We start from the raw sequence: 57,671 nt of genomic DNA on the forward strand, positions 1-57,671 counted from the left end.
GTGCCTGAATTGGAAGAGTTATGGGCTATCATTCGGGATGAACTCCAGCGTTCGCTTACCCCCGTGGGGTATAAAACTTGGGTCACCACCGCGAAACCAATCGCGTTAAATCAGAATCAGCTCATTATCGAAGTTCCTGAAGATCTGCAAAAAGATTATTGGGAACGCAACCTGGCTACAAAAGTGGTTGAATATGTTTATCAACATACCGGCGGCGAGATCACACCGATCATTCAGACTGCCAATCACGATGAAATCCGACAAACCACTACCACATCGCCGCAAGAAGAAGTAGGGGAGCGTAATACCGCCACGATCACACCGACATTTATGCGGCCGACGCATTTAAATAGTCGTTATACTTTTGACACGTTTGTTACCGGTAAAGGCAATCAAATGGCGCACGCAGCGGCTTTAGTCGTTTCCGAAGAACCAGGGACGATGTATAATCCGCTGTTCTTTTATGGTGGTGTGGGCTTAGGTAAAACTCACTTGATGCATGCGATTGGCCACCAAATGTTAGCATTACGGCCAGATGCAAAGGTTAAATACGTGACGTCAGAGGCTTTTGCCAACGATTTTATCAATTCGATCCAAACACGGCAGCAAGAGCAGTTCCGTCAAGAATATCGCAGTGTCGATCTACTATTAGTGGATGATATTCAATTTTTCGCCGATAAAGAAGGAACGCAAGAGGAGTTTTTTCATACCTTTAATGCACTTTACGATGATAAGAAGCAAATCGTGCTGACTTCAGATCGCCTACCAAACGAGATTCCGAAGCTGCAGGAGCGCTTGGTTTCACGGTTTAAGTGGGGACTATCCGTTGATATTACGCCGCCAGATCTGGAAACCCGGATCGCCATTCTACGGAATAAAGCGGATGCGGAACAATTACAGATCCCAGATGAGACCTTAAGTTATATTGCTGGCCAGATCGACTCCAATATTCGCGAATTAGAAGGGGCTTTGGTCCGCGTTCAAGCCTATGCCACAATGAAGCATCTGACGATTTCGACTAGTTTAGCCGCGGACGCGTTAAAGAATCTGAAATTAGCGGGGAAAAATAATGAACTGTCGATCGCTGATATTCAAAATGAAGTCGCTAAGTACTATGAAGTTTCAGTAGCTGATCTTAAAGGGAAGAAACGGGTCAAAACAATCGTGATGCCGCGGCAGATCGCCATGTATCTGGCGCGCGAGATGACTGATAATTCATTACCTAAGATCGGTAAATCCTTTGGTGGCAAAGACCACACCACTGTGATTCATGCACACGAAAAAATCGCCCAAGCGTTAGAACAAAATGAGCGACTACAAAATGATGTCCGCGAACTAAAAAATAATTTACGCACCAATTAAAGAATGGTCGCAAAAGTTTTTAGTTCAAATCAAGGCGGTTATAATTTTAAGCACATGTGGATAAGTGCTTAGTTGTCCACGGAGATATCCACAGGTTATGCACATGTGGATATCTTTATTGTCTAAGCGATTTTTTAGTTTTCCACAGCATTAACAGCCCCTACTACTATTACTTAAAAATCTTTTATATAATATAACTAACCCTAACCGTGAACGGTTTTAGTTCGCGGACACAAAACAAGGAGGTTCTTCATCAAATGCAATTCTCTATCAAAAGATCGCTTTTCATTAAAAACCTAAATGATGTTCAGCGAGCAATTTCTTCAAAAACGACCATTCCAATACTAACAGGGTTGAAATTAGTGTTAACTGAAGCTGGCTTGATGCTAACGGGTAGTGACGCTGATATTTCGATCGAAGCGTTCATCTCAGCTGATGACGAAAAAAATGAATTAGAAGTTGGTTCAACCGGCTCAATCGTTTTACCTGCACGTTTCTTCGGTGAAATTGTTAAAAAGTTACCTGAAGATACATTAACTTTAGAGGTTAAAGATAATTTCCAAACCGAATTACGTTCTGGCCCTGCTGCTTTTACGATCAATGGCCTAGACGCCAATAATTACCCTAATTTGCCGGTGATCGATACTGACAAACAAGTGGTGTTAGATGCGGCGGTCTTAAAACAATTGATCGCTCAAACCGTAATCGCGGTTTCTAACCAAGAAAGTCGGCCAATTCTGACCGGGATCCATTTAGTTTTAGCGAATCAAGAACTTTTAGCGGTTGCCACTGATAGCCATCGCTTGAGTCAACGTAAGATCCAACTCGACATCGACGCTGATATTCACTACGATGTGATCATTCCTGGTAAGAGCCTAGTCGAGTTATCCCGGACATTAGGTGACGATGTGGAAAACGTTGAGATGCGGATCGCTGAAAACCAAGTCTTATTTGTTGCCGGCACAACATCCTTCTATTCACGGTTGTTAGAAGGCAACTATCCAGAAACTTCACGCTTGATCCCAACTAGTTCATCGACACAAGTTGAATTCAACGCGCCACAATTATTGTCAGCGATCGAACGGGCTTCCTTGTTATCACATGAAAGTCACAATAACGTGGTTAAGTTAGCGCTAGATCCAGCAACCAACAAGGTAACTATTTATGGGAATTCACCGGATGTTGGTAATGTAGAAGAATCACTAAATGGTCAAAATCTTTCTGGTGAAGAATTAGAAATTTCGTTTAACCCAGATTATATGAAAGATGCTTTGCGTTCCTTCGGCCAAACGGAAATTCGCGTGGCGTTCACCTCAGCGTTACGCCCATTCACATTAGTCCCAACAGAAGATGCCGATCATTTTATTCAATTGATCACCCCAGTACGAACCTTTTAGACGCAAAATAGTGTTGCTTAATTGCAGCGCTATTTTTTATGTCAAAAATTTGGTAAAAAACAACTGAATCAGCTCATAAGCGCTTATTTTTTAATTTTAGCGATTTTTAGTATTACTAGTGTCTTTTGCTTATTTCAAATTAACTAGCGTTAGACGGCGAAAATTAGCCGATTAGATTGTACTTTCGTGAATAAACAGGTATAATATAAGTAGTAATAAAACGGTCATTGACCGTTTTACAGCCTATGAACAGGGCGGCAGACAATCGGTGGCGTCCTATTTCATAATGGAAGCGTGGGGATATCGTTTTGAAGAAAATTGTCTACCTCGAGACAGCTTATTTAACGCTAGGACAGTTATTAAAGGAACAAGCTTTAATTGACTCCGGCGGTCAAGCTAAGTGGTTTTTACGTGAGCAGACTGTTTTTGTAAATGGAATACCGGAAGATCGGCGGGGCCGCAAATTAGTGGCTGGCGATGCGGTTGAAATTCCAGATACAGGCAGCTTTTTTTTGCGGTCAGCAACTTCGGATAAGGCTGATGAATAATGTACCTCGATCATTTGCAATTAACTGATTATCGCAATTACGCACGCCTCGACGTTGATTTTTCGTCAGGCGTGAATGTTTTGCTCGGTGAAAATGCCCAAGGCAAGACGAACCTGCTAGAAGCAATCTATGTGTTGGCCCTGACTAAAAGTCACCGCACGCATAACGAGAAGGATTTCATCAGGTGGCAGGCTGACTTTGCTAAGATCACTGGATTGGTACAAAAAAGTAGTGGTAAAGTACCGCTGGAATTGGTGATCAGCAGAAAGGGCAAAAAAGCAAAGATCAATCATCTGGAACAGGCTAAGCTTTCCCAATATGTTGGACAGCTGAATGTGATCTTGTTTGCCCCGGAAGATCTTTCCTTAGTGAAAGGTGCACCTTCAGTTCGCCGGCGCTTTATTGATATGGAATTTGGCCAGATGAGTCCCAAATATTTATACAATATCAGCCAATACAAAACGGTTTTGCGGCAACGTAATCAATATTTAAAACAGTTAAAGTATAAACAAGCGACGGATCGCGTTTTTTTGGAAGTTCTGTCCGATCAATTGGCTGAATACGGCAGTTCGATCATTCAACAGCGGTTGGATTTTCTGACTAAATTGGAAGGCTGGGCCCAAGTATTGCACCACGATATTAGTAAAGGTCGTGAGCAGCTGACGTTTGAATATGTCAGTCAGTTGAAAGAAACTAGCTTACAGCAGGCACTTCATGCTGATGTGGCTCATGAGATCGAACAGGGAACGACTTTAGTTGGCCCGCACCGCGATGATGTCCGTTTTTTGGTGAATGGCAAAAACGTACAGACCTTTGGCTCACAAGGGCAACAGCGGACAACTGCCTTATCAGTTAAGTTAGCGGAGATCGATTTGATGAAGGAACAAACTGGCGAGTATCCAGTTTTGTTGTTGGATGATGTGTTGTCAGAATTGGATGATATGCGGCAGACGCATTTGCTCAAAGCAATCCAAAATAAAGTCCAAACTTTTTTGACTACCACCAGTTTAAGTGGTGTGGCTAAAACGATGATTGAAGCACCGCGCGTCTTTCAAATCGCGCACGGTGAATTGCAACAGACGACAGATACGGAATGATCGATCAATATAACTATGTTTCTTGCGGTGACCGAAACGGTTTGAGTTGAGGAAACGCAGTTGCGGCCGTTGTCCATTTTGCTGGCGGCAATCGCGCTCATCAAAAACATGGCAAGCCGAAAACCGGCAAGTTCAGGTCGCAGCGCTACGAGCATCAGAAGCGTTTATTAGCGGGCTGTGCTAATAAATGATCATTTTCAGAGAGATAGAGGAGGAAAACTCACTTGACGGATGCAGAAAAAAAAGAAGAACGTTTAGAAGAACTGGCCAAGTCGTATGATGCTAGTCAGATCCAAGTCCTAGAAGGCCTAGAAGCTGTACGAAAACGTCCTGGGATGTATATCGGGACCACGACTTCACAAGGTTTACACCATTTGGTTTGGGAAATCGTTGATAATGGGATCGATGAAGCCTTAGCGGGTTTCGCTGACGAGATCAATGTAACGGTTGAAAAAGACAATTCGATCCGTGTGACTGATAATGGTCGGGGAATCCCCGTCGATATTCAGCAAAAGACTGGTCGGCCCGCGGTTGAAACAATTTTTACTGTGCTACATGCTGGTGGTAAATTTGGCGGCGGCGGATATAAAGTCTCTGGTGGGCTGCATGGTGTCGGTGCCTCTGTTGTTAACGCGCTATCGTCTAAGTTGACGGTCGAAGTGATCAAGGAAGGCCATCGTTACTACATGGACTTTAAGCGTGGTAAAGTAGCGACTCAATTAAAAGAGATCAGCACCGCGCCTGAACATGAACATGGGACAATTGTTCGTTTCTGGCCCGATCCAGATATTTTCCAAGAAACGACCGTTTATGACATTAAGATTTTGACGACACGAATCCGTGAGTTGGCCTTTTTGAACAAAGGTTTGCGGATCACGATCGAAGATCTACGTGGTGAAGAACCAAGTAAACAAGAATTCCACTATGAAGGTGGGATCAAGAGTTACGTTGAGTTCTTGGACAATGGTAAACAGGATCTGTTCCCTGAGCCGATCTATGTTGAAGGTGTTGAAAAAGGGATTACGGTGGAAGTTGCACTGCAATATACCGAAGATTATCACACTAATTTGATGACCTTTACCAACAACATTCATACCTACGAAGGTGGGACCCATGAAGCTGGTTTTAAAACCGCTTTGACTCGGGTGATCAACGATTATGCTCATAAAAACGGCTTGATGAAGGAAAACGAAGGTAATTTATCTGGTGAAGATGTGCGTGAAGGGATGACTGCAGTTGTCAGCATCAAGCATCCAGATCCACAATTTGAAGGCCAGACTAAGACTAAGTTAGGTAATTCAGATGCGCGGACAGTCACGGATCATACTTTTGCTGAAACCTTCTCTCGTTACTTGATGGAGAATCCTAAAATTGCGAAGCAAGTGGTCGATAAAGGCTTATTGGCTTCGAAAGCGCGTTTGGCAGCTAAACGGGCCCGGGAAGTGACGCGGAAGAAATCTGGTTTAGAAATTAGTAATTTACCCGGTAAATTAGCTGATAATTCTAGTAAAGATCCAGAAATCTCTGAATTATTTATCGTCGAAGGGGATTCTGCCGGCGGCTCTGCTAAACAAGGGCGCTCACGTTTGACTCAAGCAATTTTGCCGATCCGTGGGAAAATTTTGAATGTGGAAAAGGCCTCGATCGATCGTATTTTAGCTAATGAAGAAATTCGGACGCTGTTTACGGCGATGGGGACTGGTTTTGGTGATGAATTTGATTTGGCCAAAGCACGTTACCACAAATTGATCATCATGACCGATGCCGATGTCGATGGTGCTCATATTCGGACTTTGTTGCTGACCTTGTTCTATCGCTTCATGCGACCAGTGGTTGAAGCTGGATATGTCTATATCGCGCAGCCACCGTTGTATCAAGTGCGTCAAGGTAAGATGCAACGCTATATTGATTCTGATGAAGAATTAGAACAGATTTTAGGTACCTTACAACCAAGTCCTAAACCAGTTATTCAGCGTTATAAAGGTCTAGGTGAAATGGATGCGTCACAATTGTGGGAAACGACTATGGACCCAGATTACCGCCGCTTGTTGCGAGTCGATGTCACTGATGCTAAGGAAGCTGATGAAGTCTTCTCAATGTTGATGGGCGACAAAGTTGATCCACGGCGGAAGTTCATTGAAGAAAACGCCCATTATGTTGAAAATTTGGACGTTTAGCCTAAATTATTTGGAAAGTACAATTAATTTTAGTTGACAGCTAACACTAAATATTTTCGCCACGTGCACTTTTGACCTTAATTAAAGTGCGCTAGCTAACGGATTTTTTGAAGGGAGTTAAATAGTTAATGGCAGATGAACCACAAAATCGGCGAATCCAAGACGTCAACTTAGCCAAAACGATGCGAACCTCATTTCTTGATTATGCGATGAGTGTTATCGTGGCACGGGCTTTGCCTGACGTACGTGATGGACTTAAACCGGTCCATCGGCGGATTCTTTACGGGATGAGTGAATTAGGTGTCACCCCAGATAAGCCGTACAAAAAATCCGCACGTATTGTCGGTGATGTCATGGGTAAATTTCATCCTCATGGTGACTCGGCGATCTATGAATCAATGGTACGGATGGCACAAGACTTCAGTTATCGCTACATGTTAGTTGATGGTCATGGTAACTTCGGTTCTGTCGATGGTGATGGCGCGGCCGCAATGCGGTATACCGAAGCACGGATGAGCAAGATCGCCACAGAAATGTTGCGAGACATCAATAAAGATACGATCGATTATCAAGATAACTATGACGGTACTGAAAAGGAACCCGTTGTTTTACCCGCACGTTTTCCTAACCTGTTAGTTAACGGGGCCACTGGGATCGCGGTTGGGATGGCAACAAATATTCCGCCACACAATTTAGCTGAAGTCATCAGCGGATTACACCTGTTGATGGATAATCCTGATGCGACGACGGCTGACTTGATGGAAGCAATTCCAGGACCTGATTTTCCAACTGGCGGTTTAGTTATGGGTAAGTCGGGAATTCGGCGTGCTTACGAAACCGGTAAAGGCACGATTACCTTGCGGGCCAAAACTGAGATTCAAGAAGAAAAAAACGGTAAACAGCGGATCATTGTGACGGAAATTCCGTATATGGTCAATAAGGCTAAGTTAGTCGAACGGATCGCTGAATTAGCTCGTGATAAACGCTTAGAAGGCATCACTGACTTAAACGATGAATCTGATCGTGATGGTATGCGGATCGTTATCGATATTCGTCGTGATATGTCCGCTTCGGTCGTTTTAAATAATTTATATAAATTAACGCCAATGCAGACGTCATTTGGTTTTAATATGCTGGCGATCGTCGATAATACGCCGCGCTTGTTATCACTGAAAGAAATTCTGCAATATTACCTGAAGCATCAGGAACAAGTGATCCGGCGGCGGACTGAATTTGATCTGCGTAAAGCGAAAGCACGCGCACACATCTTAGCTGGTTTGCGAATTGCATTGGATCATATCGATGAGATCATTCGCATCATTCGTAGTTCGAAGACTGGTGAAGTCGCGAAATCATTATTGATCGAACGCTATGAATTAGACGACAAACAAGCACAAGCCATTTTGGATATGCGGTTGGTTCGTTTGACTGGATTGGAACGGGACAAGGTTGAAGCAGAATACGCGGAATTGATGAAGAAAATCGCTGATTACCAAGATATTTTGGCTAAACCTGAACGGATCCACAACATTATTTATCAAGAATTATTGGAAATTCAGAACAAGTTTGGCGACAAACGGCGGACTGAATTATTAGTTGGTGAAGTCTTGAGTCTTGAAGACGAAGATTTGATCGAAGAAGAAGATGTTGTGATCACCTTGACTCATAACGGCTACATCAAGCGGTTACCAGCGTCTGAATTTAAGACGCAAAATCGTGGTGGTCGTGGGATCCAAGGTATGGGGATGCATGATGACGACTTTATCGAACATCTAGTTTTCACCTCGACCCACGATATGCTGCTATTCTTCACCAATACCGGGAAAGTTTATCAAGCTAAAGGCTATGAGATTCCTGAATATGGTCGAACGGCTAAAGGAATCCCAGTGATCAACTTACTGGAGATCGATTCTGGTGAACGAATCCAAACGGTAGTTAACGTCGCTGCTGGTGCCAGTGATAATTATCTGATGTTTACGACACGCGAAGGGGTCACCAAACGGACCGCCGTTAGTGAATTCCACAATATTCGTAGTAACGGTCTTAAAGCCATCACGTTGAAAGAAAGCGATGAGCTGATCAACGTTTGCTTGACTGATGGTAAACAAAACATCATTATCGGGACCCATTTAGGTTATGCCGTTAGCTTTGCTGAAACGGCAGTGCGTTCAATGGGCCGTTCAGCCACTGGTGTTCGCGGGATTCGTTTACGTGAAGGCGATTATGTGGTTGGTTCTGACATTCTCTCGCCAGACAGTGAAGTCTTGATCATTTCTGAAAAAGGCTATGGTAAACGGACGCCAGCTGCACAATACCCAATCAAGGGTCGTGGCGGTAAAGGGATCAAGACGGTCAACGTCAGCGCCAAAAATGGCCCATTAGCTGGTTTAGCAACGGTTAAGGGTGACGAAGACATTATGTTGATCACCAATACTGGTGTGGTAATTCGTTTCCATGTACGTGATGTTTCGCAAACTGGTCGGGCCACCTTAGGGGTGCGTTTGATCCGTGTCGATGACGAAGCTAAAGTGGCAACGATGGCTAAGGTTGCTGCTGAAGATGAAGCGGCAGCACCGGAAGAAACCATTGCTGATGGGACTGCATCAAGCGCAACAACTGAGCAAGGTTCAGCCCAAGTCGATGAATTAGTTCGTCGTGCTGAAGCTGATCAAAATGATGACCAAGATTAAATTTAAAAACAAATAAAGCATTTCTGCGTAGTTTATATATAGACGACGAGGAAATGCTTTTTTGTGTTGAGTTTTGTTGATTGAGGAACTTTTTGGCTGCTGGATCGTTTGTGGTAGCCGAAAAATTAAATGTTGCACAGGTGACTGGTAACAGACTTAACGTAGGGGTGTCTGATGGCAACTGTCTGAGAAAAAAAGAAAACAAAGTTGAAACTTCAGGTGGTGCATGCTATAATTTTATTTTGTGAGTATCTAAGGTTTTAGATTCTCCTTGTTCTTACATTTGGGTAAGGACCTTAAAGACCATAAGGAGGTGAACAGTCATGGCTCAATCAAAGAAATATGAAATTCTTTACATCGTACGTCCTGATATTGAAGAAGCAGCCAAAGCGGCCTTAGTTGAACGTTTTGACACTATCTTAAGCGATAACGGTGCTGAAGTGGTTGAATCAAAGGACTGGTCGAAACGGCGCTTAGCGTACGAAATTAAGAAGTATCGCGAAGGTTTATACCATTTAGTTAAGGTTACAACTGAAGACGATAAAGCGCTTAATGAATTCGACCGTCTGGCTAAGATCAATGATGACATTTTACGTCACATGATCACACGCGTAGAAGAATAATTAAACATTAAAAAATTTATAAGAGAGGGGAGCGATAGGATGATCAATCGAGTAGTCCTAATTGGACGTTTGACCCGGGATACTGAATTACGTTATACCAGTGGTGGTGCAGCAGTTGCTTCATTCACTTTAGCAGTTAATCGCCAGTTCACTAACCGTAATGGGGAACGTGAAGCTGACTTTATCAACTGTGTGATGTGGCGTAAATCAGCCGAGAACTTTACTAATTTTACCCATAAAGGATCATTAGTAGGGATCGAAGGTCGGATTCAAACACGGAATTATGACAACGCTGAAGGTCAACGTGTTTACGTGACTGAAGTTGTTGCCGATAACTTCTCATTGTTAGAATCACGTTCTGCTGACGAACATCGTCAAAGTACTGGCGGTGGCCAAAGTTCTGGTGGTTATAACAATAATAATCAGTCTAACGGCTTTAGCAGCAGTAACAACGCATTCAACTCAGCTCCTCAATCAACAACTAATCCGGCTCCTAGCAATGGTCCTGCCAGCAGCGCAAATAGCAATCCGAATGATCCATTTGCAAATAATGGTGAATCGATTGATATTTCCGATGATGACTTACCATTCTAGTAACTGGTAATTTGAGGGAGGAATAAGCTATGGCTCAACAACGTAGAGGCGGACGTCGTCGTCGTAAAGTCGATTTTATCGCTGCTAATCATATTGAACATATCGATTACAAAGATACTGACTTATTACGTCGTTTTATTTCAGAACGTGGTAAGATTTTGCCACGTCGGGTAACTGGCACAAGTGCCAAGAACCAACGTAAAATCACGATCGCAATCAAGCGGGCACGTATCATGGCATTATTGCCATTCGTTGCCGAAGATACTGGTATGTAAAAAGGATCCGGGGAAACCTGGATTTTTTTTTGCCTTAAATTTATGCTTCACGTGAAACATTTTTAAGCTGACAAACGTTGATTTGTCGGCTTTTTGTTTTGTTCTGGCACAAACTCGGCACACTCTGAAAGGTTTTCATTCTGATAGCACTGTGACCAATCCTTCCAGTCGTTTAGAAGCCTCAATGTCACTCTTGGGGTAGAGGTGACCGTAAATCTCTAAAGTCGTCCGCACATCCTTGTGCCCAAGGCGATCTCGAATCACTAACGGATTCTCCCCAAGACTGATTAGCAGTGAGGCGTGCGAGTGCCGCAATGCGTGGGCAGTCACAGTCGGCACTTTAGCCAACTCACCGTAGTCATGGACAATATCATTGATGTAGGTGCTGTTTAGCGGCGCACCGTCTTGGGATAGAACAAACTCCGAGCGGGTCATCAATCGCTGATCTTCGTACCACTCTTCCAAGTAATCAATCGTTTGCTTATCAATACTGGATGTAAGCTGATTCCTGAGACAACTTTTAAGAGAGGGTATAATGAATAAATCATCTCTCAAAAGGAAGGAATTTTTACATGCCAACTCGTTACGACAAAGAATTCAAACAAAAACCTATATAAGCAAGGCGAATCAGCTGCCCAACTGGCCAGAGAATATGGCATTGGCTATTCAACAGTTCATAAGTGGATCCAGGGCCAGGCCAAAACTCAATCCGGTAAATCGCCAGACGAAATCAAAGCGATGGAAAAGCGACTGGCTTCGCTGTCTGAGGAGAACGAAATCCTAAAAAAGCCCTGGGCTTCCTTGCGCAGAAGTAACCAATATCTTTGATTACATTCACCAAGAAAGCCATCACCACCAGGTAACCAAGATGTGCCGAATCCTCGGTGTTTCCAGAGCTCAGTATTATCGTTATCGATCCCCCAAACCTTCAAAACGCCGGGCCGAAGATGCGGGCTTGAAACAACGGATTCTGCGGATCTTTGCGGAATTTAAGCAGCGATACGGTGTTATGAAGATCCACCATGAATTGAATCTGGAACTTCAACCACTGCAGCTTCGGTGCAGTCCACGACGGATTTCCCGGCTCATGAAGGAACTGGATATCCACTCCGTTACCGTCAATAAGTGGAAAGCGGCTTCGGCTTCCAAAACCAAGGTTGAACAGCGTCCCAACTTGCTTAAGCAGGATTTCTCGACCACTGGTTTAAATCAAAAATGGACCGCTGATATGACCTATATTCAAACGAAGCGTAATGGCTGGTGTTACTTATCAACCATCATGGACCTGCACTCACGACGGATTATCGGCTATTCATTCTCAAAAAAGATGGCTACTGATTTAGTCTTAAAGACCCTGGAAAGCGCGGTTAAAAATTGAACCATTACTGGGGACCTGATTATCCACACAGACTTAGGATCACAGTACACCAGCGATGATTACAACCAACGGTTAACAGAACTACATATCCGCCACTCATACAGCCGTAAGGGTTGTCCGTATGATAATGCGCCAATGGAATCCTTTCACGCTTCCCTCAAAAAGGAATGTGTTTATCCAGTGCCGGTCTTTGAAGATTATGAAACTGCCGCTGCCGTCCTTTTTGAATATGTGCATGCTTTCTACAATAGGAAGAGAATTCATAGTTCACTGGGCTACCAGACCCCCTTACAAGTTGAAATTGCAACACTTACGAGCCAAATGGCCGCCTGATTTAATGCTTTCCAGGGTTCAAATAAGTTATTAATCGCGATTAATGATTTATTTGAGCTGTGGAGGGTAAACGCGGTTCTGAATGTCTCTTAAAATCTGTCTCAAATATTGACTTCAATCCATAATACGATCGAGGATCTAGCCTATACGGATATGTTGTTTAATCCATTTTACGATCAACCGGTGAATTATTTAAATCAGGTTGCGCAGATGGCAATTGATCAAGAAGCATGAAATTTTAGTTGGGGTCGTGGCATAATGAATTATGCTGGGGCCTTTTTTGTTTAGGTAGTTAACGTGATAAAAGTGCCATTTTAAATCAGCGCTGAATCAATAAAGTGATTGTGATAAAATAGGGTTATCATTTTAGGAGCTTGGTCAAAAGGAGTTATTATGAAAAAATTGTTTTCAAAGGACCATTTACCAGCATTCTTGCAAAATGATCGATTACGCTTAACCGCGATCGGACTGGTTGTCTTAGCGATGTTTGGGGTTATCCTAGCTTTCTTTATTAATTTTATATTAGGAATCTTCTTATTAGTATTGTTCGCAGCTTTAGTGGGAACCGTTTTTTATGCATTGGAGACAGTGACGAAGAACACTAATAAATATATTTCGGATCTATCGTATCGAATCAAGCGTGGTGAACAAGAAGCGCTGATCAAGATGCCGATCGGAATTTTGTTATATAGCGAAGAAAATGAGATCGAGTGGACCAACCCTTACCTACAGGAATATCTAGGTAAAAAAGAAGTGCTAGGTGAGCAGATTGCGACAATCGATCCTGAGCTAGCCAAATTGATCACTGAAAATGAAGCAACCAACGAGCCCAAAACGGTCCGTTGGGGTGATAATCAATTTGAGATCATCATTCAAGAAGGTATTCGCGTTGTTTATTTATTGGACATTACGCGGTACGCAAAGATCGAAGAACGGTATAATGAGGAACAATTAGCAATCGGCCAGATCTTCTTAGATAATTATGATGAGATCACACAAACAATGACCGATAAAAGTATTTCTAATCTAAATAATTACGTGACTAATGAATTAAGTAACTGGGCACGGCATTATGGGATGTTTCTAAAGCGGGTCGATGACGATCATTTCTTCCTACTGACTTATGCTAAGGCGTTGAAAGAAATTGAGGCGGATAACTTCAAGATCCTTGATCGGATTCGTGATCGAACTTCAAAGCAGAATTATCCACTAACCTTGTCGGTTGGGATCGCGAATGGCGATACGGATTTGGCTAAGTTGGCCACTGTTTCGCAAAGTAATCTTGATTTAGCTTTAGGTCGTGGTGGCGATCAAGTCGTCGTTAAGGCGGAAAATGGTCAAGCACGATTCTATGGTGGTAAAACTAACCCGATGGAAAAGCGGACACGGGTGCGGGCACGGATGATCAGCCAAGCATTACAAGAAGTGATGAATCAGGTCGATCAAGTCTTCGTTATGGGACACGCACAGCCCGATATGGACTCGTTAGGGGCTTGCCTAGGGATTCGCCGGATCGCAGCGATGAACGGCAAGAAATGCTCGATCGTGGTCAATCAAGAGCATGTGCATACGGACATCCAACGTTTATTAGCTCAGTTACAAGCTGATCCTGAAATTGGGCCCGATATTCTGACACCAGATCAGGCGCCGGAGTTAGCAACTAATCACAGTTTGTTAGTGATGGTTGATCATTCGAAGCCATCGATCTCAACTAGCCCGATTTTATATCATCGTTTATCTAACCGAACGATTATTATTGACCATCATCGTCGTGGTGAAGAATTCCCAGAAAACCCGATGTTGGTTTATATCGAACCGTATGCGTCATCAACTTGTGAATTGATCACCGAAATGTTCGAGTACCAACCTAAGGAAACTGAAGCTATCAACAAGCTAGAAGCAACGGCGATGTTAGCCGGTATTACCGTTGATACAAAGTCCTTCTCATTACGGACAGGGACACGGACTTTTGATGCGGCCAGTTACTTGCGTTCAGTTGGTGCCGATGCGGTTATGGTTCAACGGCTGCTGAAAGAAAATGTCGATAATTATATTCAGAAAAATCATTTGATCGAGTCGATTGAATTTATCCGCCCAAATATGGCATTATGTTTAGGTGAGGAAGATGAGACCTACGATCCAGTTATCGCGGCACAAGCGGCCGATACGCTGTTATCATTGTCGGGGATCGACGCTTCCTTTGTCATTACCCGGCGGCCTGGCGGCGATATTGGAATCTCCGCGCGTAGCCTAGGTGAGGTCAACGTGCAGGTGATCATGGAGCAACTCGGCGGCGGTGGTCACTTATCCAACGCAGCAACACAATTGCAAGATTCAACGGTGGCAGCAGCACGCGATCAATTGGAGCAAGTCATCACTAAAATTGAGCAAGACACAGCAGAGTAGTGTACTTGAGACTACAAGATGGATAATGGCAGTTAATTATCCTAATTGGTAACGTCTAAAGTTCCATGAAACCCAAGTTCAAAACCGGATGTTCAAGGGGGGATGACGATTAATATATGGAATCACCGTTCACGGATGAATCGAACTTAATTCAGGTGTTGCTTCTCACTGGATCTTGCCTATTTTATGTGTTCTAGGGTACACAAATTAAGCCTTAGTTAGTCTGATTTTTCAGAATATCTAGGCTGCTGTTGGTAATTGAGACTGCGCTAGTTCAATTAGCGCCAGCCATTTGTCCGGCATTCGTTCAAACGGTTTGAGTTGTGGTAACTCAACAGGAATGCGGTAATGCAGTGCTTCATGAGGCCGCAAGAAGTTATAGGCCGCTGAATAAAGTGCCGTGTAACTCGCTGAACCTGTGGCAGAGCCAAAGCCGGTACTGGAACGATAATTTTCTTTGTAGGAACGATTCAAGCGCTCAATGGTTTGCTTTAAGAAGCGGTACTCACGACTGATCTCGTCTTTGTTTTCAAGACCAACAACCTGGTGAATGCCAAACTTGATGCCCTGTTGTGCAAAATAGATCTGGGCAACTTGGTAGATCGGATTCGCGTCAACGACGAAGTTAAGCTTCTCAGGGATCTGAGGCATCTTTTGGAGGACTTGGTTGATCGCAATGACCGCTGATTCGGTTGTGCGATTAGGGGTCACGTAGTCGGCGAGAATGAGCTTACACTTGGCGTCGTAGAAGTAGAAGATATAGTGCCACTTGCCTTTCACGCGCACGTAAGTCTCGTCACCAACAATCTGATCGGACAGTGCGTAAGGATAATTCGCCCAGAAAGGCCGGACAACAGCGGCTACCGCCATTTCGTAGTTATGGATGGTCTGGTGTGAGATTTTAACGCCATGAATATCGTACATGATCGCTGCGGTTCGCCGCGCTGACAGACCATAGTTGATGTGATAGGTCAGCACCAAGCCCAGCACTTCAGGGCTGGCTTGAATCCGATTGAGGTCTACCGGTGCTTGGATCGGCGATTCTGGCGCAATGCCTTTAAGTTCAAAGTTGTAGGTTCGCCAAGTGTAGCGCACCTTGTGGGCAGTTGGATGGACGTTGAAGTCAGCGACTTCAGCGGGTGACATTGAGGCGATCGCACCAAGGCGAAATGCGCACTTATCGTTGTAACAACACCAGACGTCGAACTTGGTCCGACGGTTGTGAATACTCAGGCGATTCTGGCAATAAGGACAACGTAAAGCGACCGTCTTATTCTTCTCGGCGTGACCATCTTGAAACTTGAACTGACAGACCTTGCACCGTAGCTGACCGCCAGCACCGTTATTGGCGTAAAGATAGTCCTGTGGTGCCGAGCACCGCGGACAGTCTTGCGCCGCAAAGCTGATTGGTTTACGCCGCCTGACTGGCAGTATCGGCTTACCGTTCTTTTCAAGCGACTCAGCGATCAACTGCTGGTAGTCGAGGGCTTCAGAACCGATATCAGCTTGAAGTAGTGGGACTTTCTCATCGACCTGAAATTGGTTAAAACGCTTGAATACCGGTTTATCAGCGCTTGGCAGCCGTGAATGATCAAAGATCTCAGCCAACTGAGCTAAAAGGATCAAAATAATTTGTCTTTGGAGCTTGATTATTAGAACTAAATAGGCTATTAATGGTGTATGCACTCGAATCCTTCTTTCTGGATTTTCTTGTTGGTGGCACACCAAGAATACCAGAAAAAGACGTTCGGGTGTTTTTTAATATTCGGAAATTAATAACAAAAACGAGGTACGTTTGACAGTACCTCCTAATTAGAGGGGGAACTAATAATGAAAGTTATTTTCTTAGAAGATGTACGCGGTAAAGGCAAACGTGGGGAGATCAAAGAGGTACCCGACGGCTACGCACAAAACTTTTTGATCAAAAACGGTAAAGCCAAATCAGCAACTAAGCAAGCAATGAGTCAACTGCACGGTCAACAACGGGCAGAAGAACGGCGTGCTGAGGAAGAATTAGCTGAAGCTAAAAAATTAAAGCAAGTAATCGAAGCTGATGATACGGTCGTTGTGATCAAATCAAAAGCGGGCGCAGATAGTCGTTTGTTTGGCTCAGTACCAAGCAAACAGATCGCTCAAGCTTTGAAGCAGCAATATCAGATTGAAGTCGACAAACGTAAGATCGAATTACCAGAACCAATTCGTGCGTTAGGCTATCGCAATGTACCCGTAAAATTATACGGCGATGTAACGGCAAAAATTCGGGTACACATCACTGAAAAATAGCTAATTTAAACAAAATGTAACTTAGAGACGACAGGCATTCAACTGCAGTAATCAGTAAAGCGGAAGAAACGCCTGCCGTCTTTTTGGATGGTCAAGGGACTGTTAATGTTAATTCGAACAACGTATAATAATGGCAGTGTTTTGTCGTTTAAGGCGGATTATTTGCCAGTTGTTTTTTAAGAGAGGATTTTTTGCGTGAATGAATTAATCGATCAAACACCGCCACAGAATATTGAAGCCGAACAAGCGGTTCTCGGTGCGGTTTTTCTAAATCCTGATGCGTTGGTTGAAGCGATGGAATTTGTTACGGCGGCGGATTTTTATCGGCGAGCTCATCAGCTGATCTTCCAAGCAATGATGGATCTAAATGACGTTTCCGAAGCAATCGACGTGGTAACGTTAAAAGATCGCTTAGAAGGACAAGGTCAGTTGGAAGATATTGGCGGCTTGCCTTACTTAGCTGATTTAGCGGTGGCGGTACCGACTGCGGCGAACGTGGCTCATTATGCTAAAATCGTGCAGGAAAAATCAATCTTGCGTCGCCTGATCCAAGCCGCGACCAATATTGTGACTAAAAGTTATACCGAAGATGATGTAACAGCGATTCTGGATGAAGCTGAACAAGACATTATGAATGTCTCGGAGCAGCGTAATTCAACGGGTTTTAAGCCAATCGCTGATGTTTTGAATAGCACAATTGAACAAATTGATCAGTTATACCAAAATAATGATGATATCACTGGTTTACCAACTGGTTATCGTGATCTAGATAAAATGACGGCTGGATTGCAGGAAGATGAATTGATCATCCTCGCTGCCCGGCCAGCCGTTGGTAAAACGGCCTTTGCCCTGAATATTGCCCAAAATGTCGGCACTAAAACCGATAAAACGGTGGCAATATTTAGTTTGGAAATGAGCGCTGAATCGCTAGTTAACCGGATGTTGTGCGCAGAAGGCAGTATTGATGCTGGCCATTTGCGGACGGGGCAATTATCGGAAGAAGAATGGCAGAACTTGATCATCGCCATGGGTAGCTTGTCCAAGGCATCGATCTATATTGATGATACCCCAGGGAATAAGATGTCAGAAATTCGGGCTAAATGTCGGCGGCTAGCTAAAGAAAAGGGTAACCTCGGCTTAGTGGTAGTCGATTATCTACAGCTGATCGAAGGTAGCAACAAAGAAAGTCGCCAGCAAGAAGTTTCTGGCATTTCGCGGCAGTTAAAAAAATTAGCTAAGGAATTACGGGTCCCGGTAATTGCGCTATCCCAGCTTTCTCGTGGTGTTGAGCAACGGCAAGATAAGCGGCCCGTGTTGTCTGATATTCGTGAATCAGGGTCAATTGAACAGGATGCCGATATCGTTGCTTTCTTATATCGTGACGATTACTATCGTGATGAAGATGGCGGCGAGGATGATGACAATAGTAACTTTGCCCAGAATAGTGCCGCCGGGGGCGAGCGTGCCGAAGATCAAGAAGTCGGTGAAGTTGAAGTCATCATTGAGAAAAACCGTAGTGGTGCCCGGGGAACGGTTAAATTATTGTTCGTTAAACAGTACAATAAGTTTTCTTCGATCGCCTATGTACCAGAAGCTCAATAGGTAGGTAATTAGTATGAAAGCAAAGTTAAAAGAACGTTTAGATGTTTTCAGTGATGCGAACTTGATCACGATTATGGTGCTGGCGTTGTCGGTGGAGATTCACGGCCAAAGCATCCATTATACGTAACTTTTTCATACAGTAGGGATCTATTGTGTTAGTTTCTGTTTCATCGCTAATTTATGGTATCAGCACGCAGTGATCTTCAATGAGGCTAAAATGGTGCCTAACCGAATCGTCATATTGTCACTGATGCCGACGTTTACACGGTTAATGACGGAAGCTATGACCTAAGTAACAGTGTTAGTGTATGGTGGTTTGAATTTGGTGATCTCACTATTATTTAGCTGGATTGCTAAAACGATCATCCATGAAAAGTACCCTGATAAAAACGATATGCGCAAGGTCTATAATGTGATCTATGGCGATAGCTACCTTGAATCAGGCTTACTTTACTTAGGAATTATGGTGCTAGGCTATTTTTGGCCACGAGTAGTCCTGGTGCGCTACATTATTATGCCGATTCACTCCTTCATTAGTGATAGTGCGAGAGCGTGAATAAATGGATGAGGTGGCGAAAATGGACGTACAGGGGGCAACATGGCTTATTGGAAATGTCGCACAGTGACCAGCAGCAATTCAAACGTCTATTGTTAGACTATACGCGCCAAGAAACGTCGTTCAGGTAAGGAATTAGCAGAACAAAAAACCGCCTGGCAGAATTTTTCTCACCAGGTACGGCAGAAGTTTGGTATTTTTGATGCAACATTAGCCTTATGGCTGCAATAATCATGGCAACGCGGTTTTGAACTACGACGTCATCAATAATAACTAGTAAGTAACCCACCGTAAAAATCGATGGGTTATTTTTGTGCGTCAGATAATTCAATTATAACTATTTAATTTATTTTCTATACTAAATTTCTAATAAATACTTGAGTTACCTCTGTAAAGCGATTATATTTAAGATATATTCGGGGTTCTAACTTTTTAATTTGGAGGATAAATGATTATGAATAGAAAACGGATCCTTAGCGCCGCATTGGCTAGTGCGCTTTTATTTGCACCTTTTTTGGGCCAAACATCATCAGTATTGGCGAATAGTTTTTACGCCAATCAAACAAATGCAGAACGGGCGGACATTACCAATTGGGTTGCTAACGATACGGAACAGATCAGCAGCAATATCAGTTCACAGCATATTGATATTAATAACTTAGACCAGAGCAAATACATTATTCAGTGGGGGGATACTTTATCCGGTATTTCAGCTGCGACGGGGATCTCGGTACGTAAATTAGCCTACGATAATAATATTAAAAATGTTGATTTGATTTATGCTGGTGATACTTTGATTTTAAATCGTGACGGTTATGTACCGGCTGATTGGTATTATCAGGGCGATGGTACTTGGGTTGCTAATACGAAAGTGACGATCAACAATTTTATCGATAATAGTGATAATACTGTTAATATCAACGTTTCACCTGTGACCGTAAATGATAGTAGTACCGATAAGTCCACGAATGTTTATGCGTCGCCGGCTGATTCTAATGCTAACTCTGGATCAACCACCGCTGCAGCTGATGAAGACACCGCGAGTACTAAAGCTGCAGCAGCATCGCCTAAGCATGAAGCAGCTGATTCAGATACTGACACTACGAATGCCAGTAGTGATGATACTTCAAGTACGACTAGTGCAATATTGGATGATGATGAATTTGCTGACGCCATCAGTGATAAGTTAGCCGATAAATTAGGACTCGAAGATGAATCTGCATTATCGGTCGACTTTACGGAACAAGATGAAGATACCGCTACAGATAGTGAAAGTAGCGATACCGAAGATGAAGATGCTGAATCAGTGGATGATGAGTCTAGTGATGAAGCTAATGAGGATTCTGATTCTGAAACCGAAACACTTTATGATGAAGATCAACCAATCGTGACTAGCAACACGAAGCAAACAACTAAAAACGCTAATAAATTAGCTAAGAAAATTTATCGGCAATTAAAAGAAGATAATAAGCTAAGTGATATCACTGACGTTGACGACATCGAAGTGATCGTTATTGCGACTGATGATGGCTTTGACTTTAATGTTGCTTTACCAACGGACGATGATAGTTCAGATTCAGCAGCGAATACTGATGAATCTAGTGATGATTCTGATTCAGAGACGGAAGATAACGATGATGATACTGAATTTGAGGAAGACAGCTCTGATGAAAGTGATACTGAGGCTAGTAATACAGCCGTTACAACTAGTTCTAACGAGGACACCAGCACTGATGTTGATGAATAGTGCAAGTACAGCGGTTAATCGTAATTAAGTGAAAGGAATTAGTAGCTGATGAAGAAAAAAATATGGGTAATTTTGGGTGTGTTGGTCGTTATTGTTTTAGCAGTTGGCGGCGGCTTTTATTGGAAGATGAGTCATTCGGTGGCGCAGCGTATCCCCGGCAATACTTACCGCTATCAAAGTGTGTCTAAGGATAAGTCGCTTTATGTGACCTTTGCGCAGAGTGGTAACAAAATTGTGGTTAATCAAGACAAAAATACCGCGCTTAATGCGGCCAAAAGTCAAAGTGCATTTGCCAAAGAATACGCTGCACAATCTAAAGAAATCACTTGGAACTATAAAGCTGAAGGCGGTACGCTAACTTTGGCCCAGATCAAAAATAATAAGGTATCGCAGTGGCAGTATAATAAGATTCTAGCAACTAACAGTAAGTTTACTGCTCGGAGTTTTACGTACCAGATCGCTCAGGCTGGGCAAGGACAAGTCAAAAGCAAAACGGTTTTTGAAAAGGTAAATTAATCGCGACTTTAAAATATGACTGTTATGACGGGAAATCATGTCACAATAGTCATATTTAATTTGAGTTATTAATCGGCAACGATTATCGTAGTAAGTCGGACGATGGTGTGTTTTAAATCAATTGGGAGGCTCAATGAAATTTAAGCAACAAACGATAATCGTACTGGCTGGCGTTTTATTATTTTTAAATCAAACAACGTTGGCGACTGCCAGTACTGGTAGCAGTGCGACAAGTAATACAGCGGTGGCCATTAAGGCACGGTCAGCTACAGGATTAGATACAGCGGCGTTTTCTGCAGCACTGCAAGCTAAGCTGACGGCTAAGTTAGCGGCGGCTACAGATCAAGTGGCGGTTAATTTTGTGGCGCGAACCGCTGCTAGCGCAACTACACTGGCGGATACTGATACTGCAACCGCACGACCACTTTACCAGCAAGCATGTTTACTGCCATTAAGTAGCTCCAAACTAACTACTAAAAATGCAGATAAATTAGCTAAGCAAATCTATAAGCAATTAAAAGCGACTGATCAGTTGCCGTTGATCGATCAAGCCGCCTCACTGGAATTGACGGTGACCACAAGCGGAACAAAGTTCGCTTTTAATGGGATTATGGTCGATAGCGCGACTTTAGATTTTGATCCGGCAACTTATCAGGATAATACCAATTTAGAATAATGCGAGTACTAAAATAGGACGTCGTGGCATGATTATGGTCACAACGTCCTATTTTTATTTGCTCGTTGCCGGATCAACGGGTAAATTTTGCTGCCATAAATAATTTAAATAACGCAAGGAAATACAGCTGATGACGACTAATGCGATCAAACTTTCACCACGAGCGGCTACTTGTAGCCAGAATATATGCTGGCCGGCTTGCTGCAGGTAATCGACTAAATAAGTCAGTCCCAGCGCGCTGATCACCAAAGGAAAGGTAAAGGCAGCGTAGCTCGGGTAAAAGGGAATTCGCGCCAATCGTGGCATTAGCACCAATACAAATAGATAGGCGAGCTGTGCTAATATAACTAGCGACCAGAGTAAATTTGTCTGGGGGTGTGCAAAATCACGCAGATAGCCGGCAAGGCAAAGCGAACCGGGTGCGGCTAGCACGGTGATCAGCGGCAACGTCGCTTCAGGCATCTGGCGTACGATCAAAATACGCCACAAAACTAACGGTAGTAAAACTAAATAAGTACCTAGCGCCAACCAAAAAGTGACTTGGCCTAACAGTGGATTAAAATGTGCAGCGGTCAAAGGAATGACGCCAATACCGACATAGACGATAAACCAACTAGGATAGAGCTGTGTTAAGCGTAGATGCGTTCTGCCGACAAAATACCAAGTAAAATAACCTAACAGGCTATACTGTAAAATCACGCCAGTGTACCAAATCAAGTTAGCCAGTAGCGGATAAGTAGTGAAAAAAGTTGCCGCCACTAATAAAGCCATGGAAAAGTTGGGAAATACGGACGCAATGATCGGATCTCGTAGCAATACTAAGGTTTCTCGCGGAGCAAGCATAAATTTGAGTACGATCAGAATAATTAAAGCGATTCCAATTATACCGAAAAAATTTCCGAGTAATAAATGCTGGTAGTCTTTAAACAAGTTACCTAGTGACACCAAAGCTAAAATTAAGCCGCAAATTGGTAGCGGAATTGAGTTTAAAAATTTAGACAAATAAGGGACCTCCGACTTTAAGTTGAACTGCTACTATTTTACGGAAGATTAGTGATTTTTACAATAAGAGAATAAAATTTGAAATAATGTTCGTCTTTTAATCGATAATTTTGATAAAATAAAAATTTCATTCGGATTTAACTTGCGACGGAGCCCTTTTATTGTTAGAATGGGCTTTGGTGTGTTGTTGCATTGCAGCAAGGCATACACTAATTCAATGAGGTGTTATTATATGGCATCAGTTGTTGTAGTAGGATCCCAATGGGGCGATGAAGGAAAAGGAAAAATCACCGATTTCTTAGGCGAAAGTGCCGATGTTATTGCTCGGTCACAAGGCGGCGACAATGCTGGACATACGATCCACGCGCAAGGCAAAGTCTTGAAACTTCGCTTGATTCCATCCGGTATTCTGTATCCCGACAAACTCTCGATCATCGGTAACGGTGTGGTGGTCAACCCAGAGTCGTTGGTAGCAGAATTGGACTACTTAGCTGAGAATGGGGTAACGGCGGATAATCTACGGATTTCTGACCGCGCCCACGTAATCTTACCCTACCATATCGAACTTGACCGCCTGCAAGAAGTAAGTAAAGGCGATCAAAAAATCGGCACCACCAATCGCGGTATCGGCCCGGCTTATATGGATAAAGCAGCGCGTACTGGGATCCGGATGGTCGATCTACTCGATAAGGACATTTTCGCAGCTAAATTACGAGAAAATCTCGACTTTAAGAACCAATTATTCACTAAAATTTATGGCGGCAAGGCCCTGAATTTTGATGATATTTTTGAACCATTTTATGCTTATGGCCAACGTTTGAAGCAGTTTGTAACTGATACTTCAGTACTTTTGAATGACGCCTTAGATAATGGTAAAAAAGTATTATTTGAAGGTGCCCAAGGGGTCATGCTGGATATTGACCAAGGCACGTATCCATTTGTCACTTCGTCCAATCCAGTTGCCGGTGGTGTAACAGTCGGTAATGGGGTTGGCCCAACTCAGATCAACCGGGTTGTCGGTGTCTGCAAAGCTTACACCTCACGAGTCGGTGATGGGCCATTCCCAACTGAATTGTTGGATGAAACTGGTGACTTTTTACGTGAAGCTGGCCATGAATATGGGACCGTTACTAAGCGGCCACGGCGGATCGGCTGGTTTGATTCAGTTGTTATGCGCCACGCTAAGCGCGTTTCCGGCTTAACTGATCTGTGCTTAAATTCAATTGACGTACTCACTGGTTTAGAAACGGTTAAAATTTGTACCGCTTATGAACGCAATGGCGAAACGATTTACCATTATCCCGCTAGCCTAGACGAATTAGCGCAATGCAAGCCGATCTATGAAGAAATGCCTGGCTGGCAAGAAGATATTACTGGTGTGAAAACACTAGCTGAATTACCTGAGAATGCCCGCCATTATGTTGAACGTGTCGCTGCCTTAGTTGGCGTCAATATTGCCACGTTCTCCGTTGGTCCAGATCGTGATCAAACCAATGTTTTAGCTGATATTTGGCAAGAAGCATAACCAAAAAGTCGACGTTTAAATACGCCGACTTTTTTTGTACTCGTAATTCCAAACTACTTTCCGTAAACGCAGTTGTGACATAAACAATTTATGTTCAACTCCTTCTTTATCCTTCTGAACAATATAGCTAAGCGGGAAAAGTTACCTTATGTCACACGCTCGATTGTGCGGCCCGATGATTGGACAGTATGTGGCAATCTTTTTTGGCAATAAAAAATACGCCGACAAAATTAAACTTGCCGGCGTATTAAGCAGTTGGTTAGCCGAAGTATTCCTTTGGATAGGCTTCGCCAATTTTATGCACGATTTTTAGAGGTTGTTGTGGTGCTTGTGTTGCTAACTTTTCGCTACGTTTAACAAAGTCACGGAAAAGATCTTGCATCTCAGTGTAATGCTTATACATGTTTTCTGGATGCCATTGAACGGCCATAATTTGATCACTATCGATCGATTCAATTGCTTCGATCACATGATCGTCTGCGTAAGCTACACTGCGGAGACTAGGCGCTAATTCTTTGACCGCTTCATGATGGCGGGAGTTAACATACGGCCGCTCGCCTAAAAGCGTAAATAAGCGAGAATCAGACTCAACGTTAACATGATGCGTTGGTAAATTACCCGGTGATGTCTGTGAGTGCTTCATCTGCGCTGCAGGATCTTCGGAAAGATCTTGATACAAGGTGCCACCGAGAGCGACATTGATCACTTGCATGCCACGGCAGATACCGAAAATACTTTTACCAGCCAATAATGATTGCTTAACTAATTCGATCTCGAAACGATCGCGGGGGATGTAAGTTTGGCCCAAATTCATATGTGGTTCTTCATGGTAGAAAGTTGGATCAACATCAAAACCGCCTAGGAACAAAACCCCATCAAAAGTATCAATATAATCAGTTACGTTTTCTGGCGCACTATTAGGTAGAATTATTGGGATCCCACCAGACTTTAAAACCGCATTGACTGCCATTCGTGGCGCAAAGTCAGCGTTTCGTTCGTTGATCACCTTAGTGGCTTCGGTTAGAGTATCGGCAGGTATTGCGATTCTTGGTCTCATGAATGAGTCCCCTCTCATATAAATTTAATAATAGGCACACTATAAAGCATAATAGTTGATTTAGCAAGCGACTTGTTTATTTGCTTAAGAAATTATAAAAGGTTGTTGCTAGTTGGTTACAATCGTTACATTTACCATGATTTATGGTAAACTGATTTCCTTAGTAGGTAATAAAAAAATACCTTAACTCACGTCGTGAATTAAGGTATTTACTAAGATGGAGCGCCAGGGGATCGAACCCTGGACCCACGGATTAAGAGTCCGTTGCTCTGCCAGCTGAGCTAGCGCTCCATGTCATCAACGAATATTAGTATAGCAAAAATACAGATGACGTGCAACGCTTTTTTGTGAGTTTTTTTAACAATATGGATTTTTAATGTAATTGTTGCTGACGGGTGCGTTTTCATAGCGGTCTTTGCGAATTTTGTTCGGAATGAGTATAATTGAAACAAAGTGCATCCTTGTTGATGACAAACTTAGAATCGATCAGCTCTAGTGGAACGAATAGGGGAGTGTATTTGGAAAAACATTTTTTCGATACATGACTAATTAGATAGGTTCTGTAGGCATAATTTATTTGTGCCGGCTGTGAAAAAAGTTATGTCTGCTATTTTAGGCATAAATGAGTCAGTGAAGTGCTGTTAATAGCTTCACGAGGGAGGAACGACCGATTTATGGCAAAAAAAATATTAGTTGTAGATGATGAAAAACCGATTTCGGACATTGTTAAATTTAATTTGACTAAGGAAGGTTACGATGTGGTCACTGCATATGATGGTGAAGAAGCACTAGCCAAGGTTAATGAAGTCAACCCTGATTTGATTTTGTTGGATCTAATGTTACCTAAGATCGATGGCTTAGAAGTTGCGCGAGAAGTACGTAAGGATCATGATATGCCGATTATCATGTTAACGGCCAAAGATTCAGAGATCGATAAAGTTTTGGGCTTGGAAATGGGTGCCGATGATTATGTGACCAAACCATTCTCTAATCGGGAATTAGTTGCGCGGGTCAAAGCTAATTTACGCCGCCAAGGGACGATCAATAACGCCCAACCCGAAGAAGATGAAAATAGTGAGATCGAGATCGGTGATTTAACGATCCATCCCGATGCTTATATTGTATCTAAGCGCGGCGATAAAATTGAATTGACTCATCGTGAATTTGAATTGTTACATTATTTGGCGCAGCATATCGGGCAAGTAATGACCCGAGAACATTTGTTGCAGACGGTATGGGGCTATGATTATTTTGGTGATGTGCGGACGGTCGATGTCACTGTACGACGGTTGCGCGAGAAGATCGAGGATAATCCTAGTCATCCCGAGTGGTTAGTTACACGGCGTGGTGTCGGTTACTATTTACGTAACCCCGATCAGGAATAGGATCGTTTGCGTTTATTGTGCACGATGGTAAAAGAAGTCATTGGTCTAAACATGGTTGAATAAGCAGGGTATTCCATAATTCGCCCGCTTGTTCAATACACGTTGTCAATAAGAATCGCGCGACATTAGTTTTGCGGTATTTTGTTAGCTAGCGGTTTGATAACTAACAACGCAACTAGTCGCGTGATTTTTTTAGGTTATGTGGTTTATCTTGATTAAACATGGGGATATTTGTAATGAATAAGAAAATTCGTTTCTTTCAGTCGATCAATTTCAAGATCGCGATCGTTTTTATTTTACTATTAATGATCACGTTGGAAATTATCGGCGCTTATTTTGTGAAGCAATTGGAAGAACAGAATATTGAGACGTTCAAACAACAGGTGCAGACGCCGGTTTACGTCAACAATCAATTGAGTAACCAACTTTTAAAAAGCGATACCGCCACGGCGAATAAGGCGATCGCTAATATTTTGTCGGACTTAAATAATTCTGCTGATATTCGGGTCGTCGATAGCAAGGGGACGGTGCGCGGGACCAGTGATTTAAACGATCAGCGAATTATCGGCCAGAAGACGACGGATAATAATATTAAAAACGTTTTGTATAATAATCGTTCTTATGAGACGTTATCTTATGATGAAAAAAGTCATGACAGTTATTACGTCAGCATTGTGCCGCTAGTTAATCCAAGTAGTGATAGTAGCAGTATTGTTGGCGTCATTTATGTGCGCGCAAATATGCAAAGTGTTTACCGAAACATTAATAATATTACGTTGATCTTCTTAACTGCCTCACTGGTAGCAGCACTGTTTTCATCGATTATTGCGGTAGTCATTTCTCGGGCGATCACGCGGCCAATCGATGAAATGAAAAAGCAGGCAATTCGGATGGCCCGCGGCGATTATTCAGGGCAAGTACGAATTTATGGCCGTGATGAGTTAGGTCAGCTGGCAGTGGCGGTCAATAATTTATCCGTACGAGTCGAAGAAGCACAAGAAGCTTCTGAAGCGGAACGGCGCCGGCTGGATAGCGTGTTATCGCACATGACCGATGGGGTTATTTCCACTGATCGGCGCGGCAACGTGATCATTATCAACGAAGCAGCGGCTGATTTTTTAAATCTTAATGACGAAGAAGTTATTGGTCAATCGATTTTGAAGATTTTAAAGATCGAAGCTGATCACACTATTCGTGATCTATTGGAAAATCAAACTGAGCTAATGCTGGACTTTTCTGTTCCTGAGCACAGCTTGATCTTGCACGCTGAATTTTCATTGATCCAGCGCGAAACTGGCTTTATCAGTGGGATCGTCTGCGTTTTACATGATGTAACTGAGCAACAGAAAAATGAGCGTGAGCGGCGACAATTTGTTTCTAACGTTTCTCATGAATTAAGAACGCCGTTAACGTCGATGCGCAGTTATTTGGAGGCTTTGACTGATGGGGCCTGGAAGGATCCTGAAGTGGCGCCAGACTTTTTGCATGTGACTCAGGAAGAGACCGAGCGGATGATTCGGATGATCAATGACTTACTTAGTTTGTCACGGATGGATTCAGGTACGGTTAAGCTGGATATGGAATTGGTCAACTTAAATGAATTATTTAATTACACATTGGATCGTTTCGATATGATGATCAAGTCAGATGCGGCTAGTGGCGATAATAACCGAACGGAAACCAATACAACTAAGAAATATTCCTTGAAACGTGAATTTACCAAACGCGATCTGTGGGTTGAAATCGATACTGATAAGTTTATGCAAGTCGTAGATAATATCATCAATAACGCGATCAAATATTCACCGGACGGTGGTGTGATCACCTGTCGGCTGTTGGAGACCAACAATCACGTTATTCTCAGTATTTCTGACCAGGGACTAGGGATTCCGAAGAAGGATCTACCCCATGTCTTTGATCGTTTCTACCGTGTAGATAAGGCACGGTCACGGGCGCAAGGTGGTACTGGCCTGGGCCTTGCGATCTCTAAAGAAGTGATCGAGAAACTCAACGGTCGAATCTGGGTGGATAGTAAAGAAGGCAAAGGATCAACATTCTACATTTCCTTGCCGTACCAAGAAGCTTACGAGGAGGATGATCTTTGGGATGAAAATTAGTCATTTATTACTGAAAATCAGCTTAATGGCGATGATCGCAGTCAGCCTCGTGCTCTCATGGTTAATTTGGACTAATAATGCTCGTTTTCAGCGTAATACCACCGATGTAACGACACCAAAAACGCAGACAGAAACGAAAAATGTTGAAGAAGTTTATTTGCCAACGCAGATCATCACTAGCAACGCTAATGGTGAGCAATATATAGTTTATAACAATAGGGAAAACTTGATCGATGCCATGCATGAGCAAATTTCGAAATGGCAGCTATCAGATCCGCATAAAATGACGATCAATAGCAAAAAATATTTGACGACGGTTAATCAGTCAAGCGCATTAAGTTTGGTTTATCCGCGTAATATTACGTATTCGATCTTCGCTAAGACTTTTAAACAAAAGGTCGCTAACGCTGATCGGCAGCGGCTATTCAATCGAATTATTATTCCCACCAAACATTCTAACGTGGCTTATTTTCTAGATGATCAGCATAAAACCGGCTTTAGCGTTAAAGTCAAAAAAGAAAATCTAGCGGCACTTCGAGCGCGCTTAAATGATGCAACAATGCGCCTACCGGTAACAGAAAAGCTATTTAATAATCAACCGCAACTTTATTACACCAGTGCCGTTCAAGTTACCCAGTACAGCTACTTGGTCAGTAAGCAAAATCCAACTGATTTTGTGACTTCGTTGTTAAGTGGTAGTGATCCAAGCGCGCTTGAAACTAAAGAACAAGGGCACATCACAACCTATAATGATGGGACGTACAAGAGCTTGCAGGTCGATCATCAAAATGCAACGATTGAATTCGAGGATTATTCCAGCGACGTTTCGGCAGCGACACCAACGGCGATCCTTAACGGTGGCTACAAAACCCTGGCTAAAATCGGTAATGCACCAGGTAATATGCGTTACTTTGATTATGAGCATAAGACACGTACCGTGATTTATCGGAGTTATGTGGAGGGCTTACCGGTGTTCAACCAAACTGATTTCGGTGCAGTAAAAGTTCAATTACTGTCAACTGGGGTCAAATTGAATTTCTCAGTGTACACCTTGCAGGTACCGTTACCAGCAGATTCCACCGCGACGCCACTACCAACGACACAAACAGCGCTGGATAATTTAGCGGCCGTCGGTTACGATATGCACGATATTAGTTCGTTTAAACTGGGTTATCATTGGTCAGTCAATTCTAGTTCAGCTTCAGTCATTGACCTGACACCAACTTATTATTTCAAATATAATGGCAAGTGGCAGAGTTACGAACAGTTATTAAATGCGACACCAAGTACGGATGAGGGGAGTGCGAGCTAATGGATTTTAAACGGATCGAAGTTATCTTCTTGATCGTTTTTGTCTGTTTGAACATTTTCCTGTTCACGTCGTATAAGCAGAATCAGCACGTTGAAACAGTTAATAATGACGATGTTAGTCAAAGTACGATGATTTTACGGGAAATGCATGAGGATCAGATCACGATCCCTAAGTTAGCAACTAAAGTGCATTCAGGCTACTATTTATCCAGCCAACCTAATGAAACTTTGCAAAATGCGAGCCAAAAGTTGCAAAATCAGCGGTATAGCTTTAGTAATGATCGCTTATATAGCCGGCTAGTACGGCCGATCAATGCCAAAAATGGCAAATATACGGAAGAACTAAAAGAGATCCTGGCTAATCCACGGATGATTGCTTTTGGCAAACATTATCGATATTCTAAATTATTCTCGACAACTGATCGCATCGTGTACACGCAAAAACTGCCGGAAGGTAATTTGTATGATGCCCATGGTGAAATCATTTTCCAAATCTCTGGCAAACAAATTGTCAGTTACGAGCAAACTTATATCAATAAAGTTACCACTTTACGTGAAAAAGAAGCAACGATCACTGAAAAACAAGCAGTATTGGCACTTTACAATAACAATGCGATTGCTAACGGTGCCACTATTAAGTGGACGACATTAGGTTATTCACGATTACTGGATGCAAATAATAGTTCAGTTTACATTCCAACTTGGTTCATTGCCGTGGAAAATAAAAACAGCGGTAATGTGCAGATCAAACGCATCAATGCCTTTTCTAGTGTATTGATGAAAGCCACTGATGATGCGAATTTATCCAGTTCGACCAGTAGCTAGAGTGTGGCATTATGCGTAAAAGTAAGTATAATAGACTTGATTAAGTGATAAAAATTACAGTAGATATAAGAGTAAACGTGCGTAAAAAACAAGCTATTAGGTAGTTTTTCGCGCACTCTGGAATGGAGAACAAGCATGGTGCAAAATGACGATCAGATGAAGATCAGTATTTTAAGTAGTGGTAGCACCGGCAATGTGACGTACATTGAGACGCCGCAGCGTAAAGTGTTAGTTGATGCCGGCTTGAGTGGCAAAAAAATTGAAGGCCTAATGCAGTCGATCGGTCGCGATATGACTGATGTTGACGATTTATTGGTTACTCATGAGCACACCGATCACATTAAGAGTGTCGGTATTTTGGCGCGGCGCTATCCGCAGCTCAATGTTTATGCTAACCAGCCAACTTGGGATGCAATGCTACCAACGATCGGTAAAGTTCCCGTTGCCCAGCAACATATTTTTGAAATGGGTGCGCTGAAAAGCTTTGCTGATTTAGATATTCAAAGCTTCGGCGTCTCCCATGATGCGGCTGCACCACAGTTCTATGAGTTCCAACATAATGGCAAGACCTTTGTTATTTTAACTGATACCGGCTACGTTTCTGAACGCTTAAGCGCGCAGATCAGCGATGCCGATGCGTACTTATTTGAATGTAATCATGATGTAGAAATGCTGCGGATGGGAATGTACCCTTGGCCATTGAAGCAGCGCATCCTTGGTGATAAGGGGCATTTAAGTAATGAAGCTGGTGCCGATGGGCTAATGGATGTTATTGGTAATCGCACGAAAAACGTCTTTTTAGGCCATCGTAGCTTGCATAATAACATGAAAGAACTTTGCCATTTAACTGTGGCATCAATGTTGAAGCAACATGACTTTGGTGTTGGTCATGATTTTAATTTATACGATACGGAGCCGGACGCGGCTTTACCGTTGTTAAGCCTCTAATTTGAGTGTTATTTAATCGCAACTTTTTCAATATTTTTTCAATAATTTACGCTATTCTAATTGTATAAGAAAAAACTGAAAAAAACTGGAGGTTTGTTATGAGACAGTCAAATAGTTTAGTTAAGACAGCAATCGTGGCGGTAGTGGCGGCGGTTATTGGTGGGGGCGTCGTTTATGGCGGCGTAAACTTGATCGGCGATAGCAGTTCCAATGGAAGCGTCGTTAACACGAAAAAATCAGGCACGACTGAGGTTAGTAATGTTAAAGTTAGTACGAATTCACAAGTTTCCAATGTGTTTAAACATACGAAAAATGCCGTTGTTTCTGTAATTAATTTACAAAGTCAAAGTAGTAGTGATGATGGTGGCTTAAGTGAATTTTTCGGCGGTAGTAGTTCAGATTCATCATCAAGTTCGTCTGGCAGTTCCAGCAGTAATTTGGAAGAATATAGTGAAGGTTCAGGCGTTATCTATAAAAAGTCTGATGGCAAAGCCTATATTGTAACCAATAATCACGTGGTTTCTGGTTCACAGAAGCTAGAGGTTATCTTGAGTGACGGTACTAAGTTAACTGCTAAAAAAGTCGGTACCGATTCAGTGACTGATTTGGCGGTATTGAGTATTGATGCCGATAAAGTTACACAGGTAGCGAGCTTCGGCGATTCTGACAGCATCAAAGTTGGTGAACCAGCCATTGCGATCGGCTCACCTTTAGGTTCAGAATATGCGACTTCAGTCACTCAGGGGATCATTTCCGCGAAGAATCGGACGGTAGCCGTAACTGATGAAACTACTGGTCAGGAGACTGGGGAAGCAACGGTTATCCAAACCGACGCCGCGATTAACTCCGGAAACTCTGGTGGCCCACTGCTAAATATCCAAGGACAAATTATTGGGATCAACTCAATGAAATTAAGCAGTTCTGGTAGTTCTAGTACCGCTACAGTTGAAGGGATGGGCTTTGCTATTCCAAGTAACGAAGTCGTCAAGATCATCGATCAATTAGTTACTAACGGTAAGATCGTACGCCCAGCGTTAGGTGTTTCGATGGCTGATCTATCCAACATTTCCGCAGCCCAACAAAAATCGATCCTTGAATTACCGGCGAGTGTTACTGGCGGGGTCGTTCTAATGTCCGTCACTAGCAACGCACCAGCAGCCAATGCCGGCTTGAAGAAGTATGATGTCATCACTTCATTAGGTGGTAAAAAGGTTACGGATAGTGCAGATCTACGGACAGAATTGTACAATCACAACGTCGGCGATAAAGTGGCAGTTGAATATTATCGCAATGGCACTAAGAAATCGGCAACGATCACATTAAATGAAAATACTAGTCAGCTCAAAGTCACTGACTAAATCAATCTGGAGAACTCACTGCATTAAGGTGGGTTCTTTTTTTATTAAATTTAGCGCGCAAATTCAGCGTAGCTTAGGTCGATTTCTGGTGGGAGAACCTGAACGTTCGGTAACTAAAATAATGGTTTAGTAAAACGTAAGCGGATAAGCCACCAATAATTACTTGTTTATTGGCTGAGACGACCAAACCAAAAATAAACGTTAATGTTAAGAAATAGCATTGTCAATGTTTATAAAAGTTGTGAACAGCTTTTTACACAGCTGTGGATAACTTTAAATTGCCGGAATAACGCAAAATTAGCTGGTTATAGTTATCCACATGTCGAAAAATGATCTGTGCGTAACTTTATAATTAAACTGCTTATTTTGCCATAGAAGTCTGATATAATAATGATCATAAATGAATAAGCGCGCTTTTGCGAACAATAAATAAAATGTGGATAACTTTTAAATAAAAAAATAGTCGTTTTTTTGTCTCACAGGATTTAGTACGCGAAAAAAAGTTCGCCACCATATTTAGCTGTCGGAGTTGTCAACATGTTAATAACTCCTGTGTATAAGTTGTGCATTTTGGTGCGTTACTGTGAATTAATTTTTGTGAGTTAGCGCGCTGAAAATAATGGAGGAATTTTATGCTGAATATAAAAATAATTGGCGTGGGTAAATTAAAGGAAAAATATCTGAAACAAGGTATTGCTGAATACGCCAAACGGCTCGATACTTTTTGTAAATTGGAATTAGTTGAAGTTGCCGACGAAAAGGCGCCAGAAAAATTAAGCGCCGCTGAGATGGCTACAGTCAAAGAAAAAGAGGGCGCGCGGATCCTCGCGAAAATTAAGGAGCGCGAATACGTTTATGCGCTAGCCATCGAAGGCAAGCAGCGTGCTTCTGAAGAATTTGCGGCTGAACTAGATCATTTGGCAACGTATGGGCACTCAGCAATCACTTTTGTCATCGGTGGCTCGCTTGGTTTGGCGCCGGCCGTGATGAAGCGTAGCGATGATCAACTCAGTTTCGGTAAGCTGACGCTGCCGCACCAATTGATGCGGTTAGTGCTGATCGAGCAGGTTTATCGGGGATTTATGATCAATCAGGGATCTCCTTATCATAAATAATAACCAGCACGCTAGCGCTAATTTTCTACTATAAACTTACGTTGTCAAAATATTTTGACAACGAACCGCCTTGCTTGTCCAGCTATTTTGATGGTACGTTGAACCTATCATTGAGACAATTCTGAATGAGGAGGCGCGGGAAATGAACCTTGGCAAACAGATCTCAGCTCATCGTAAAAAAATGGGTTTATCACAAGATAATTTAGCTGCAAAGATATATGTGTCGCGGCAAACTATTTCAAATTGGGAAACGGGACGCAGTTACCCTGATGTGGAAAATCTGTTGTTGTTAAGTACACTTTTCGGCACTTCCTTAGATGAATTAGTTAAAGGGGATGTACCGCAAATGAAGCAAAAAATTAGCCAAGCAAAATTTGATCGCGATGCACACGGCATGCTTTTATTTTTTGTACTGGCAATGGTAATGGTTGGTTGGGCTGTGTTCTTACCGATACCATGGTGGTGGTTATTGCCGGTAATATTTTGGTTGGTCAGTTTGTTTTTTGGATTTAGAATTGAAAAAGTCAAACATGAAAAGAATATTCAGACTTATCAGGAGATCGTAGCATTTATGGCAGATCAAGATCTTACTAAGGTTAGGGCTAAGCGTAATTGGGTCAAAGATTCATTGAATAAAGTGGTGATCATGTTTATCTTTGCCGTTGTAGGTGGTTTAATTGCATTGATCAGCACACTGCCCTATTTCTTAATGCATTAAAGCAATTAGTTCCTTTAAATTAGAAAAACCAGCGCGACCTATAAAATTAGGGTAGCGCTGGTTTTTAATTAGTTTACAATACCCAGTTTGATCATCGATTGCACGGTGACGATAATTACTTCTTTGGCTGGTCGGCAGTGCCAAACTAGCAAATTGGTGGTTAGCAGTACTGGTTTCAGCGTATAGGTCGGCGACTGAGTAACACTGGGTTAGTTTTGGTGGGATATTAGCAACAAATTCAGGAAAGGCGGGTGCGTAAAATGTTAATAGCTTCTAACATCGAGTAAATTTCACTGGTAGTTGCGAGGAAACGTTGTCTGGTTGCCTGTGGTTTAGTCATTTATCAGCAGCAAGAGACTTTAGCCCAAATGCATGAACTGATTGGTCAGTTATAACAGGCGACTATGACCGCAATGATCGCACCTAAATCGGTATTTGAGCCACACTACTTCCAGTAGTACAATCAAAGTCAGAAGTACTAAAATCAAAGGACTGATTGGATGAAGATCGAAGAAGGTTACATGCCGTTTCGCGGTTACAAAACTTATTATCGAATCGTTGGTGAACCCAGCAAGGATAAAGCCCCCTTGCTGTTGATCCATGGTGGTCCTGGTTCTTCGCATAATTATTTTGAATTAATGGATGATTATGCAGAAACCGGCCGGCAGTTGATCATGTACGATCAAGTTGGCTGTGGTAAGTCATCGTTGCCAGAGGACGAAAGTGTGTACATCAAGGAGACTTGGGCGGAAGAATTGGTCGCTTTGCGTCGGTATCTGCATCTCGATGAACTGCATATGTTGGGGCAATCTTGGGGCGGTATGCTCGAGATGCTTTATTTGACCCAATACGACCAAACCGGTATTAAAAGTGTCATGATCGATGGCTCACCGGCTTCGATCAAATTATGGACTCAGGAACAACATCGTTTGATCTCCTATTTAAGTTATGAAGATCGCGAAGCCATCGCTGAAGCTGAGCGTACCGGTGACTTCTCAGGACCAAAGTATTTGGCGGCAAATGATCGTTATATGGAGCGTTACTGCTGGGATGATCCGGATGAAAATTCGCCAGAACCGTTGCGGCGGCCAACTAACGGTAAGCGTGCCAGTTTGATTGCCGAAGGGCCGAACGAATTTACTGAAAACGGGACGATCAGTGATTTTGAAATTACCGATCAGCTGAAAAAGATTCACGTGCCGGTTTTAGTAACTAACGGTACCGATGATTTGTGTACGCCATTGATCGCCAAATCAGTTTATGATCACATTCCTGGTGCTAAGTGGCATTTATTTGCTAACAGCCGCCACTTAGCATTGTTAGATCAACATGATGAGTTTATTAGTGTCCTCGACCAGTGGTTAGCGGCCAACGACTGATCAAAAAACCATCTTTGTTTTAGATCTTCGTGAATACTGATGGCATGGCTGATTGAGATATCAGTAACAGCGGCGCCAGCAGGTTAATAAAAAAGCAATATTGCGTTTGTGAAGGCAAGAACTGGTGTGTATTTTTTTAACGGCACTAGTCAGTGCAAGCGTATGGGGCAATAAAGTCAAACCAGTCAGGACAACCATTTCATGCCAATAATTGTTTTCCATAATGTATTTCTCTTTTGGTTTAATCATACTATTTTGTAAATGAGCTAAATGTAGTTTTTTATGAAAAATTATTCGGGAAAATACGATTAGAATTATTTGTTCAGTTTTAGCCACACCAGTATACGTGTATACTGGTTTTATAAATAATAGTCGAAGGAGAAATAACGCATGAAGCAGATAACAGCGGGAATTATTGCCCACGTGGATGCTGGTAAAACGACGCTTTCGGAGGCGCTACTTTATCGAGCGGGCACGCTGCGACAATTAGGGCGAGTTGATAATGGCGATGCTTTTTTAGATACAGAAAAGTTAGAAAAGCAGCGCGGTATCACGATTTTTTCGCATCAAGCGCGCTTGCAATATGACGAGTTGGCGCTGAATTTGTTGGATACGCCGGGACACGTAGATTTTGCGGCCCAAACCGAGCAGGTACTGGATGTACTAGATTATGCAGTGTTAGTGATTTCTGCGGCGGACGGCATCCAAGGCTATACGCGTACACTTTGGCGCTTGTTGCAGCGTTATCAGGTGCCAACCTTTATTTTTATTAATAAAATGGATGCGCCCGGTGTCGATAAACAGCAGCTGCTAGATCAGTTACAAAGCGTCTTTTCTGCCGGCTGTATTGACTTTAGCACGACTGATGTAGCGGCGCTGAATGAAGAAATAGCGCTGCGTAACGAGACAGTGCTGGAGGACTTTTTGACGACGGGTGAGCTTGCGGATGTGGCTGTACAGAGGCTGATTCAGCAGCGGGAAGTTTTTCCCTGTTATTTTGGTGCTGCACTTAAACTGGCTGGCGTCGATGAGCTACTTGCTGGCATGGCGCGGTGGGCACGTCCGGCAACGTATACGCAAGATTTTGGTGCTCGCGTTTTTAAAATTTCTTACGATGAAAAAGGTGAACGTTTGACCTGGCTACGGCTAACTGGGGGGAATTTGCGGACTAAGGATGTGCTAATCGGTGAACAAAAAGCCAACCAGTTACGCATTTATAATGGTGCTAAATATACGATTGCAGCGGAAGTCGCTGCCGGTGTTGTCTGCGCGATTCCTGGCTTGACCGACACCTATCCGGGTCAGGGGCTTGGTAAGGAAAGTGACGGTACTACGCCGGTTATTCAACCAGTACTTAATTATGCGCTGGATCCAAAAGCAGCGGATATTCATACCTGTTTGGCGGCGTTACGACAACTAGAGGACGAAGATCCGCAATTACATATTACATGGTCTAGCCATTTGCAGGAAATTCATGTGCAGATCATGGGTGCCGTTCAATTGGAAATTTTACAGCAGTTATTGCTGGAACGGTTTAAGCTGGATGTCGGTTTTGATCAAGGTAGCATTCTCTACAAAGAAACGATCACGCAAGCGGTTGAAGGCGTTGGCCATTTTGAACCACTACGCCATTACGCTGAAGTTCATTTGTTGCTGCAACCAGCTCCTCGTGGTAGTGGATTGACTTTTGACGCGCAGTGCAGTCTTGAAGTATTGGGTCGTAATTGGCAGCATCAAGTCACTTCTAATTTGCGGGCCAAAGCGCATTTAGGGGTCCTAACGGGTTCGCCGCTGACCGATGTAAAAATTACGTTGGTCGGTGGCAAAGCCAGCATTGTGCATTCAGTCGGCGGTGATTTTCGTGAAGCGACGTGGCGCGCTGTTCGACAAGGGTTAATGATGCTACGCCAAAAGGGTGGCTGTCAGTTATTGGAGCCATGGTATCAGTTTAGATTGGAGGTTGGTCAAGAACAAGTAGGTCGTGCGATGACTGATATTCAGCGGATGAGCGGTGATTTTACCGCACCAGAAATGACGACTGGTGGAACGGCAGTTTTAACAGGGACTGCGCCAGTTGCGGAAATGCAGGACTACGCGCCAGAGGTTAATGCCTACACCCATGGCCAAGGTCAATTGGAATGTATCGTTGACGGTTATCGACCATGCCACAATGCTGACGAAGTGGTGGCTACAATGAAATATGCGCCGGTGTCCGATTTAGCCAATACGCCGGATTCAGTTTTTTGCGCCCATGGTGCTGGCTATCCCGTGGCTTGGGATCAGGTGCCCGAAATGGCGCATGTACCGTATATGTACACAACAGAAGAACTACGGAGGGTGATTATTCATGCTAATTAATCCAACCAAGAAATCGATGCCCCTATTCAGTGCATTACCCCAAGTGGCTGATAAAGCAATCGCCAAACAGCAGGCACAAGCTGATCAATTTTTCTCGTGGCACGCGAATTATTTTACAGCCGATCGTAAAAGGTATGTACTGCTAGTCAATGATTTGACCTATACGCCGATTCTACTCAATAACATGAATGCACAAGCGAAAAAGATGCTTGATGTTTCGTTTATTTCGGGCATTCGCATGGCTTTTGCCATCGCCGGAATCAAGCCAGAAGCAGTCACTGCTTATCTGACGCAAGCTGGTGCGCTACAAATCAACGCAGCTTTTGATCGTGTAACGATTGGAGTGCTCAATGAATATCTTTTTCAGCTAAGCCTTTTTTCAGAAAGAGAACCTCTTAAATCTGATCGGGTATTACAACCAGAATATCTGGCTTATTTAAGTAAAATATATATTAACCGCTTGAGTAAGCCTAAACTGTATAATAGTCGGGGTGCGCTTAAAGCCGCAGTGGCGGAATTTATGGCGCACAAATGAGTACACTAACTGATTTAGATAAGCTGATTCAGCTTGCTAGTACCAACGCTAATATCGCGGCGATCGGTACGGAAGGTTCGCTGAATGATCGCGCAAAAAGTCAGGACGAATGGTCTGATCTTGATGTAACACTGTTTGTCCGTGCACCAGCGCTAGAAGATGGTTGGTGGTGGGTCCGGCAATTAGGCGAACCAACAATTGTGCAGTTCCTTGAAACACAGGACTTATTTGGTGCACAGACCGGTAAATGGCGTTCGTGGCTTATGCGTTATGCAGGAACACGACGGGTGGACTTTAAAATCACATCATATCAGGTGGAGGATGCTTAGTTAGCGCATGATGCATTAAATACGATTATTTGGCGACAAAATAGTGGACGTGTGTTGCCGCGTGTAACTAATGCGCAATCGCATTTTGTTCCATTACCGGACCAAGCTGAATTTCAAGCACATGTGCAAGAATTTTATTGGTGTGCCGGCAATGTGGTCAAAGGTTTGGCGCGTCAAAATCTAGTGTATGCCAATGAACAATTAAATCGTTTTGTGCGCCCGGAACTATTCGTTTTATTGGCAATGCGGGCCACAATTCAGCAAGCAGGGCAGTTTGATGCTGGTGTGACGGGTAAATTCATTGAAACAACATTAAGTGAAACTGAAAAAGCGCAATTGGCTGCGACCTATCAACAAACTTCTTTAGCCGAAACTAAAATGAGTCTGCTAAATATTTTAGCGTTCTACCGAGTAGTAAGTGAGCAGCTCGGTCGTGATCAAGGGATGATACTACCAATAATGATCACAAAAATTTACCAGCAATTTAATGATTGGTTAGGTGTCTAAAATAATGGGATTGGTGCCAATAAAAAAGGCGTTCGTTAGCTACAATGAACGCCTTTTTACCGTTTGATCAGGTATGAATAGTTTAAATCAGATCTTTTTCAGTCACTGTAGTTAAATCACGTTTGCGGAAGCTTAATGTCAGTAAGCCGCTGATCAAAACGCAGATCGCGGCCACTAAATAAGTGGTTTGGATTGCGTGCAGTGAACCTAACTGAGTGGCTAATTTTAAACCATGGTCGGCGGTCAGTTGGGCGATATTATTTTTTTCGAGCACACTCATAATACCGATCAATAACGCTGTACCGAAGGAGCCGGCAACTTGACGGATCGTGGTGTACATTGCCGAGCCGTCAGGGATGATTTCTTGGGGCAGCGAATTGAACGCCTCGGTTTGAATCGGCATGGTGACCACGGATAAGCCTAATTGGCGAACGGCCTGCGCGGTGGTGACCCAGGCAAAGCTGGAATTCAAGCTCACGCGGCTCAGCATTAGGGTGCCGATCAGTAAGACGATCATCCCACTAAAGGATAAGTATTTAGCGCCCCATTGATCATACATACGGCCGCTGATCGGTGACATAACAGCGATCACAACTGCACCCGGTAGCATTGCGACACCAGAAGCTAGCGCGCTATAATGCATCACATTTTGCATATACAATGGTAGTAGCAACATGCCGCCATACAGCGCCATCATTAAGAAAACATTGACGATCACGGCGATGATGAAGTTATAACTTTTGAACACATTAAAATTGAGCAAGCGATTAGTGGTGTGAGTTTGTTGGTAAATAAAAATCACCACGACGATCAAACCAAATAAGCTAAAGCCGAGTACTTTTCCTGAGAATAAAGGCATACTGCCGGCGTTGCTGAAGCCTAATAGCAGGGCGCCTAAGCCGATGCTGGAAAGGATAACACCGCTCCAATTTAATTTTAATTTTTGATTGGTCCCTAAATTGCGCAACATAAACGCGGCAAAGATGATATCTAAAATAATCAGCGGCGCAATTGTATAAAACAGCCAGCGCCAATTATATTGTTTGACTAAATAACCGGAGATCGTTGGTCCCAGCGCAGGGGCAAAATTTAGTGCTAGACCGACCCAACCCATTGCGGTGCCGCGCTTGTTAGCAGCGTACATGTTCATGATCGAAACGTTCATCAGTGGTGCGATCACACCGGCGCCAGCAGCTTGGATCATGCGGCCGGTGATCAATATTAAATAACTGGGAGCGATCCCCGCGATGATCGTGCCCAAGGCAAAAACAGTCATTGCCGCTAAGTAAAGTTGGCGCGTGGTGAAGCGCTGGATCAGGTAAGCGGTCAGCGGCACCATGATGCCGTTGACCAGCATATAGCCGTTAGATAGCCATTGGCCGGCTGCGGCGGTGATATTAAACGAGTGCATGATACTTGGTAGCGCAACATTCATCAATGTTTGGTTCAAGAACGCTAGAAAAGTCCCCATCACCAGTACCAGCATGATGCGGCGATTATTTTTCATTTTAGTGGTCACTAGTTGATCCTTTCTAACTTTGCTAAAAGTTTGGCTTGAGTGGCTAATAAATCGGTGAGCTCAGCGCGCTCGATTTTTTCAAGCGGCGCTAATTTTTCCCAAAAATCAGTATAAGTGGCCGCATATTTTTGGCGGCCTTTTTGTGTAGGGCGAATGTTGATCCGCCGTTTATTGTCTTCAGCGCGCGCTTTGGTAACCAATCCTTCGGCGATCATCCGATCAACAATACCGGAGGTCGTGCTGTTACTGAGCCGGAGCGCTTGGGCTAGTTCTTCCAGTGAACTGGGATCTTTGCTGGTCAAGGCGCCAAGCGCAATGATCCAGGTTTCAGTTAATTGCTGTTTTTTTGCCTGATAAGCAAAAATTCGCCGCGTTTCTTTACGCAGTGAGCGCAGTGAAAAAATCAGGTCCTTGATCTGGGTTGCATTTTCATTCATTACAGGAAAACTCCTTTAAATAGGTCACAATAATTCGTACACGAAATATTCGCACCCGAAATATGTTACGCGTATTGCCGGTTGATTGCAAATAAATTGGCTATTAATAGTTTAAAATAGCCATATGTGATGATTATTGTAGACAGAAATTACTAAGAGGTAAATTATGGAAAAACTAGATTTTACGTTCACTGGAAATCCGGAAAATGCCCCAGCGATGGCGCACTATATGAAGGATCGTTTTGTGTTTCTCGGTGTCAAATCACCAGATCGTCGTGCGCAAAGTAAGCCACTTTTACAAGCCAGTCGCCAAGCTGATTTAGCAACGATCCACACTTGGATCAAGCGCTTGTATGCTCGTGAGCAACGCGAATATCAGTATTTGGCGCTTGATCTGGCTGAATATAATGTCAGCAGATGGCAATTTGCCGATATTGTAATTTTTAAGCAATTTGTGACTCAAAAAAGCTGGTGGGATAGCGTTGATCATTGGGGCACGGTCTTCGGCAAATATATTCAGCGCCATCCTGAGCAAAAAGCTGCTATATTTCAGCTTTTTTACCAAAGCCCTAACTTATGGGAGCGGCGGATCGCGCTCACTTTGCAGCTAAAAGAAAAAGACGCCGTTGACACCACTATGCTGACGCAAGCGATTTTATTCGATCAATACACCGATGAATTTTTCATTCAAAAGGCGATTGGTTGGGCGCTCCGGCAATACAGTAAGTTTGCACCTGATTGGGTGATGCAATTTTTAAATGAATACCAGCTGAGTCATTTGGCGGTGCGTGAGGCTAGTAAATATCTATGCGGAGGATAAACAATGGATGATTATGCATTAGTGGTCAAGCCAACTAGCGAGTTGACCAGTTTTGGATGACTAAATATTTTAAAGGCACAGACGGCAGTGTTTGTGGTCAAGCAAAATTATCCCTATCAAGAAGTCGATGACCAAGATTATGCGGCGCTACATTTGCCATTAAAAGTACATGATCAATTGGTAACCTAGACGCGGATTATCAGGCGTGATAATAATGCCCACATGAGTTTTGATGGTTAAAGCATTCAGAAAACAATATTTAGGGCACCGAATTGTTGCCGCGCTAATTGTTGAATTCCAATGGCTCAGTCAAAAGTGCAGTTTGATAAGCTTGTCAGTGAAAAGGTAGTTCGGTTGAATTATGTTTACGTCGTAGTGATGACGATTTAGGCTAAGTTATCACATGGAAAAAGATTTTCTGAGCACACTATTTAAATTGGTGTGATTTTTTTATTTTGCACCCGACTTGAACTAACATCACTAATATCATAAGCTTAAATTAGGAAATTATACGGATTCAACGATGATGGGGGCGTTTTATGAAATTCTTTACGGCACATGCCACTACCGCAAGTAAAATCGTGACGCTGATTTATATATTTTATCGGTTAATTGTCATTTTTATGTTAGGTAATAGCATTTATATGCAAGAATGGTCACACGTCGCTTTATTAGTGCTGACATTAATTTTGTTTATGCTACCATATTTAATTGAAACTTATCTGCATATTAATATACCTAGTTTGCTAGAATTGATCGTAATCAGTTTTATTTTTAGCTCAACAGTGTTAGGTGAACTAAATGACTTTTATGGTCATATTCCAGTCTGGGACACAGCGTTACACGCACTAAATGGGTTTTTGGCTGCTGGAGTCGGTTTTTCGCTGATTTATTTGTTGAATGAAAATATAACGATTCTGAAATTAACACCGCTATTTATTGCGGTGACCACGTTTTGTTTTTCAATGACGGTCGGGGTTGCTTGGGAATTTGTCGAATTTTCAGCGGATCGTTGGTTGAATATGGATATGCAAAAGGATCGCATTGTGCGCCAAATCAATAGCGTGGATCTAGGCCAACGTAACAATAAAGTGGTCCAGCTGAAAGATATTCAACGAACGACGATTGAAAGTGAAACCGCTGATGGCAAAAAAGTGACTACTGTGATCCATAACGGCTATCTCGATGTTGGCGTGATCGATACTATGAAAGATCTATTCGTTAATTTTATTGGTGCGCTATTTTTCAGTATATTTGGTTATTTATATAGTGATCACGAACATAAACGCTTTTTATTTGTTCGTAACTTTATTCCGACACGACGGAAATTCTAAGGGTAACGTCTAAAGTTCCATGAAACCCAAGTTCAAAACCGGATGTTCAGGGAGGGGATGATGCTTATTGTACGGCATCACTGTCCACGGATGAAAAGAACTTAATTCAAGCGTTAATTCTCACTGGACCTTGCCTATTTTATGTGTTCTAGGGTACACAAATTAAGCCTTAGATAGTCTGATTTTTTTGCAGAATACTAGGCTGCAGTTGGTAATTGAGATTGCGCTAGTTCAATTAGCGCCAGCCATTTATCTGGCATCCGTTTAAACGGTTTGAGCTGTGGTAACTCAACGGGAACGCGGTAATGTAGTGCTTCATGAGGCCGCAAGAAGTTATAAGCCGCTGAGTAAAGCGCCGTATAACTCGCTGAACCTGTGGCAGAACCAAAGCCAGTACTGGAACGATAATTTTCTTTGTAGGCGCGGTTCAAGCGCTCAATGGTTTGCTTTAAGAAACGGTACTCACGACTGATTTCGTCTTTGTTTTCAAGGCCAACAACCTGGTGGATACCAAACTTGATGCCCTGTTGCGCAAAATAGATCTGGGCAACTTGGTAGATCGGATTCGCGTCAACGACGAAGTTAAGCTTCTCGGGGACCTGAGGCATCTTTTGGAGGACTTGGTTGAACGCAATGACCGCTGATTCGGTTGTGCGATTAGGGGTCACGTAGTCGGCGAGAATGAGCTTACACTTGGCGTCGTAGAAGTAGAAGATATAGTGCCACTTGCCTTTCACGCGCACATAAGTCTCGTCACCAACAATCTGGTCGGACAGCGCGTAAGGATAATTCGCCCAGAAAGGCCGGACAACAGCGGCTACCGCCATTTCGTAGTTATGGATGGTCTGGTGTGAGATTTTAACGCCATGAATATCGTACATGATCGCCGCGGTTCGCCGCGCTGACAGACCATAGTTGATGTGATAGGTCAGCACCAAGCCCAGCACTTCAGGGCTGGCTTGAATCCGATCGAGGTCTACCGGTGCTTGGATCGGCGATTCTGGCGCAATGCCTTTAAGTTCAAAGTTGTAGGTTCGCCAAGTGTAGCGCACCTTGTGGGCAGTTGGATGGACGTTGAAGTCAGCGACTTCAGCGGGTGACATTGAGGCAATCGCACCAAGGCGAAATGCGCACTTATCGTTGTAACAACACCAGACGTCGAACTTGGTCCGACGGTTGTGAATACTCAGGCGATTCTGGCAATAAGGACAACGTAAAGCGACCGTCTTATTCTTCTCGGCGTGACCATCTTGAAACTTGAACTGACAGACCTTGCACCGTAGCTGACCGCCAGCACCGTTATTGGCGTAAAGATAGTCCTGTGGTGCCGAGCACCGCGGACAGTCTTGCGCCGCAAAGCTGATTGGTTTACGCCGCCTGACTGGCAGTATCGGCTTACCGTTCTTTTCAAGCGACTCAGCGATCAACTGCTGGTAGTCGAGGGCTTCAGAACCGATATCAGCTTGAAGTAGTGGGACTTTCTCATCGACCTGAAATTGGTTAAAACGCTTGAATACCGGTTTATCAGCGCTTGGCAGCCGTGAATGATCAAAGATCTCAGCCAACTGAGCTAAAAGGATCAAAATAATTTGTCTTTGGAGCTTGATTATTAGAACTAAATAGGCTATTAATGGTGTATGCACTCGAATCCTTCTTTCTGGATTTTCTTGTTGTTCGCACACCAAGAATACCAGAAAAAGACGTTCGGGTGTTTTTTAATATTCGGAAATTAATAACAAAAACGAGGTACGTTTGACAGTACCATTCTAAGTTAGAAGGTAAGATGATGCAAACCGCAACACAGATTTTTAACGCGATTCAAAATGATCCACAGAATCAAGAGTTCACCGCACAAGGGATTCAACCGCTGTACCATGTGATTCCGACGGCGGAAATTTTGATCATTAGTCAAGCGCCGAGCCGCAAAGCGCAAGAGTCAATGGTGTTTTGGAATGATCCGAGTGGGGATCGACTACGCGACTGGATGGGTGTCACCAAGGCAGAATTCTATGATTCCGGGAAGGTGGGCGTGATGCCATTGGATTTTTACTATCCTGGTAAAGGCCTACACGGTGATCTGCCGCCACGCAAAGGTTTTGCGGAAAAATGGCATGAGCCCTTATTAGAATTGATGCCGAATGTAAAATTGACACTTTTGATCGGTCAATACGCACAGAAATACTATTTACAGAAATTGCGGCAAAAGACCTTAACGGAAACGGTGCGCCACTACGCTGACTATTTGCCAGCCTATTTTCCATTAGTCCATCCTTCGCCACTAAATTATGGTTGGCTGCATAAAAATACTTGGTTTGCGGAGGCAGTTATTCCGGCGCTACAGCAGGATGTGCGGCAGATTCTGTTATGACCGGTGTTACGCTAAGAAGTGAATTACAGCTAATTATGATAATGGTTAAGCGCGATATCAAGCGCGCTTGATATAATGAAAATATGGTTAATCTGTTTGTATGAATAAGGGGCGAAATGGTAATGGATTATATGATCGGCGTTGATATTGGGACTACCAGCACAAAGGTTGCCCTGTTTGATTTACATGGAAAGCTACAGACGGTGAGTCGCCAACTATACCCGCTTTACCATGAGCTGCCTGATCGTGCAGAGGAGGATCCAGCGGCAATATTTGCGGCGGTGATTGCTGGCCTGGCAGCAGTGGTTCACGATAAAGTCGTTCAGCAAACTGAAGTCAAAGGAATCGCCTTTTCCAGTGCGATGCACAGCGTGATTCTAATGGATCAGCATGATCAGCCATTAACGCGGGCAATTACGTGGGCGGATAATCGCGCGGTAGCGGCAGCTAAAGCACTAAAAGATTCAGCCAATAGCCAACAATTATTTGCACGGACTGGGGTGCCGATTCATCCAATGTCACCGCTGACTAAATTAATGTGGTTCAAGCAAAATCAGCCGGAGTTATTGCGACAAACGAAACAAGTGATCGGTGTAAAAGAGTATGTTCTATGGCGTTTGTTTGGCCGCTATGTTGAAGATTACTCGATCGCCAATGCGACAGGCTTATTTAATATTAATACCCTAGATTGGGACGAAGCTGCATTGGATTTAGCAGGAATCACACGAGCGCAATTGCCAGAATTAGTCGATACTGATCACCAATTACGAGGGATGGATCAGGAAATTGCCACCACAATTGGCTTAGCTACCGATACTCCAGTTATTATTGGTGCCAGTGATGGCACGCTTAGCAATTTGGGGCTCAACGCAATTCGTCCAGGTGCAGTGGCGGTTACGATTGGTACGTCAGGGGCGGTGCGCATGGTTGCAGCAACGCCTAAAGTTGACGCAGCCGGGCGTCTGTTCACTTATTATTTAGATAAAACGCACTGGGTGATCGGCGGCCCCGTGAATAATGGCGGGATCGTTTTCCAGTGGGTACGTGACCAATTATTTGCGCCGGAAAAAGCAATAGCGGCAGCGCAGGGTACTGATTTATATGAAAAATTGACCCAGTTAGCGTCCACGATTCCGGCTGGTGCTGGTGGTCTGCTGTGTCAACCTTATTTAGGCGGTGAACGTGCACCATTGTGGGACGCTGACGCGCGCGGCAGTTATTTTGGCCTGACGCAAAGCCATACGCGTGCTCATTTGGTCCGGGCAACGCTAGAAGGTGTGGTTTATAATTTGAACGCCGTTTTACAGTTGTTGAAGGCTTTGTCTGACGGTCCACTAACGATTCAAGCTAGTGGCGGCTTTGCTCACAGTCAATTGTGGTGCCAAATTTTGGCTGATGTGTTTGCACAAAATGTCAGTATCCCCACTAGTATTGAAAGCTCAGCATTAGGTGCAGTGGTGCTAGGTATGAAGAGTCTTGGCTACATTGACGATTTACATGATGTTGCCACGATGATGGGGACTACTAAGCAGATTATTCCTATGCCAGCCGATGTAGCAGTTTATCAGCGAATCATTCCGATTTGGTCTGGTGTAACGGAAAAGTTGAGTAGTGAATATGAACAAATTGCGGCCTTTCAACGCGAATTTCCGATGATGCAGAATAACTGATCAAAAAACAGCTAGCTACCATAATTGGTAACTAGCTGTTTTCAGTTAATGTTTACGTTTCTTAATATTATCGTTCAGCTTATCATCGAGTGGATAGGTTAAACGAATCGCTGCGGAGTTAACGACTGGCAAGATGATCACGAGAATGATCAAACCGATGATCACTGCCAAAGCAACTTGGATCAATGTTAAAACGCCGGACGGAATTAGAGCGGCAAAAGTACCACTCAGAATCACTGCTGCAGAAATGACGACTGCGCCGATCACACTGGAAGCGGCAATGATTCGCTTGCTTGGCGTGCCGTTAGTCAGACCGAATTCACGATATTTCATCATAAGGAAGATACTGTAATCGACCCCTAAAGCCACCAACATGACAAAGGAGAAGAACGGTGTATTCCAAGTCAGCATATTTTGACCTAATACTGCAGAACTCAGCCAACGAGTCAAACTCAATGAAGTAACGTAGGCTAGTAGTAATGTGCCTAAGATATAAACGGGCTGCAAAATCGATCGTGTGATCACCATTAAGGCTAATAAGATACCAACCAACATGATGACTGCAGTCCGCGTGAAGTCGCTGCTAGCAATATGATGTGTATCAGAAATGGAAGCCGTTTGGCCGCCGATCGCAACTTTAGCACCAGATAGTGGGGTACCTTTCAATTCGTTTTGCACTTCACTTTGTAATGAATCGATCCGTGCCATTGATTTGGCTGAGCTAGGATTTGAATCTAAAACAATCGTTAGCTTAGTCGCATGTTTATTAGCTGACATATAAGTTTTAATTGCAGTAGCAAAAGTTTTACCATGCAAAACGCTAGCTGGGATGTAGAAATTATTTGCGGCAGCGGAATTCTTCAAGCCGGTTAAATAATCGTCAGCGCTAGTAACACCTTTACCGATCTTAGTTAAACCACCACTGGCATCCACTAAGCCGTTGTGCAATACCTGCATTTGGCCAACTAAACCTTGCAGGGTCGTGTACATTGTCCGCTGACCATTGTTAACTTGAATCAAGCCGGCGGTCAGTTGTGGTGCTTTGGCGTTCAATTGGTTAGCACCACTAGCTAATTGATTGGCGCCATTGCTTAGCTGACTAACCCCACTGGTCAAAGTTGGCACTTGGTTGTTTAAAGTACCTAAGCCACCAGCTAATTGCTTAGTGCCACTAGTCAGAGCTGCAGAGTTAGCGTTCAATTGACTAGCACCACTAGCTGCTTGGTCAACACCGCCAGTATATTGTTGTAAGCCAGCGGCTAATTGATTGATCTGACTCAACATTTGCGACTGGCTGATCGTTGCGTTGATCGTGCTTTGGTTAGTTGTATCAACGCCGGAGCCATTAACACCTGCATTTAATTGATTAGCCACACTTGAAGCTTGGTTAGCCGCTGTTTGTAATTGGGCTAATGATTGGGTCAAGGTGGACATTTGGTTCTGTAGATCGCTTAAACCGCTAGTTGCACTAGCTAAATTATCAGTTTTACTCAACATTGAATCAGCATCGTCTAGCATGGATTCCAGATTATCAATTTGTGCCTTCAGATTAGTAATTGTGCTAGCGCTAGGTATTTTGTTCGCTAATGTTGTTAAACCTGATAAATCCGGCAACGTTGTTGTGCTGGCCTGTTCCTGCAATGCTGTTAGAGTTGTGCCATTAGCAGCCAAATTATTAGCAACACTGGCGCTAGCAGTTTTAATGATTGTCTGTGCTTGTTGTTTAGAAGCAGCTGTAGCGTTAGGATCATCAACGATAGTTTGTGCAGCAGCAATGACGGACTTGTCAGCATTTGCTGCGCTTGTGTCGCGTGTGCCAATTTGCTTCAATGCACTTTGTAACTGGGACTGCGTTGTAGATATTTGTTGGGCAGCATTTTGTAAGCTATCGATTTGCGTTTTGGCTGTCTGTAAACTGTCTAACAGTGGCTCCATCGCATCCAATTGCGATTTTGATTGTTTTGCAGTTGCCACTTCTTGTTTCAAAGTAGCACTTTGACTACTCAAACTCTGCAATTGACTTTGGGCGCTATTTAAAGCAGCTAATTTTGATTGGTTAGCGGCCAATGCACTATTGATTTGATCAACACCACTGGCAATACCGCTGTTGTAAGCCGTCAGCCCCGCCACTGCTAAAGGTAACTGGCTGCTTTGACTAACTAAGCTTTGCACACCGTTAGTGACTTGATCGGAGCTGCCAGCTAATGTGGATAAGCCACTATTTAACTGGCGGACACCATTTGTGTATTGACCGAGGCCGTTTTGCAGAACGTAGGCACCGCTAGTTAGCTGATTAACACCGCTCGCTAAGGTGCCGGTTGAACTATTGAGTGTCCCCAGTCCGTTACTTAATGTCGTGGCGCCACTAGCAAGTTGGCCAGTGCCACTGGTTAATCGTTGGCTACCAGTGGTCAATGCATCGGTACCACTAATCAATTGTTGGACGCCACTTAGGCCACTGGACATGTCGCTTTGGCCTAGCTTATCACTGGCTTGATTCAGGCCTTTGTTGACTGTTTTTAAGCCTTTACCGGCAGTTTTCATGCCGCTAGTTACAGTGCCTAATTGTTGATTAGCGTACAATGCCTTGATTTTACTACCACCAGGCTGGGTTACAGAAGCGACGGTTTTAACACCGGGTTCTTTTTGTAACTTACGGGTGATTTGGTCGATCACTTTCAAGTATTGTTCTTGATTCAGCTTTTTATTCGCTTGAATGTATAAAGTTGACGGCTCAGCGGTCCCTTTAGAGAAGTGATCTTGGACGACTTTGAAGCCTTGCTTAGCCGGTAAACTGTCGCTCAATTCATCCAAGGTATCGTAATTTAGTTGATTGCTATAAGTGAATAAAAATGGCAATGTCACTAATAAAACTAGACCGAGGGCAATAAACGGATGCAGCACCGAGCGTTTTGACAAACCATGCCACAACTTACTATTGCTGCCGCCTTCAAAGTTCTTGATCGGCCAGAACATGCGCGCACCCAAGGTGGCCATGAAAAATGGGTTCAACGTTAAAAGAACTAATAATAAGACGGCGACCCCAACGGCGACCCCGACCGCAGAACGGTAGATCGAGAACTTGGCTAGGGCCAACGCCGTGAAGCCGATCAGAATTGACGAGCCACTGTACAAAATCGTGCGTCCGGCGATCCGCCGTGCTTTCTTAGTGGCTGCCACTGCATCTAGTCCCTGACTCAACTCAGCTTTGAATTGATCATATAGCAAGATGTTGTAGTCAGTACCGATCCCGAACAGCACTACCACCATAAAGACTTGAGTGAATGATGATAGTGGGAAGCCGACACGATCGACTAAGTTCATGACGATACTTAAGGAAGTGATCACAGAAACCCCAACGGTCAACAGCGAAATAATTGGTACGATCGGCGAACGGAAAACAATGATCAGTACAATAAAAATAAAAATCGCGGCGATAACTTCAGTTTTTTTGATTCCTTCCTCAGTCGCTTGACTGAAATCATCATTTAAAATATCACTACCAGTGACATAAGTCTTAACGCCCGCTGTTTTAGCGGCTTTGGTAATGTCGGCATTCATTTGCCGAACCGTGTCTTTTTTGCTGACCAGCAATTGAACTAACTGAGTTGATTTATCTTTGGAAATCAATTGCTTACGCGTCGCAGCATTATCCGTCGCGGCAGTAACCGATTTAATATGGTAATGTTGCTTATTTTCACGAAAATGCCGTACAGTACGCGCGATATTTTCTTTTTGCGTTGTGGTCAGTTTATCTGCGCCGTTATTAAAAACAACGACGACCTGTCGGGTGTTACCTTGGCCACGCCCCCAATGATTTTGCATGACATCGGCGACTTGACTCTGCGCGGCAGCAGGAATTTTGGTTTGACCATACTCACGAATCAGCCGCGTTGTGTCGGGCATTGTGATCAACGCAATAATGATCACGACAACCCAAGCCACTAACGCGCCCACGTGTCGTTCCAAAAAACGTTTCATTCTACTTCCATCTCTTCCTCATCTAATTTACTAAAAATAGTTCCGCATTACTATTTTATGAAATACCCTATGAAACCTCATTTTCTATAAGGATTGTATGCAACTATCTTACTCATTTTTTTGCGTTTGTCAATGACTTTGGATATCCATTATAGAGTTAGATAATATTTTATTTGCACGGATTCATTTTTAGACACTTGTCAAACTTTACTGGTAATGATAAAGTGAGCGCAGTTTGAAAACAAGTTACAGAAATAATGATCTGTAAAAATTTAGATGGATCGAAAAAAGTGTCTAAATTTAGTGGGGATGAGTGAATTGAAATACGATTTAACCAAAAAACCAACTCGTGGGGCACAACGCACTTTAACAGCATTTTCGACGACAATGTACCAATTATTAAGCCAAAAAGCTTTTGAACAAATCAGTGTGAATGAGATTTGCGAACTTAGTAATTTTCCGCGGGCGACCTTTTACAATTATTTTGATGATAAATATGACTTAGTTAATTATTGTTGGTATATCTTGACTCAAGAGATTCATTTAGATGATGTTAAAAAGATCACTCCAGATCTGAATTTAACGCCGAAGCAAGCGCTGAGCATCTTCTTTGATCGTGTTTACCAATTATTCACGACTCATAGTCAATTGTTGACCAATATTTTAAAAAATAACTCATTAAACAGTCCAATGGTGCTAAACTTCACCGATTTTGTGCGGGCGAATATGCGTGAGATCATTCATAACTGTTTGGATTTTTCTGCGGTACCGGTGCCGCTTGACTTGATTGCTGACCACTACAGTAATACGGTTTTATTAGTATTGGAATGGACCTTTGTGCGCCGCGCTGATGTTACGTTAGCTGAGGCGCATCAGTACTTAGAATATCTGTTAAAGTATTGATATTGTTGGAATCAGCGCAAGTTCAAGCGCGCTTAAAAATAGTGCCGACTAATTTAGAAAGTCGACACTATTTTGGTTTAATCCACAAACACCAACCTAGTTGTCGTCGATAATTCGGGTATAAAACGGTAATTCAGTCGCTGGAATTGTTGTAACTCATTAAGTTGTTGTACATTATTTTCCGCCATAAAACGGACCATTTCACCACGCGCCATTTTAGCTAGGGTGGCACGGGTTTTAATTTTACCGTCGACCCAATGGCCAAACACAATATCGATCAACGGCGTGTCTGGTTGTAAATGGCGTTGGATGATTTTAGCATACTCTTGGGAAGCTAAATTGATGATCGGCTCTGCCTTTGTCCGTAGCGCTTGATAAGGTTTAGCACCCCAAAAGTCGTATAAATTAGGACTTTGCGCAACGTTCAAGCGCGCTTGCATCTCTAAACGATAAGGAACAACACCGTCAAATGGTCGTAAAATTCCGTAAAAGCCAGATAGAATTCGTAAGTTAGATTGGACGTAGTCCAGTGCTGGTGCCGTGAAAACATCTGGCGCCATATATTGATACTGAATGCCAGAAAATGCAATTAGTGCTGGCGTTAATTGTTCTTTAAGTTTGATTTGTTGTAGCGAGCGATAGTTGGCCTGCGCTAACTTTTCACTACACGCCCATAGATTCTTTAACTCTATATAGGATAACTGGCGCATTGTCGCTAAAATCTGTTGTGTTTCAGCCAAATATTGTGGCAAGGCAGCGATGGCAAATGAATCGGTGTCGAGCCGCATTTTTTTAGCTGGTGCGATGATGATTTTCATAGGTAACCTCCGCGTGATTCGTAGCTCTATTTTAGCATTTTAACGCTAATTTTCGGTTGTCAAAAATATTTGCTAGGCAAATATTGACGGATTACGTACACTGAAGCTAAAGGAGGGGGGCTGGCTAATGATCATTGGTGAACGGCTTAAACAATGCCGGCAGCAACAGCAGTTATCGCAGGAAATGGTGGCAGCCGAATTAAAAGTTTCCCGCCAGACGATTTCCAACTGGGAAAATTCGCGTAGTTATCCAGATATTGAACGTTGCATTCGTTTGACTGATTTGTATGAATTATCCTTAGATGAATTGTTGAGAGGGGATCAAAGAATGGTTAAAAACTTGATCAATACGACGAATTTAGTCAAAACTGGTCGGCTGCTTGCGTTAGGTCTTTTTCTGAATTTAGTTTTAGTGGTTGGGTTAGTTTTTACAGTGCAGTATTGGTGGGCGCTAGTACTAGTGGCGCTACTACTATTAAATGTTTGTTGGTTGTTTGTGCTCATGATTTGGGTTATCTGAGGTGTTGATGATGAAAATTATTTTACTATTTATAGTTGGAATTTGCTTTGTGGCTAGCGCTATTCTATGTCAGGTTCTGTTGTGGCGATTGGTTCGTTTAGACACTACCTCACGGAATATTGCCCATCCGCATTTAGCTAGTCTACTGGCGACTAGCGGACAAAATGGGTCGGGTTTGTTCACGTATCTCATTTTACGCCGCCAACGTGCAGTGATTGTTGAACTAGATGATGCGTCAAAACGACGTCAGCTGAAAATTCAACTGACGGCTGGGTTTGCAGTGATGTTTAGTTTGTTTATTGGCCTTAGTTTTATTTTGTTTTTATTAAATTAAGCGCGCTTGATATCGCGCTTATTCTCTTGAAATGACTTGCTAAGGAACTTAGCTATGAACAAGTACCACATTCTGGTAGCTTAAATAGCGCGTCGTTATGCTCAAAACTATGGGAGGTAGATGCCATGAAGTGTACAGTTGCGTCCAACTAAAAAGCGCACGCCAAAAATTGGGTGCACCTTAGGAAGTCGTTGCGACAGACTAAGCGTAAGTAGCAGATATTATCGTGATCACTGAAATTTAACTAAATTGGACAATGAAGTACTTGGCTTACACGATATGGTATGATGGAATATATCGTTAAAAGGGGAATTCCATGAAAAAGCGTACTAAAGTTTTATTGGGAATCGTAGTGGTTTTGCTGGTTCTATTGTTGGGTAGTTGGGCTTATTTGCGCGCGCAGATTTATCAACCTAGTCAGTCTGCAGAATTGGCGGCACAGTCGGCGACGACTAGTGGCTCAGAATTAATTTTCAAAAGTAAATTAACGACTACGCTAATGGTGATTTTCTATCCTGGTGCGTTGGTAGAACCGGCGAGTTACAGTGTTTGGGCTAAACAAGTAGCGGCGGCCGGCTACCCAGTCTACATCGTGCGGTTTCCGTTGGATCTAGCTGTTTTGGCGCCGAACAAGGCGGATAGCGTCTTGAGAAGTTCGCAGCGTGATTATGTTATCGGTGGGCATTCGCTAGGTGGCGTTATGGCCAGTCGATACGCGCAAAACCATCAAGAACGGTTAAAAGGTGTTTTCTTCTTAGCTAGTTATCCTGACAGCAAAGGTAGTTTGCGTTCCACGGTGTTACCAATCTTATCGATCACAGCTAGTCGCGATGGTGTATTGGATCAGGCGGCTTATAAGCAGGCTAAATACAATTTACCCAGAAATACAAAATATGTTCAGATCGGCGGCGGCAATCACGCGGGCTTCGGTAGTTATGGCCCGCAAAAGGGTGACCGTACCGCGACAATCAGTAATCAGACACAACAACGGCAGGTCGCGAATCATTTAATTCAGTGGTTGCGCGGCGTTGATAAAAAATGAGTCTGGGACATAATTAAATGTCTCAGACTCATTTTTTGTTTTTCAGATAGCTGAAACGTGTTCCATAAGGCAACTTTTTCCGCTTAGCTACGATCGGCAAATAATCCACTGCGTGCATTATTTGCGAATCTAGGCTAATGTTCAAAAGCTGACCGCCTTATGTCTCACTCTCTTGTACACTCATTTCCGTGGTGTGATTTCATCCTGTAAACGACCATCTTTGCGGTAAACCTTGATCGTTGATTCTTTGTTACGGGCAATTTCACGAGCGCGCTTAACTGCGGCTTCCTTACTAGAGAAAACCTCGCTGGCTTGTTTAGCGCCCTCGGCCATAACCGCCCAACCGTCATTCTGATGGCGAACGATTTCGTTGGCGTCGATCAACTCGGGATTGCCACGCGATTCATGTTTATCGCGTTTGCTAGGATTGGCTTCTTTTTGAAAGGCCGCTTTCTCTTTGGTATCAGCGTTCTCGTACCATTTTTCGGCTTGACTGATCGCAATCGGAATCGCACGATCATCGGGATAACCATCTGCTAATAGGGCATTGCCGATGTCGATTGCTTTCTTACGAACTAATTCAGGTAGATTTTTCATAGAAACGGGGTAGTCGCGCATATTCCAAGGCATAGTAGAACCTCCTTATTTTGATCTAGTTTTAGTGTAAATGAGGTGGGCTAGCTAATAAAAGAAATATACATATCACATTGCTCACTATCAATAATTTGATAAAATTTACACAAATTAAGACTAGCTTGATTGACCCTTTCGTAAATTATAAATATCTGTATAATTAAATTGTGTATAAATAAGTCTACAGGAAAGGATGTTTGCTGGTAACTGAAAGTTAAATGTTGAGCAAACAAGGTCAGAATTGGATGAAGAAATTATTTCGGGGACGTTTTTGGATCATTTTGGGGGTTTTACTTGTTTTAGGTGTGATCGTCGCAGTTGGCTTAGTTAAGGCAAATAACCAGCGAGCGGCACAAAAACAGCAGTATCAAACGTATCAAGTTAAGCGTGATAGCGCGCTGTTACTAAAGGGCAAAGTAGCAGCGAAGGATACGGTTGCGGTTGAAACTGGTGTTAGCAGTACGGGAACATTAACAGCGATCAACGTTAAAAATGGGGAACACGTTGATCCCGGCACCGTCTTGATGACGTTTCATGATGATCAGGTACAAAGTCAGATTGAT

52 protein-coding genes, 1 tRNA gene and 1 pseudogene (1 of these 54 running past the window's edge) are annotated in these 57,671 nt (G+C 43.2%); 43 read left to right on the top strand and 11 right to left on the bottom strand.

The window, feature by feature from the left end; all coding sequences use genetic code 11:
• From dnaA to rpsR, 9 genes are all read left to right on the top strand, one after another.
• Positions 1-1,362 (top strand): chromosomal replication initiator protein DnaA, encoded by a 1,362-nt coding sequence (gene dnaA, locus LC20001_RS00005; RefSeq protein ID WP_003677387.1) that lies wholly within the window; start codon positions 1-3, stop codon positions 1,360-1,362.
• A gap of 257 nt (positions 1,363-1,619) precedes the next feature.
• Complete coding sequence (dnaN, locus tag LC20001_RS00010) at positions 1,620-2,759, top strand: DNA polymerase III subunit beta (RefSeq protein WP_003677388.1); 1,140 nt, start codon at positions 1,620-1,622, stop codon at positions 2,757-2,759.
• Between the two features lie 308 nt (positions 2,760-3,067).
• Positions 3,068-3,307, top strand: coding sequence for a S4 domain-containing protein YaaA (gene yaaA, locus LC20001_RS00015; RefSeq protein WP_010010457.1), 240 nt, complete (start codon positions 3,068-3,070; stop codon positions 3,305-3,307).
• On the top strand, positions 3,307-4,404 hold the full coding sequence (gene recF / locus LC20001_RS00020) for a DNA replication/repair protein RecF (RefSeq protein ID WP_010010459.1): 1,098 nt from the start codon (positions 3,307-3,309) through the stop codon (positions 4,402-4,404). Before yaaA (LC20001_RS00015) ends, recF begins: the two co-directional genes overlap by 1 nt.
• 224 nt (positions 4,405-4,628) lie before the next feature.
• Positions 4,629-6,581, top strand: a complete 1,953-nt coding sequence (gene gyrB, locus LC20001_RS00025) for a DNA topoisomerase (ATP-hydrolyzing) subunit B (protein ID WP_056943259.1) — start codon at positions 4,629-4,631, stop codon at positions 6,579-6,581.
• A gap of 128 nt (positions 6,582-6,709) precedes the next feature.
• Positions 6,710-9,271 carry a DNA gyrase subunit A gene (gene gyrA, locus LC20001_RS00030; RefSeq protein ID WP_003677393.1) on the top strand — a complete coding sequence of 854 codons (2,562 nt, stop codon included), beginning with the start codon at positions 6,710-6,712 and terminating at the stop codon, positions 9,269-9,271.
• Positions 9,272-9,594: 323 nt separating this feature from the next.
• Positions 9,595-9,894, top strand: a complete 300-nt coding sequence (rpsF, locus tag LC20001_RS00035) for a 30S ribosomal protein S6 (RefSeq protein WP_003680796.1) — start codon at positions 9,595-9,597, stop codon at positions 9,892-9,894.
• A 39-nt stretch (positions 9,895-9,933) separates the two neighbouring features.
• The gene (gene ssb / locus LC20001_RS00040; protein ID WP_003680798.1) at positions 9,934-10,488 is read left to right on the top strand and encodes a single-stranded DNA-binding protein; all 555 of its coding nucleotides are present in this window, start codon (positions 9,934-9,936) and stop codon (positions 10,486-10,488) included.
• A 29-nt stretch (positions 10,489-10,517) separates the two neighbouring features.
• A complete protein-coding gene (gene rpsR / locus LC20001_RS00045) occupies positions 10,518-10,763 on the top strand; it encodes a 30S ribosomal protein S18 (protein ID WP_003680800.1) in 246 nt (81 codons plus the stop codon).
• Positions 10,764-10,898: 135 nt separating this feature from the next.
• Here rpsR and LC20001_RS00050 read toward each other — a convergent pair whose 3' ends face one another.
• Positions 10,899-11,342 carry a tyrosine-type recombinase/integrase gene (locus LC20001_RS00050; RefSeq protein ID WP_169925042.1) on the bottom strand — a complete coding sequence of 148 codons (444 nt, stop codon included), beginning with the start codon at positions 11,340-11,342 and terminating at the stop codon, positions 10,899-10,901.
• Here LC20001_RS00050 and LC20001_RS14735 point away from each other — a divergent pair.
• The 5 genes from LC20001_RS14735 (at position 11,328) to LC20001_RS00065 (ending at position 14,880) form a co-directional block, all read left to right on the top strand.
• Entirely contained in the window at positions 11,328-11,591 is a 264-nt protein-coding gene (locus LC20001_RS14735; RefSeq protein ID WP_425319780.1) for a transposase, read from the top strand. The genes LC20001_RS00050 and LC20001_RS14735 overlap by 15 nt on opposite strands.
• Before the next feature lie 4 nt (positions 11,592-11,595).
• A complete protein-coding gene (locus tag LC20001_RS14480; RefSeq protein WP_280522752.1) occupies positions 11,596-12,141 on the top strand; it encodes an IS3 family transposase in 546 nt (181 codons plus the stop codon).
• 87 nt (positions 12,142-12,228) lie between these two features.
• Positions 12,229-12,474 (top strand): integrase core domain-containing protein, encoded by a 246-nt coding sequence (locus tag LC20001_RS14740; protein ID WP_225426371.1) that lies wholly within the window; start codon positions 12,229-12,231, stop codon positions 12,472-12,474.
• 108 nt (positions 12,475-12,582) lie between these two features.
• Positions 12,583-12,708 carry a hypothetical protein gene (locus tag LC20001_RS14650; protein ID WP_257882940.1) on the top strand — a complete coding sequence of 42 codons (126 nt, stop codon included), beginning with the start codon at positions 12,583-12,585 and terminating at the stop codon, positions 12,706-12,708.
• 159 nt (positions 12,709-12,867) lie between these two features.
• A complete protein-coding gene (locus LC20001_RS00065; RefSeq protein WP_010010464.1) occupies positions 12,868-14,880 on the top strand; it encodes a DHH family phosphoesterase in 2,013 nt (670 codons plus the stop codon).
• A gap of 240 nt (positions 14,881-15,120) precedes the next feature.
• On the opposite strand, the gene LC20001_RS00070 is transcribed toward LC20001_RS00065, so the two are convergent.
• Complete coding sequence (locus LC20001_RS00070) at positions 15,121-16,566, bottom strand: DDE-type integrase/transposase/recombinase (RefSeq protein ID WP_169925054.1); 1,446 nt, start codon at positions 16,564-16,566, stop codon at positions 15,121-15,123.
• Between the two features lie 144 nt (positions 16,567-16,710).
• Here LC20001_RS00070 and rplI point away from each other — a divergent pair, with 144 nt between their 5' ends.
• The 7 genes from rplI to LC20001_RS00100 all read left to right on the top strand — a co-directional run bounded on the left by rplI (position 16,711) and on the right by LC20001_RS00100 (position 22,260).
• Positions 16,711-17,163 carry a 50S ribosomal protein L9 gene (gene rplI / locus LC20001_RS00075; protein WP_003680229.1) on the top strand — a complete coding sequence of 151 codons (453 nt, stop codon included), beginning with the start codon at positions 16,711-16,713 and terminating at the stop codon, positions 17,161-17,163.
• Positions 17,164-17,358: 195 nt separating this feature from the next.
• Positions 17,359-18,765 (top strand): replicative DNA helicase, encoded by a 1,407-nt coding sequence (gene dnaB, locus LC20001_RS00080; protein ID WP_003680228.1) that lies wholly within the window; start codon positions 17,359-17,361, stop codon positions 18,763-18,765.
• Positions 18,766-18,910: 145 nt separating this feature from the next.
• Positions 18,911-19,057 (top strand): TMEM175 family protein, encoded by a 147-nt coding sequence (locus LC20001_RS14745; protein ID WP_141707574.1) that lies wholly within the window; start codon positions 18,911-18,913, stop codon positions 19,055-19,057.
• Between the two features lie 33 nt (positions 19,058-19,090).
• On the top strand, positions 19,091-19,321 hold the full coding sequence (locus LC20001_RS00085; RefSeq protein ID WP_225351712.1) for a hypothetical protein: 231 nt from the start codon (positions 19,091-19,093) through the stop codon (positions 19,319-19,321).
• Between the two features lie 454 nt (positions 19,322-19,775).
• Entirely contained in the window at positions 19,776-21,068 is a 1,293-nt protein-coding gene (locus LC20001_RS00090) for a LysM peptidoglycan-binding domain-containing protein (protein ID WP_010010468.1), read from the top strand.
• Positions 21,069-21,116: 48 nt separating this feature from the next.
• Entirely contained in the window at positions 21,117-21,584 is a 468-nt protein-coding gene (locus tag LC20001_RS00095) for a hypothetical protein (protein ID WP_010010469.1), read from the top strand.
• A gap of 133 nt (positions 21,585-21,717) precedes the next feature.
• Positions 21,718-22,260 (top strand): hypothetical protein, encoded by a 543-nt coding sequence (locus LC20001_RS00100; RefSeq protein ID WP_010010471.1) that lies wholly within the window; start codon positions 21,718-21,720, stop codon positions 22,258-22,260.
• Between the two features lie 54 nt (positions 22,261-22,314).
• Here LC20001_RS00100 and LC20001_RS00105 read toward each other — a convergent pair whose 3' ends face one another.
• Positions 22,315-23,262, bottom strand: coding sequence for a TDT family transporter (locus LC20001_RS00105; RefSeq protein ID WP_010010472.1), 948 nt, complete (start codon positions 23,260-23,262; stop codon positions 22,315-22,317).
• 232 nt (positions 23,263-23,494) lie between these two features.
• On the opposite strand from LC20001_RS00105, the gene LC20001_RS00110 reads away from it, so the two are divergent.
• Positions 23,495-24,787, top strand: a complete 1,293-nt coding sequence (locus tag LC20001_RS00110) for an adenylosuccinate synthase (protein WP_003680679.1) — start codon at positions 23,495-23,497, stop codon at positions 24,785-24,787.
• A 259-nt stretch (positions 24,788-25,046) separates the two neighbouring features.
• Here LC20001_RS00110 and LC20001_RS00115 read toward each other — a convergent pair whose 3' ends face one another.
• Both LC20001_RS00115 and LC20001_RS00120 read right to left on the bottom strand, forming a co-directional pair.
• A complete protein-coding gene (locus tag LC20001_RS00115) occupies positions 25,047-25,844 on the bottom strand; it encodes a gamma-glutamyl-gamma-aminobutyrate hydrolase family protein (RefSeq protein WP_010010473.1) in 798 nt (265 codons plus the stop codon).
• 218 nt (positions 25,845-26,062) lie between these two features.
• Positions 26,063-26,135 (bottom strand) — tRNA-Lys (locus LC20001_RS00120).
• 383 nt (positions 26,136-26,518) lie between these two features.
• Between LC20001_RS00120 and yycF the strand changes: the two genes are divergently transcribed.
• From yycF to LC20001_RS14535, 12 genes and pseudogenes are all read left to right on the top strand, one after another.
• Complete coding sequence (yycF, locus tag LC20001_RS00125) at positions 26,519-27,229, top strand: response regulator YycF (protein WP_010010474.1); 711 nt, start codon at positions 26,519-26,521, stop codon at positions 27,227-27,229.
• 236 nt (positions 27,230-27,465) lie between these two features.
• On the top strand, positions 27,466-29,346 hold the full coding sequence (gene walK, locus LC20001_RS00130) for a cell wall metabolism sensor histidine kinase WalK (RefSeq protein ID WP_010010475.1): 1,881 nt from the start codon (positions 27,466-27,468) through the stop codon (positions 29,344-29,346).
• Positions 29,336-30,658: a YycH family regulatory protein gene (locus LC20001_RS00135; RefSeq protein WP_010010476.1), complete on the top strand. Its 1,323-nt coding sequence runs from the start codon at positions 29,336-29,338 to the stop codon at positions 30,656-30,658. The genes walK and LC20001_RS00135 overlap by 11 nt, the downstream gene beginning before the upstream one ends.
• On the top strand, positions 30,658-31,482 hold the full coding sequence (locus LC20001_RS00140) for a two-component system regulatory protein YycI (RefSeq protein ID WP_010010477.1): 825 nt from the start codon (positions 30,658-30,660) through the stop codon (positions 31,480-31,482). The genes LC20001_RS00135 and LC20001_RS00140 overlap by 1 nt, the downstream gene beginning before the upstream one ends.
• Before the next feature lie 135 nt (positions 31,483-31,617).
• On the top strand, positions 31,618-32,430 hold the full coding sequence (locus LC20001_RS00145; RefSeq protein ID WP_010010479.1) for an MBL fold metallo-hydrolase: 813 nt from the start codon (positions 31,618-31,620) through the stop codon (positions 32,428-32,430).
• Between the two features lie 98 nt (positions 32,431-32,528).
• A complete protein-coding gene (locus LC20001_RS00150; RefSeq protein WP_010010480.1) occupies positions 32,529-33,788 on the top strand; it encodes a S1C family serine protease in 1,260 nt (419 codons plus the stop codon).
• 635 nt (positions 33,789-34,423) lie between these two features.
• Positions 34,424-34,903, top strand: coding sequence for a 23S rRNA (pseudouridine(1915)-N(3))-methyltransferase RlmH (gene rlmH, locus LC20001_RS00155; RefSeq protein ID WP_029507996.1), 480 nt, complete (start codon positions 34,424-34,426; stop codon positions 34,901-34,903).
• 142 nt (positions 34,904-35,045) lie between these two features.
• Positions 35,046-35,621, top strand: a complete 576-nt coding sequence (locus LC20001_RS00160; RefSeq protein WP_010010482.1) for a helix-turn-helix domain-containing protein — start codon at positions 35,046-35,048, stop codon at positions 35,619-35,621.
• A 500-nt stretch (positions 35,622-36,121) separates the two neighbouring features.
• Entirely contained in the window at positions 36,122-37,000 is an 879-nt protein-coding gene (gene pepI, locus LC20001_RS00165) for a proline iminopeptidase (RefSeq protein ID WP_003678159.1), read from the top strand.
• Between the two features lie 390 nt (positions 37,001-37,390).
• Entirely contained in the window at positions 37,391-39,358 is a 1,968-nt protein-coding gene (locus tag LC20001_RS00170; protein WP_010010483.1) for an elongation factor G, read from the top strand.
• Complete coding sequence (locus LC20001_RS00175) at positions 39,348-39,893, top strand: DUF6933 domain-containing protein (RefSeq protein ID WP_029508001.1); 546 nt, start codon at positions 39,348-39,350, stop codon at positions 39,891-39,893. Before LC20001_RS00170 ends, LC20001_RS00175 begins: the two co-directional genes overlap by 11 nt.
• Positions 39,890-40,729: pseudogene (locus LC20001_RS14535) on the top strand (aminoglycoside 6-adenylyltransferase). Before LC20001_RS00175 ends, LC20001_RS14535 begins: the two are co-directional and overlap by 4 nt.
• Positions 40,730-40,811: 82 nt before the next feature.
• Here the strand turns inward: LC20001_RS14535 and LC20001_RS00190 are convergent.
• Positions 40,812-42,248, bottom strand: coding sequence for an MDR family MFS transporter (locus tag LC20001_RS00190; RefSeq protein WP_010010488.1), 1,437 nt, complete (start codon positions 42,246-42,248; stop codon positions 40,812-40,814).
• The gene (locus tag LC20001_RS00195) at positions 42,248-42,685 is read right to left on the bottom strand and encodes a MarR family winged helix-turn-helix transcriptional regulator (RefSeq protein ID WP_010010489.1); all 438 of its coding nucleotides are present in this window, start codon (positions 42,683-42,685) and stop codon (positions 42,248-42,250) included. Before LC20001_RS00195 ends, LC20001_RS00190 begins: the two co-directional genes overlap by 1 nt.
• Before the next feature lie 166 nt (positions 42,686-42,851).
• On the opposite strand from LC20001_RS00195, the gene LC20001_RS00200 reads away from it, so the two are divergent.
• Positions 42,852-43,505, top strand: coding sequence for a DNA alkylation repair protein (locus LC20001_RS00200; protein WP_010010490.1), 654 nt, complete (start codon positions 42,852-42,854; stop codon positions 43,503-43,505).
• 539 nt (positions 43,506-44,044) lie between these two features.
• Positions 44,045-44,839, top strand: coding sequence for a DUF2238 domain-containing protein (locus LC20001_RS00205; protein ID WP_010010492.1), 795 nt, complete (start codon positions 44,045-44,047; stop codon positions 44,837-44,839).
• A gap of 197 nt (positions 44,840-45,036) precedes the next feature.
• On the opposite strand, the gene LC20001_RS00210 is transcribed toward LC20001_RS00205, so the two are convergent.
• On the bottom strand, positions 45,037-46,482 hold the full coding sequence (locus LC20001_RS00210) for a DDE-type integrase/transposase/recombinase (RefSeq protein ID WP_169925055.1): 1,446 nt from the start codon (positions 46,480-46,482) through the stop codon (positions 45,037-45,039).
• 143 nt (positions 46,483-46,625) lie between these two features.
• Between LC20001_RS00210 and LC20001_RS00215 the strand changes: the two genes are divergently transcribed.
• Together LC20001_RS00215 and LC20001_RS00220 are read left to right on the top strand one after the other, a co-directional pair.
• Positions 46,626-47,207: a uracil-DNA glycosylase family protein gene (locus tag LC20001_RS00215; protein ID WP_029507998.1), complete on the top strand. Its 582-nt coding sequence runs from the start codon at positions 46,626-46,628 to the stop codon at positions 47,205-47,207.
• A 116-nt stretch (positions 47,208-47,323) separates the two neighbouring features.
• On the top strand, positions 47,324-48,877 hold the full coding sequence (locus LC20001_RS00220) for a gluconokinase (RefSeq protein WP_029507999.1): 1,554 nt from the start codon (positions 47,324-47,326) through the stop codon (positions 48,875-48,877).
• Positions 48,878-48,922: 45 nt separating this feature from the next.
• On the opposite strand, the gene LC20001_RS00225 is transcribed toward LC20001_RS00220, so the two are convergent.
• A complete protein-coding gene (locus tag LC20001_RS00225; protein WP_010010495.1) occupies positions 48,923-52,858 on the bottom strand; it encodes an MMPL family transporter in 3,936 nt (1,311 codons plus the stop codon).
• A gap of 309 nt (positions 52,859-53,167) precedes the next feature.
• Here LC20001_RS00225 and LC20001_RS00230 point away from each other — a divergent pair, with 309 nt between their 5' ends.
• Positions 53,168-53,761 carry a TetR/AcrR family transcriptional regulator gene (locus LC20001_RS00230; RefSeq protein WP_010010496.1) on the top strand — a complete coding sequence of 198 codons (594 nt, stop codon included), beginning with the start codon at positions 53,168-53,170 and terminating at the stop codon, positions 53,759-53,761.
• A 77-nt stretch (positions 53,762-53,838) separates the two neighbouring features.
• Here LC20001_RS00230 and yaaA (LC20001_RS00235) read toward each other — a convergent pair whose 3' ends face one another.
• On the bottom strand, positions 53,839-54,579 hold the full coding sequence (gene yaaA / locus LC20001_RS00235) for a peroxide stress protein YaaA (RefSeq protein WP_010010497.1): 741 nt from the start codon (positions 54,577-54,579) through the stop codon (positions 53,839-53,841).
• A gap of 127 nt (positions 54,580-54,706) precedes the next feature.
• Between yaaA (LC20001_RS00235) and LC20001_RS00240 the strand changes: the two genes are divergently transcribed.
• The 3 genes from LC20001_RS00240 to LC20001_RS00250 all read left to right on the top strand — a co-directional run bounded on the left by LC20001_RS00240 (position 54,707) and on the right by LC20001_RS00250 (position 56,475).
• Positions 54,707-55,099, top strand: coding sequence for a helix-turn-helix domain-containing protein (locus LC20001_RS00240; protein WP_010010498.1), 393 nt, complete (start codon positions 54,707-54,709; stop codon positions 55,097-55,099).
• 10 nt (positions 55,100-55,109) lie between these two features.
• Positions 55,110-55,433 carry a hypothetical protein gene (locus LC20001_RS00245; protein ID WP_010010499.1) on the top strand — a complete coding sequence of 108 codons (324 nt, stop codon included), beginning with the start codon at positions 55,110-55,112 and terminating at the stop codon, positions 55,431-55,433.
• Between the two features lie 316 nt (positions 55,434-55,749).
• Positions 55,750-56,475, top strand: a complete 726-nt coding sequence (locus LC20001_RS00250) for an alpha/beta fold hydrolase (RefSeq protein WP_056943304.1) — start codon at positions 55,750-55,752, stop codon at positions 56,473-56,475.
• A 180-nt stretch (positions 56,476-56,655) separates the two neighbouring features.
• Here LC20001_RS00250 and LC20001_RS00255 read toward each other — a convergent pair whose 3' ends face one another.
• Entirely contained in the window at positions 56,656-57,105 is a 450-nt protein-coding gene (locus tag LC20001_RS00255; RefSeq protein ID WP_056943305.1) for a DUF2188 domain-containing protein, read from the bottom strand.
• A 248-nt stretch (positions 57,106-57,353) separates the two neighbouring features.
• Between LC20001_RS00255 and LC20001_RS00260 the strand changes: the two genes are divergently transcribed.
• Positions 57,354-57,671: the 5' portion of an efflux RND transporter periplasmic adaptor subunit gene (locus tag LC20001_RS00260; RefSeq protein WP_003677733.1), read on the top strand. 813 nt of this gene lie beyond the right edge of the window; 318 of the gene's 1,131 nt are visible here — the first part of the coding sequence; its start codon is at positions 57,354-57,356; its stop codon lies off the right edge, out of view.

Origin of the sequence: Loigolactobacillus coryniformis subsp. coryniformis KCTC 3167 = DSM 20001, assembly GCF_002706425.1 — a bacterium.
Lineage (GTDB): Bacteria > Bacillota > Bacilli > Lactobacillales > Lactobacillaceae > Loigolactobacillus > Loigolactobacillus coryniformis.

Bases quoted from the DNA above. Each gene is read 5' to 3' on its own strand.
- gyrA (WP_003677393.1), top strand. From the start codon at position 6,710: ATGGCAGATGAACCACAAAATCGGCGAATCCAAGACGTCAACTTAGCC.
- rpsF (WP_003680796.1), top strand. From the start codon at position 9,595: ATGGCTCAATCAAAGAAATATGAAATTCTTTACATCGTACGTCCTGAT.
- LC20001_RS00240 (WP_010010498.1), top strand. From the start codon at position 54,707: ATGATCATTGGTGAACGGCTTAAACAATGCCGGCAGCAACAGCAGTTA.
- pepI (WP_003678159.1), top strand. From the start codon at position 36,122: ATGAAGATCGAAGAAGGTTACATGCCGTTTCGCGGTTACAAAACTTAT.
- LC20001_RS00160 (WP_010010482.1), top strand. From the start codon at position 35,046: ATGAACCTTGGCAAACAGATCTCAGCTCATCGTAAAAAAATGGGTTTA.
- LC20001_RS00245 (WP_010010499.1), top strand. From the start codon at position 55,110: ATGAAAATTATTTTACTATTTATAGTTGGAATTTGCTTTGTGGCTAGC.
- LC20001_RS00255 (WP_056943305.1), bottom strand. From the start codon at position 57,105: ATGCCTTGGAATATGCGCGACTACCCCGTTTCTATGAAAAATCTACCT.
- dnaN (WP_003677388.1), top strand. From the start codon at position 1,620: ATGCAATTCTCTATCAAAAGATCGCTTTTCATTAAAAACCTAAATGAT.
- LC20001_RS00115 (WP_010010473.1), bottom strand. From the start codon at position 25,844: ATGAGACCAAGAATCGCAATACCTGCCGATACTCTAACCGAAGCCACT.
- LC20001_RS00195 (WP_010010489.1), bottom strand. From the start codon at position 42,685: ATGAATGAAAATGCAACCCAGATCAAGGACCTGATTTTTTCACTGCGC.
- LC20001_RS00065 (WP_010010464.1), top strand. From the start codon at position 12,868: ATGAAAAAATTGTTTTCAAAGGACCATTTACCAGCATTCTTGCAAAAT.
- LC20001_RS00200 (WP_010010490.1), top strand. From the start codon at position 42,852: ATGGAAAAACTAGATTTTACGTTCACTGGAAATCCGGAAAATGCCCCA.
- LC20001_RS00090 (WP_010010468.1), top strand. From the start codon at position 19,776: ATGAATAGAAAACGGATCCTTAGCGCCGCATTGGCTAGTGCGCTTTTA.
- LC20001_RS00100 (WP_010010471.1), top strand. From the start codon at position 21,718: ATGAAATTTAAGCAACAAACGATAATCGTACTGGCTGGCGTTTTATTA.
- LC20001_RS00230 (WP_010010496.1), top strand. From the start codon at position 53,168: ATGAGTGAATTGAAATACGATTTAACCAAAAAACCAACTCGTGGGGCA.
- LC20001_RS00225 (WP_010010495.1), bottom strand. From the start codon at position 52,858: ATGAAACGTTTTTTGGAACGACACGTGGGCGCGTTAGTGGCTTGGGTT.
- LC20001_RS00220 (WP_029507999.1), top strand. From the start codon at position 47,324: ATGGTAATGGATTATATGATCGGCGTTGATATTGGGACTACCAGCACA.
- yycF (WP_010010474.1), top strand. From the start codon at position 26,519: ATGGCAAAAAAAATATTAGTTGTAGATGATGAAAAACCGATTTCGGAC.
- LC20001_RS00215 (WP_029507998.1), top strand. From the start codon at position 46,626: ATGCAAACCGCAACACAGATTTTTAACGCGATTCAAAATGATCCACAG.
- LC20001_RS00175 (WP_029508001.1), top strand. From the start codon at position 39,348: ATGCTAATTAATCCAACCAAGAAATCGATGCCCCTATTCAGTGCATTA.
- LC20001_RS00135 (WP_010010476.1), top strand. From the start codon at position 29,336: ATGAAAATTAGTCATTTATTACTGAAAATCAGCTTAATGGCGATGATC.
- LC20001_RS00150 (WP_010010480.1), top strand. From the start codon at position 32,529: ATGAGACAGTCAAATAGTTTAGTTAAGACAGCAATCGTGGCGGTAGTG.
- walK (WP_010010475.1), top strand. From the start codon at position 27,466: ATGAATAAGAAAATTCGTTTCTTTCAGTCGATCAATTTCAAGATCGCG.
- LC20001_RS00205 (WP_010010492.1), top strand. From the start codon at position 44,045: ATGAAATTCTTTACGGCACATGCCACTACCGCAAGTAAAATCGTGACG.
- ssb (WP_003680798.1), top strand. From the start codon at position 9,934: ATGATCAATCGAGTAGTCCTAATTGGACGTTTGACCCGGGATACTGAA.
- LC20001_RS00095 (WP_010010469.1), top strand. From the start codon at position 21,117: ATGAAGAAAAAAATATGGGTAATTTTGGGTGTGTTGGTCGTTATTGTT.
- LC20001_RS00145 (WP_010010479.1), top strand. From the start codon at position 31,618: ATGGTGCAAAATGACGATCAGATGAAGATCAGTATTTTAAGTAGTGGT.
- recF (WP_010010459.1), top strand. From the start codon at position 3,307: ATGTACCTCGATCATTTGCAATTAACTGATTATCGCAATTACGCACGC.
- rpsR (WP_003680800.1), top strand. From the start codon at position 10,518: ATGGCTCAACAACGTAGAGGCGGACGTCGTCGTCGTAAAGTCGATTTT.
- LC20001_RS00140 (WP_010010477.1), top strand. From the start codon at position 30,658: ATGGATTTTAAACGGATCGAAGTTATCTTCTTGATCGTTTTTGTCTGT.
- LC20001_RS00110 (WP_003680679.1), top strand. From the start codon at position 23,495: ATGGCATCAGTTGTTGTAGTAGGATCCCAATGGGGCGATGAAGGAAAA.
- LC20001_RS00170 (WP_010010483.1), top strand. From the start codon at position 37,391: ATGAAGCAGATAACAGCGGGAATTATTGCCCACGTGGATGCTGGTAAA.
- LC20001_RS00250 (WP_056943304.1), top strand. From the start codon at position 55,750: ATGAAAAAGCGTACTAAAGTTTTATTGGGAATCGTAGTGGTTTTGCTG.
- yaaA (WP_010010497.1), bottom strand. From the start codon at position 54,579: ATGAAAATCATCATCGCACCAGCTAAAAAAATGCGGCTCGACACCGAT.
- rplI (WP_003680229.1), top strand. From the start codon at position 16,711: ATGAAAGTTATTTTCTTAGAAGATGTACGCGGTAAAGGCAAACGTGGG.